Genomic DNA, 57,671 nt, shown 5'->3' with positions numbered 1-57,671 from the left:
GGCGGCTACTCGGCCCTGAACCTGCCGCTCGACGCCATCCCCGACGCGACCAACAACCAGGTGCAGGTCATCACCCAAAGCCCGGCCCTGGCGGCGCAGGAAGTCGAGCAGCTGCTCACCATTCCGCTGGAATTGCAGCTGCGCACGGTGCCGGGCGTGACCGAAATCCGCTCCATCTCGCGCTTCGGGCTCTCGGTGATTACGGTCGTTTTTCCTGATGACGTGGACACGTACCGCGCCCGGCAGCTCGTGGGCGAAAAGCTCACCCAGGCCCAGGGCAGCCTGGGCGCGGGCCTCGGCACGCCGGGCATGGCGCCCATCACGACGGGGCTGGGCGAGATTTTCCAGTACAGCATCCGCATCGAAAAAGGCTACGAAAAGCAGTTTCCGCTCAGCAAGCTGCGCGACGTGCAGGACTGGCTCGTGAAGCGGCAGCTGGCCGGCGTGGCCGGCGTGGTGGACGTGAGCAGCCTCGGCGGCTACCTGCGCCAGTACGAGGTGAGCGTCGACCCCAACCGCCTGGCCGCCAGCGGCGTGAGCATGGCCGAGCTGTTCGCCGCCGTGCAGGACAACAACGCCAACACCGGCGGCGCCTACCTGGAGCGCGGCCCCAACGCCTACTTCATCCGCGGCGAGGGCCGGGCTACTTCGCTCGATGACGTGGGCAAAATCGTCGTCAAGCAGGCGGCGGCCAACACCCCCCTGCTGGTGCGCGACGTGGCCACGGTGCGCTTCGGCCACGCCGTGCGCTATGGCGCCATGACCCGCAACGGCCGGGGCGAAACCGTGGGCGGCATCGTGCTCATGCTCAAGGGCGCCAGCTCCGAGGCCACCATCAAGGGCGTGAAAACCCGCATTGCGGAGATTCAGCAGAGCCTGCCCAAGGGCCTGGTCATCGAGCCGTTTCTGGACCGCACCAAGCTCATCGACAAGGCCATCAGCACGGTGGAGCACAACCTGGTCGAGGGCGGCGTCATCGTGCTGGTGGTCTTGCTGCTGCTGCTCGGCAACTGGCGGGCGGGGCTGGTGGTGGCCAGCATGATTCCGCTCTGTATGCTGTTTGCGCTGGGCATGATGAAGACGTTTGGCGTGTCGGCCAACCTGATGAGCCTGGGCGCGCTGGATTTCGGGCTCATTGTGGACGGGGCCGTGATTATCGTGGAGGCCATGATTTTTCACCTCGTGCACCAGCGCCAGCAGGCCGCCCGCGAGACCATGGACGCCATCACCGAGGCTCAGGCCACCCGGCTCATGCGCTCGGCGCTGTTCGGGCAGCTCATCATCCTGATTGTGTACTTCCCCATTCTCGCGCTCACCGGCGTGGCGGGCAAGATGTTCCGGCCGATGGCGCTCACCGTGAGCTTCGCCATCCTGGGGGCCATGCTGCTGTGTTTGACCTACGTGCCGGCCGTCTCGGCCTGGGCCTTGCGCAAGGACGTGCAAGAAGAAGGCAGCATCGCCGACCGTATTATGAAGTTTCTGCACCGCGGCTACGACCCTGTGATTCGGGCCGCGCTGGGCGTGCGCGGGCTGGTGGCGGGCGCGGCCGTGGCCTTGCTGGTGCTCGGCGGCTGGCTGTTCACGCGGCTCGGCGGCGAATTTATTCCCCAGCTCGACGAGGGCGACTTCGCCCTGAACGTGACGCTCGCGCCGGGCTCGTCGCTGGCCCAGACTATCGCCACGACCTCGCGGGTGCAGCAGATTCTGATGCAGAAATTCCCCGAAGTGGTGCAGATAGTGGGCAAAATCGGCACGTCGGAAATCCCGACCGACCCGATGTCGATGGAAGACTCGGACCAGATGGTGATTCTCAAGGACCGCAGCGAGTGGACCTCGGCCACGTCGCGGGTCGAGCTGGCCGACCAGATGCAAAAGGCGCTGGCCGACGTGCCGGGCGTGAGCATGGAGTTTCAGCAGCCCATCCAGATGCGCTTCAATGAGCTGATTTCGGGCGTGAAGTCCGATATCAGCATCAAGATTTACGGTGACGATTTGGACGTGCTTTTCGAGCAGGCCAACCGGGCCGCCGACCTCATCCGGCCGCTGGCGGGGGTAGGGGATTTGAAAGTCGAGCAAATCGCGGCCCTGCCCCAGCTGCGCGTGACCTACAACCGCGACCGAATCGCACAGTACGGTCTTAAAATCAGCGACTTGAATACGCTGCTGCGCTCCTCGTTCGCCGGCGACGTGGCCGGCGACATGTACGAGGGCGAGCGGCGCTACGACCTGGTGGTGCGCCTCGACTCGGCCCGCCGCACCGGCCTCCAGGACCTGCGCGGCCTGTTCGTGGACGCGCCCGGCGGTCAGAAGGTGCCCCTGGACGAGGTGGCGACGGTGGACTTCCGCAATGCGCCGGTGCAGGTCTCGCGCGACGACGCGCACCGCCGCATCAACATCGGCGTCAACGTGCGGGGCCGCGACGTGCAGAGCCTGGTGCAGGAAATTCAGGCCAAGCTGAGCAAGGGCCTGGTCCTACCCCCCGGCTACAGCATCAAGTACGGCGGCTCGTTCGAGAACCTGCGCGAGGCCACTGACCGCCTGAAGGTGGTGGTGCCCATCTCGCTGCTCCTGATTTTCGTCCTGCTCTACCTCTCGTTCCGCTCGGCGAAGCAGGCGGCGCTGATTTTTACCGGCATCCCGCTGGCGACCATTGGCGGGGTGCTGGCGTTGTGGGGGCGCGGGATGCCGTTCAGCATCTCGGCGGGGGTAGGGTTTATCGCCCTCTTCGGCGTGGCCGTGCTCAACGGCATCGTGCTGGTCGCCAGCCTGAATGAGCTGGCCGCCGAGGGCGTAGAAAAGGTGCGCGAGCGGGTGTTGCGGGCCACGGCCGAGCGGTTCCGGCCCGTGGTTCTGACGGCCGCTGTCGCCTCGCTGGGCTTTCTGCCGATGGCGCTAAGCACCTCGGCCGGCGCCGAGGTGCAGAAGCCGCTGGCCACGGTGGTCATCGGCGGGCTGATTTCGGCCACGCTGCTCACGCTGCTCGTGCTGCCGGTGCTCTACACCTTGCTCACCAAGGACGGCGAGCCCAACCCGGTTGACGCGGCCAAGGCCGCCGAGGAGGCGAAGGCAGCGGCGGAAACCAGCCTCACCCCTAGCCCCTCCCCGGTGGGGAGGGGAACTAGTCTTAGCTCTGGTTCTAACGTCAGCAATCAAGCTGATTCTAGTTCTAGCTTAGAGCTAGAGACTAGTCCCCCTCCCCATCGGGGAGGGGCTAGGGGTGGGGCTGCGGGCCTGCTCCTATTGCTACTCCTAACCTTCCCCGCCCGCGCCCAGACCACGCTTGGCTCGACGGCCGGGGCGCCTACCCCCTTGAGTTTGAGCCAGGCCCTGCAAACCGGCCTGGGCCAGAACCTGAGCTTGCAAACCAGCGCTTTGCAGGTCGAGCAGCAGCGGGCGTTAGTGCGCACGGGCTCCGAGCTGCCGCGCACGGTGGTGGACTTTCAGTACGGCCAGGTATCGGGCCCGCGGGCCGACCGCACGTTCAACGTGATTCAGCAGGCGGCCCTGCCGGGCGTGTACGCGGCCCAGCGCCGGCTGCTCGAAAGTCAGAGCCTGACGGCGGGGCAGCAGGCGCGCCTGAGCCGGCGCGACCTCAGTCAGGCCATCCGGAGCAGCTACTACGCCCTGCTGGTGAGCTACCGCCGCGCCGCGCTGCTTCGCCGCCAGGACAGCCTCTACCGCCGCGCCGCCCGCGCGGCCCGCATCCGCTACCAGGTGGGCGAAACCAACCGCCTGGAGCAAGTCGCGGCCGAGGCCCGCGCCCGCGAGCTGGAAAACCGCCTGCTGACCGCGGTTTCGGACCTGAGCGTGCAGCGCCAGCAGCTCGGCCAGCTCCTGGGCAGCGCCGGGCCGGCCGCCATCGACACCACGGCCGCGCTCGTGGCTGCGCTCAGCCCCGCCGACACGGCCGCCCTCTCGCCCCAGAGCAACCCCACGCTGGGCCTGCTCCAGCAGCAGGTGGCCGTGAGCCAGCAGCAGACGCGGGTCGAGCAGCTGCGCCGCCTGCCCGACCTGCGGGTCGGCTACTTCAACCAGAGCATCCGCCCCGAGTACCGCTCGCTGAGCGTGGGACAGGTAGGACTGGCCTTGCCGCTGCTGGGCGGCGCCGGCCGGGCGCGGGTGGCCGCCGCCCGGCTGGGCGAGCAGGTCGCCAGCCAGCAGCTCACGTATGCCCAAAGCCAACTCGGCACCCAGCTGCGCACCCTGCGCCAGCAGCTGCGGCGGGCGCGGGCCTCGCTCGACTATTACGAAAAAACTGCCTTGCCTCAGGCCCGGCTCATCCTCGACACGGCTGAGAAAAGCTTCCGGGCCGGCGACATCGAATACGTGGAATATGTGGTCAATACCGACCCGGCCTGGCTTATCCAAACCAATTACCTCGACCAGGTGCAGCGCTACAATGAGCTAGCAGTCAGCTTCCAGGCCCTGGGCGGTGCCGAGGTGCCGTAGGGGCGGGGCTTGCCCCCGCCCGCCGTTCGCGCCACCAAGCGGTCTGGACCGCCAGCTGGCGCGAGCAGTAGCCCGATGAGTCCGGCGCCTCTTCAAAACAGAATCTCGCTTCCTATGAAATACCGCTTTCTTCCCCTGCTACTGCCCCTGCTACTGCCCCTGCTGTCGGCGCTGCTGGCCGCGTGCGGCGGCCAGCCAGCCGCCGAGACGGCCGCCGCGGCCCCGGCCCGGCCGGCGACCGGAAACCCTACCCCCGCCCGCCCCGACGAAGTGACCCTGAGCGCCGCCCAGCAGAAGGCAGCCGGCATTGAAACCGGTCCCTTCCAGCACCAGGACCTGACGACTGACGTGCAGGCCACGGGCTCGATTGAGGTGCCGCCCCAAAACCAGGCGTCCGTCTCGGCCGTCCTGGGCGGCTACGTGGTGCGGGTAAACGTGCTGCCGGGCCAGCCGGTGCGGGCCGGCGCGATACTGGCCACGCTGCGGAGTCCGGAGTTCATCACCTTGCAGCAGAACTACTTGCAGAGCCGGGCCCGCGCCACGTTTCTGGCCCAGGAGCTGGCGCGCCAGCAGGTGCTCGACGCCGAGGACGTGGGGGCCAAGCGCAAGCTTCAGCAGGCCCGCGCCGACTACGCCAGCGAGCGGGCCGCCGTGCGGGCCGGGGCCGCCCAGCTCCGGCTGCTGGGCCTCTCGGTCGGGCGGGTGAACGCCGGCCAGATAGCCGCCAGCGTGCCCCTCACCACGCCCGTGGGCGGCACCGTGAAGGCCGTCAATATTAATCCCGGCCAGTACGTGAGCCCCCAGGACGTGCTGGTGGAAGTGGTGAACAACAGCGACTTGCACCTGGAGCTGAAGGTTTTTGAGCAGGACGTGGCCCGCGTGAAAGTGGGCCAGGCTATCCTGTTCACGGTCCGGAACCGGGGCTCCGACGAGCAGTTTCGGGCGCGGGTATTCCTGGTGGGCAAGGCCTTCGATGACGACGCCCGCACCGTGCGCGTGCACGCCCATTTGGAGCCCGAGCGCGCTGACCTGCTGCCCGGCCAGTTCGTGGCCGCCCGCATCCAGACCGGCGCCGCCCGCCAGCGCACGCTGCCCGAAGCTGGCTTGGTGCAGGCCGGCCCGCTCAGCTACGTTTTCGTGCAAACCGGCCGGGCGGCCGACGGCCGCGCCACCTTCCGCCGCCTGCGGGTGCGCACCGGCGCTTCGCAAAGCGGCAACACCGCCGTCGTCCCCCTCGACCCGGTGCCCGATACCACGCGCCTCGTGCGCCGCGGCGCCTACTTCCTGGCCGCCGAGCTGGGCAAAGGCCAGGACGCGGGCGGCGAGTGAGCCGCACCGGCGAACGCGCTGGCGCCGACTTCTTTTTCGTACTTCTTTAATTCTTTAAGAGGGTGTTCGGCTTGTTTAAAAACTACTTGAACGGGTGTAGAGACGCGACACTTGGCTACGCCGACCTTCGGTTCGCGTATGCTCGCGGGTAGCAAGGGCGCAGTAATCCTGATGATTAAATTACCCTACCCCCGCACCACAAGGAGACGCGAACCGAAGGTCGGCGTAGCCAAGTGTCGCGTCTCTACACCCGTTCTGCTTAATTCAAGCAACTTCCAAGGCATTTTTTCATCTCGCTATGAACCCCGTTCCCACCCCGCCCGCCGTCCACGCGGAGCAGCACCTGACCAGCTCGGCCATGCTGCAAGATATCGTAATCGGCTTCTTCGATGAGCTGACCGTGCCCTTCGCGCTGGCCGCCGGCCTGAGCAGGGCGGTGCACTCGTCGAGCCTGGTGATTACGGCTGGGTTGGCTGAAATTGTGGCTGGTTCGATTGCGATGGGCCTGGGCGGCTACCCGGCCGGCCGCACCAAGGTCGAGCACTACCAGGCCGAGTTGGCCCGCGAACGCCGCGAGGTGCAGGAAATGCCTGCCGCGGAGCGCCGCGCGGTGCAGGAGCTGCTGGCCGAGATGAGCTTCTCGCCTGCCACGCAGGCTCTGGCCGTGCGGGAGCTGACGGCCGACCCCGCGCAGTGGGTCAAGTTCATGATGAAGTACGAGCTGGGCCTGGAAGAGCCCGACCCCCGGCAAGCGCCCAAAAGCGCCCTCACCATCGCCGGGGCCTACGCCGGGGGCGGGGTCATTATCCAAAATGCCCCCAAAATCGGCCGGTAGCTTTGACAGGTATTTAAATCTAACCCGTTTTCACCTATGAAAAACCCTCTCTTTTCCCTTGCTGCCCTGCTGATGCTGGCCGGCGCAGCCAATGCCTAAACGCTGAAGCCGAGCCAGGTGCCCGCCGCCGTGACAAGCACCGCCGTTGTCTACGCCAGCCGCCAGCCGGGCAACATTCTGTCAACAACCTTGTACGGTGGCCATTGGAACAAATCCGGTCGCCACTAGCCGGCATTTCGGGCCTGCACGAGCTGCCGGTATTTCTGGATGGTGGCCTCCTTGTCAGCTGCTAGCTCCTGGAGCAAGGTGACCTGGCCCCCGGCCGGGCTGTACTTGGCTCCCCAGCGGGTGATTTCCAGCAGAAGCGGGAGCAAGTCCAGGCCTTTCTCCGTCAGGCGGTAGGTGAATTTCGACCGCTTATCGGCCGCCACTTCTTTGGTGATAAAACCCTGGGATTCGAGCATGGCCAGCCGGTTGGCCAGGATGTTGGTCGCCATCTTTTCGGCCGATTGCAGAAACTCGCCATAGGTCGATTTGCCCGCGAATACCAGGTCGCGCACAATCAAGAGCGCCCACTTGTCGCCCAGCACATCCAGGGAAAAGCTAATGGGGCAGTCGGAACGAGGCGTTAGCTGCTTCATAAAGTAGACGTCTAAATTAAACTTGCAAAGTGAAAGTAAATTCCTTTACCTTTGCGCTTGCAATGTGCAAGCAAATTTACACCGGGCTAGCTCCTTTTTGCTGCCGGGTGAAAAAGCGTCTTCCACCGTCTTTCAACACTACCAGCACCTGCTTTACACGTCCCCCTCTTCAGCTCACGGCTTGCAAAGCCTCGGTTTTCATAATCTGGCCTTCACTGTATCGGATATCGAAAAAACCATCCACTGGTACGAAACCACGCTGGGCTTTAAAGTGCGAAGTAGAACCGCCATTCCGGCCATCGGGGCGCAAGTCGTCTTTCTGCAGTTGGCGGATATTCAGCTGGAAGTAGTACAGGCCAGAGACGGCTTTCGCCTCGACGAAATGTTTGCCGATGCGCCGAATCACTTATTGCCCATCGGCAACAAATCGCTGGTGTTGCAGGTGAACGACCTGCACCAGGCGACCGTGGAGCTAGAAGAAAGGGGCGTAACCTTTGCCTGGAAAGAAGTGGACCTCTCGGGCCAAGGTCACTTCTCGACGATGATACGGGACAATGACGGCAATTTTATCAATATCTTCCAGAAAGAAGCAACTGCGTAAACCGTAAGCATCGGCATTTTGCGCCTTGCCCGGCAGCACCTGGCCGCGGCCTTGTCAGGGTCAAGCACTACCGCAAGCACTTGCCGGCGCAGCTAGTAGAACGGCTATTGAGAAGAGCTGAAGGTGATTTTACTCCCCCGCTGCTGTAAAAAGGACCCGTTTGGCAGCCACTCACTTAACTGAGATACCAAACTTTTAGCCGAGGCCAAAATCGTGGCCTCGACCGGCGAGGTGAAATACGAGGCCGAGGTGCGCGAGAACGGCAAAAATCGCGACGTGCTCTTCACCGCCGCCGGGCGCGAGCTACTCAAAAAGTAGGTGCTCCGGCCATAATTCCTTGGTCGGGGGCCCGGCCGGGGAGCCTGGGGGCCGTTTCCTGGCGTGGCACGCGCGGGGAATGGCCCCTTTGGCGTAAAGCGCGGGGCCCTACCCCGTCCTGAAAATGCCGCTCGGCAACGAGCCGTCCTTTCTCCGCCCCAACGCCTTCAACCTGCTGCCCTACATTCGAATTCGTCACCGACCGCTCGGTGTCGCTGCGCGTCGAGCAGCACTTCGGGGGCTGATGTTGAATTCCCTACCCCTGGTCCGGGGCCTGAACCGGCCGGCGCGCGCAGCTTCGGGGTCAAGTTCACGGCGCAGTTTCGGCTGTAAGGGGCGGGCTTGTCGTTAACGCCAGTCGGGGGCGCTATCTGGTTCCGCCGCCGCTTTTTTTCGCGTATGCTTCATCCCGTGGTGCGGGCCGTACTGCTGTTTCTGGCCTTCATCGCCGGCGGCGCGCTGCTGTTTCTGATTGACTGGTACGAGCTGGGCAGCAAGGCGCTGGCCACGGGCCTGCTGATGCTGCTCACGCTGGGCAAGCTCACGTACTTCGTGCGCTCGCTGCTCGGCTGGATTCGGCAATCGACCCGCCACGACGAGCACCGCCAGCACCTGCTCTTGTTCGTGCTGCTGAGCGTGCTGCTCATCATCGGCTCCTACAGCATCGACTACTACTGCCTCAACCGCATCCGTCCCAACTCCTTCCATCTGCCCTTCGGTCAGCAGGACCCGGTGGCCCAGCTCGTCACGTTCTTCTACCTGAGCGCTGGCAGCTTTACCACCGCCGGCGGCAGCGGGGTATACGCCACCACGACCCTGGCGCAAGCCTACCTGACGAGCGAGATTCTGCTCGCCTACTTCACCACCGTGCTCCTTATCGCCAACCTGGGAATGCTGCAAGCCTTGTTCGCGCCCAAGCACCGCCCGCCTGACCAGCCGCAGTAGCCTGGCCACCCCTGCCGGCCGCATTCCAACCTCCGAAACGTGCCGGGCCCAATGCCCGGCCGCGGGTGGGGGTTGTCGGCGGTGGCAGCTGGGGTAGGGCCCAGGTCGGCAGTGCAGGTGCACAGGTGGTGGGTTGGGGGCTTGCGCGAGGGTGGGCGCGCCGCGTTGAGCGCGTTGAGCCGGCGCGTTGGCTACCACGGGGTGGCTGGCATGACTATATTAAAAGCTCCTGGTCCAGCCACGAAAAACCCGGCCCAATGCTAGCGCATTGGGCCGGGCTTCAGTCAACGCAGCTAATCAAAACGCCGCGCTGGTCAGGGTGGGGTAGGCAGCTACCTTACACGGGGTTATCGGCATCGCCGATTTTGCCGCCATCGTTGGCGGAGCTGGGGGCGGCGTTGCCGTCGGCGTAGTCGGATTGGTCGGCGGTGGTATTCTTGGTTTGGTTTTTACGCTCGTTGTCGGCGCCGCCGCCGGTATTGTTGGATTCGGCATTGGCTTCGTCGCCGCGGTGGCTGCTGCCGCGGGCATTGTCCTGGGTGGTGGTGCCGCCGGTGTCGGGGGCGTCCTGACGGTCGTTGCCGTGGTTGCCGCCGTGGTGACCCTGGGAGGTGCCGGTGGTGTTGTCGGAGGCAGCGGGAGAGGCGCCGCCCTGCTGCTGGCCGGCGAGGCCGTGGGCGTTTTCGGGGCGGGGCGCGTCGGTGCCGTCGTTGGCGGCGTTGGCCTGGGTGCGGTGGTGCTCGTTCGGGTCCATAAGGTGAGTGAGGGGCGAAGTGGAAAGAATAAAGGCGGCTTTCCAAGCTATACGCGGCGGGCCGGCGGCAGTTGGCTTGCCATTTTCTTTTACTCGGGTGGCCGGTGAGAGCCCGGCGGCCTGGCGAGGGGTTGCGGAGCAGGAGGGGGGTAGGGAGTTTCCCAGCCGCCTACTCGCCGCCGTACCTGCTTTTGCCACCCCCGCCGCCCGCGTCCATGCGCACGATGCGGGGCGTGAATGAGCCGAGCACCTCTACCAACTCCTGCTGGTGAGCCATCACCTGATGGATATCCTTGTACGCCATCGGCGCCTCGTCGATACCGCCGCCAATCAGCTCCACGCCTTGGTCGCGCAGCAGGCGGCGCAGCTCGCCCTCCGAGACCTGCTGTTTGGCCTGGGTGCGCGACATGCGCCGGCCCGCGCCGTGCGCGGCCGACTGGATAGAATCCCGCTCGCCCCGGCCGCGCACGATGAAGCCGGGCGCCGTCATCGAGCCGGGGATGATGCCGAGCACCCCCTGGCCCGCCGGCGTGGCGCCCTTGCGGTGCACGATGGCCTCGCGGCCGTCGGCCAAGGTTTCGCGCCAGGCGAAGTTGTGGTGGTTTTCGACCCTGGCCCGCGGCTTTTCGCCCAGCGCCAGGCTCAGGCGGCGGTGGATGTCGCGGTGGCAGGCCGCGGCGTAGTCGCCGGCCAGGCTCATGGCCCGCCAGTATTCCTGCCCTTCCTGGGTGTCGAGGTCGAGCCAGGCCAGGTAGCGCGTCTCGGGCGGCAGCGGGCACTTGCTCATCGCAATCTTGGTGTAGTGCTGGGCGATGGCCGCGCCCAGGCCGCGCGAGCCGCTGTGCGAGAGCAAGCCCAGGTACTGGCCGGGCGGCAGGTTCAGCGCCGGGTCTTCGGCCGTGATATCAACGATGCCCCATTCCACGAAGTGGTTGCCGGAGCCCGACGAGCCGAGCTGGTTAATAGCCGCCTCGCGCCGGCCGCGCACCACGGCAATTTCTCGGAACTCAGGCTGCGCCAGAATGGGGTCGTCGGTGGGATTTTTGAAAACTTCCTTGCCCCCGAAGCGGGTGTGGGCGTGCAGGATTTTCTTCAGCTCCTGAGTGCGCTGGGCCAGGTAGTGGGGCGGCAAATCGAACACCGACAAGGCCATGCGGCAGCCGATGTCCATGCCCACCCCGTAGGGAATCACGGCATTATCGACGGCCAGCACCCCGCCGATGGGCAGGCCGTAGCCCTGGTGGGCGTCGGGCATGAGCGCGCCATCGAGCGTGACGGGCAGCTGCATGGCCAGGTCCATTTGCCGGCGGGCGCCGTCCTCGATGAAGGCGTCGCCGTAGCGGCGGTAGTCTTTCACCTGCGGATTGAGGCCGACGCTGCGGCTGGGGTCGGGCACGAACTCCCGGGCCAGCTCCCGCCAGAGCGAGTCGCGCAGGTAGGCATAGGGGTCGTCCTTGATTTTCTGAAGCAAGGCCAGCGCGCTGCCCTTGTCGAGCTTGCTGAACTGGCGGTCGGTGAGAATATCCAGGGCCAGCGTGGTGGCGCGGCCTGCGGGGTAGCCGAGCTTGCGCAGGTCGTTGCCGCGCAGTTTGGAGGTTGCCATGAGGGGAGGGGGGTAGGGAATTTGGGTTGTAGCGCGAATGCGCGGCGTGGGGTTATGACCGAGCTAGCCGGGGTCGCGTGACATGTCATAAGCAGGTAGTCATGCTCAGAACAGGCGGTCATGCTGAGCGCAGCGAAGCATCTCGCGTGCAGCACTAATCGACTTGACCGGACGATTGACTTAGAAGCTGTTTGAGTTAAGTAAAAACGGTCCTGCTGAGCTTGTCGAAGCATCTCTACCGCGCCATCTGAATCGTTCAACGAAGCGGTAGAGATGCTTCGACAAGCTCAGCAGGACCGCCTATCTATGTTTATAACGTGCCACCACCGCGCCCGCTGGCTTTTCTTTTATCGGGACTATTGCGTAGCATTCGGCACACTAATTCCCTACCCCCTCCTCGATATGGCAACCCTCTACCTGGTGGCGGTGCTCCCGCCCGAGCCCGTGTTTTCCCAAACCTGGGCCCTGAAGCAGCAGGTGCAGCAGCTCACGGGCAGCCGCAACGCGGTCCGCCTACCCCCGCACATCACGCTAATGCCCCCGCTGCGCCAAAGCGACGAGTTTGAGGCCCGCTGCACGGCGGCCCTGACGGATTTTGCCGCTACGCAGGCGCCCGTTCGGGTTGGCTTGCAGGATTTCGCCTGGTTCGGCAGCCGGACCTTGTTCGTGCACGTGAGCGAGGCGGCGGCCATCCAGACCCTACACGCGGCGCTCATGGCCTGGTGCGCCCGGCACTTGCCGGAGGTGCGGCCCGAAAACCGCCCTTTTACGCCCCACCTCACCCTGGCCACCCGCGACCTGCCCGCCGCCCAGGTGCCGGAGCTGCGGCGGCTGTTCGCAGCCAAAACTTACGCGGCGGCGTTTGAGGTGCGGCACCTTACCCTCTTCCGCCACGATGGCCGGCAGTGGCAGGTCCGAGCAACAATTGAGCTGGCCGGAAGCAGCCGCGCCGCCTGAGCCTGGCTGCGGGCAGGTGGAGAAGGGGGTTAGTGCTAGTGCTGGCGAGCGGGGGTAGGGAAGGTTGCCAGGTGGCGGCGCACTGCTTGCAATATATTGCAATATACTTTCGGCCCGGCGGGGCGTATAGGGAAACGCCCCATTCTCCCGCCCATGCCCCAGCCCTCGCCGCCGCAATTCCTTACCTCCCTCGCCGCCGACGAACGCCTGCGCTGGGTAGAGCGCGTCGCCCGCCTCATGGACAGCCAGTTCCGGCTGCCCGGCACCCGCTTCCGCTTCGGCCTCGACCCGCTGCTGGGCCTGCTGCCCGTCGTCGGCGACCTCTCGTCCACGGCCGTGTCCGTGGCCCTGCTGCTGACTATGCTGCGCCACGGTGCCAGCGGCGCGGTGGTCGTGCGCATGGCCCTCAACATCCTGGTCGATACCGTGGTGGGCGCCATTCCGCTGGTGGGCAATGTATTCGATTTCGCTTACAAAAGCAACGAGCGCAACGTGGCCCTGCTGCGCCGCCACTACGCCGAAGGCCGCCACACGGGCAGCGGCAAAGGGCTGGTCGCGCTGGTGCTGCTGGCCTTGCTGGTGGTGTTTGGCCTGGTGGGCTGGGGCAGCGTGGCGCTGCTGCGCTGGGGGTGGCAGTATTTCGAGGCGCATCCTGTTTTAAGCCAGTAGCAGTGAGGCGGCCGGTGAGGCAGCCGGCCAGCCAGTAAGCCGCGGGCCCGCCGTAGCTTCGCTCAACGGCCTCGCCAACGGATGGCAGCGCCGGTTTTCTGCGTGGCGTGATGAGAAAAAACCTGATTTTGCTGGCCGCCGGCCTGCTGCCGCTGGCGCTGAGTGCTCAAACCAGCCCAACCGCCCCCGCCGCCCCGCGCGGCCTGACCCTGAGCGACCTGGCCCGGTTGCGCGACGTGGCCGACCCCCAGCTTTCGCCCGACGGTGCCTGGGTGGCTTACACCGTGACCCGCCCCGACACCGCCGCCGACAAGCGCGACGCCGACGTGTGGATGGCCCGCACCGACGGCTCGCAGAACCTGCGCATCACCACCGCCCCGGCCAGCGAAACCAAGCCCCGCTTCAGCCCCGACGGCAAGTACCTGAGCTTCATCTCGAGCCGGGGCGAGGCCGACGGGGCCGACGCCCAGCTCTGGCTGCTCAACCGCGCCGGCGGCGAAGCCGAGAAAGTGACCAAGCTCAAGGGCAGCATCGCGGACTACGTGTGGGCGCCCGACGGCCAGCGCCTGGCCCTGATTATTCGCGATGCCGACCCCGACTCGCTCACGGCCGCTCAAAAAGTGAAGAAGAAAACCGCGCCGCCCATCGTCATCGACCGATTTCAGTTCAAGCAGGACGTGGACGGTTACCTCAACCAGCAGCGCCAGCACCTCTACGTGTTTGAGGTGGCTACGCGCCGGCTCACTAACCTCACGCCCGGCCCCTACGATGAGCACCTGCCCGCCTGGAGCCCCGACGGCAAGCAGCTGGTATTTAGCAGCAAGCGCGGCCCCGACCCTGACCGCCACGACAACTACGACCTCTTCCTGATTGACGCGCAGGCCGGCGCCACCGCCCGCCCGCTGCTCAGCACCGACCTGCCCGAAAGCGCCCCTGGCTACGGCAGCCGCCCCGCCTGGAGCCCCGACGGGCGCCGCATCGCCTTCGTGCAGGGCGGCCCCAAGGAGCAGCTCGTCTACGCCCTGCACCAGCTGATGGTAGTAGACGTGGCCGGCGGCCCGGCCCGCGCCCTCACCGCCGGCCTCGACCGCAACACCACCAAGCCGCAGTGGGCGCCCGATGGCAAAAGCCTCTACTTTCTGCTCGAAGACGACCGCGCCGAGTCACTGATGCGGGTGCCGGCCGCGGGCGGCAAGCTGGAAAAAGTGCTGGCCGGCGCCCGCGAGATTAACGACTTCGCCCTGGCCCGCACCGGCCAGCTGGCCGTGCTCAGCAGCCAGCCCCAGATGCCGGCCGAGGTGTTTGCTCTGGGCAAAAAAGGCGCGCTACGCCCGCTTTCCCAGCAGAACGACCTCTGGCTGAAAGGCCTGGTCCTAGGCGCGGTCGAGCCCATTCAAGCCAAAAGCAAGGACGGCACGCTGGTTAGCGGCTTTTTGATTAAGCCCGTGCGCTACCAGGCGGGCCGCAAATACCCGACGCTGCTGCGCATTCACGGCGGGCCAGTATCGCAGTTCGGCTACGGCTTTTCGTTTGAGTGGCAGTACTTTGCCGCCCACGGCTACGCCGTGGTGGCAGCCAACCCGCGCGGCAGCTCGGGCCGCGGCCTGGAGTACAGCCAGGCCATCTACGCCGACTGGGGCAACAAGGACACCGACGACGTGCTGGCCGTGGTGGACTACGCCGTGGCCCAGGGCCTGGCCGACCCGGCGCGCCTGGGCGTGGGCGGCTGGAGCTACGGCGGCATCATGACCGACCAGGTCATTGCCCGCGACCAGCGCTTCAAGGCGGCCGTGAGCGGGGCCAGCATCGCCAACGTGCTGGCCGGCTACGGCACCGACCAGTACATCCGCGACTACGAAACCGAGCTGGGCACGCCCTGGCAGAATATCGACGTGTACCTGCGCGTTTCCTACCCCTTCTTCCACGCCGACCGCATCAAAACGCCCACGCTCTTCGTGTGCGGCGAGAAGGATTTCAACGTGCCCCTGCTCAACACCGAGCAGATGTATCAGGCCCTCAAGAGTCTGAACGTGCCCACCCAGCTCGTCATCTACCCCGGCCAGTTCCACGGCATCAGCACGCCCAGCTACGTCAAGGACCGCTACGCCCGCTACCTGGCCTGGTACAACAAGTACCTGATGCCCAAGGGCACGGCCTCGGCGGGGGGGTAGGCCTAGTTAGGCGGGCGGTCTAGATTTCGGAGTACGCGGCCGGGTGCAGCAGGTAGATGTCCATGCGCAGCATATTGTGGGCGTACTCGGGCATGGCGTTGAGTTTTTTCCACTCCGCATCCTCGCCGAATGTCCGCCAGTGCGCATCGCGGTCCGCCTGATTCTCAAAGGCCGACAGGTACATCAGGTTGGGCATCTTGCTGCCGGCCACTACCTGCCCGCAGAATATAGTGTTGAAATTCAGCCGCTTGAAGAGGCTGATTTCTCCATTGTTGAACTGGGCTACTTTGTTCTGGTGCAATTTTTCTGAAGCGCCCTCGTAGCTGCGCAGCTCGTACACCCGCGCCGGCAGCTCCGCCTTCAGCGTCGGCACTTGCAGGGCGGGCAGGCCCATGAAGGCGCGCAGCAGCACGGTTTCGATGCGCGCATACACGGGCTGGTCGAAGGGCGTGTTCAGATAATCCTGCGCGGCAGTTTGATAAGCCGGGTCTTTTTCCAGCTTGGCGTCGAGGCCCAGATACTGGGCATCGGAACGGCACGGGACCAGGACAAACACCAGCTGCTCGGCCGGCGCCGGGGCGCCGGCTGCCGGCTCTGCCGGCTTGAAAACGCCGACTTTCGCCACGCCGGCCCGGTGCAGCGCGGGCAAATAAGCCTGCCGTAGGTACTGGTCAAGGCGCCCGGCTTGCTCCGGGGTTTGCAAATGATAAATCCGGAGCTGGTAAAAGTCGCGGCCCGGTGCGGCGGCCCTGCTTGGCAGAGAACCCGTCAGGCCCGCCAGCAGCAGGCATAGGGCAAGTAAAAGTGGGTGTAAACGGTTCATGGGCGGGCTAGTAGTTGGAGAAGGTAGCTGCCTGTTTACCGCACTTGCCGGGCGAGGGTTGTGGCGCAAGGCCGGCGCCCGACCCGGCAAAATCCCTACCCCCCTCCGGGGGCGCAAGCTCAGCGGCCGGCGCGGGCCGGCTGCGGCTTAAAAACGGTTCGGAATGCGCCGAGCGCGGCGGGATGATAGATGGTGGCGTGCGTCTCGTCCGGCATCGGCTGATAATACCACGTGATGCGGCGCCTGGGCGCGCCTTGCAGCGCCGCCGCCAGGCGCCGCGACTCAGGTATCTTCTCGTTATCGCGGCTGGAGGCCACGTACAGCGTTTTGGCCGGGCCGGCATACGTGCGCAGCACTTTGTCAACCTGCCCGACCAGGGCGCCCTGGTTCCACCACACGCTGGGGTCGAAGGCCAGGTAGGTGTCAAACAAGGCGGGCTCCAGCACCAGCGTCTCTACCACAAACAAGCCGGCCAGCGACTCGCCGACGATAGCGGTTTCGGCGCTCGTGCGGTAGCGCTGCCGGATGGCGGGCATCAGCTCAGTGCGGATGAAGGTGCGGAAGGCGGCTGACCCGCCCACGCGCGGGGCTATTTTTCGGTCCTCGGGGCTGGTGGTGGGGCCGGTGAGGTCGCGCCGCCGCTGGGTGTTCTCAATGCCGACCAGGATAAAAGGCCGCATCGTGCCATTGCCGACCAATACCTGCACCAGGCCGGCCACGTGCAGAAAATCTTCCGCCAATCCGCCGTCGGGCATGTACAGGACGGGTAGGCGCCCGGCGGTCGAGTCGGCGTAGCCCGGCGGCACATACACATTGATGCGGCGGGTTTCGCCTAGCACGGCCGAGGCGAGCGGGAAGGTCTGCCCGATGCTCAACGGCGCAGGTTGGACTTGCGCGTGCGCCCGCCGGGAGCCGGTTGCGCCGAGCAGCACGAGTACGAGCAGCAGGGTAAGGATTTTCAACATGAGTCAGCTTGGGCAGCCGGGAACGGAATGCGGTGCGCGTCAGCGTAGCAGTGGCCGAAGTTTAAGCACCAAATGATTGCTTGTAGGCAACTGCCGAAAGCCTTACTTGGCGCCACCGCAATTGGCGTGGTGGCTCAAGTCACAGTTTGTCAAAGCAGCAGTAATTCCTCAAATGCCCAACGTATTGACGTGAACACCAGCTTCCGGCGGGCTCACTCGCCCGGATAGCGCAGCCCGATTTGCTGGCGCACCTCGTCGAGTTGCTGCATCAGTTCCAGGCTGAAGCTCAGCGGCAAGAGCGGGCTTTCCGCCAGGCCCTGGGTTAGGCACTGCTGCACGTGGACGGCCTCGTAGTGATAGCCGTAGCCGGGCTTGTCGAACGGAATCACCTCGGCTTCCTCGCCCGGCCGCTGCACCCGCACGCCGCTGGGCGCGTGGAAACGGCCCAGTAGCTGCAACTGCCCCTGGGTGCCGTAGAGAATGCACTGATTGTCGGTGGAAGCGGCGACGGTGGAGAATAAAGTGGCCGTGGCGCCGCTGGCGTAGGCCAGCGCCATCGCGCAGTTCAGGTCCACACCGGTCGGGGCGGGCGTGGCCACGGCGCGCACGGCCGTTGGCTCGCCCAGGAAGAGCTTGCTGATGAAGAGGGGGTAGACGCCAATATCCAGCAGCGAGCCCCCGGCCAGGGCGGGGTTGAACAGCCGGCCCTCCGGGTTATACGTCGCGGCAAAGCCGAAGTCCGCCACCAGGTGCTTCACCTCGCCGATAACGCCGGCTTCGACCAGCTCCAGGGCTTTGGCCACGGCCGGGAAGAAGCGCGTCCAGAAGGCTTCCATCAGGAACACCCGCTGCTCGCCGGCCACCTGAATCATTTCCTGGGCCTCACGGGCATTGCGGGCAAACGCCTTTTCGCAGAGCACCGGCAGGCCGCCGCGCAGGCAGAGCAGGGTGTGGGCGTGGTGCTCGGAGTGGGGCGTGGCAATGTAGACGGCGTCGAGGTCGGGCACCGTCAGCAGGCCTTCGTAGCGGCCCAGGGCGTGGGGCACGCCAAACTCGGCGGCGAAGGTTTGCGCCTTGGTCAGGTCGCGCGAGGCCACGGCGTGCAGGCGCGCGTCGGGCAGCAAAGCCAGGCTTTCGGCAAACTTGTGGGCGATGTGGCCCAGGCCCAGAATAGCCCAGTTGAAGGTGCGCATAAGAGCAGAAGCTAGGACAGCAGGCGGGCCTGATGGGCCGCGTTGATTAGAGCTGGCGCGTTTTGCAGCGTGGCGAGCACCAGCTCCTTGGCGGCTTGTTTCAGCTCATCCTTGCTGATGTCGCGCGTTTCTTCGCGCACCAGCTCGACCAGCACCTGGAAGGTATGAGTGAGCGCCTGGCGCCGCGGGCGGGGCGCGCGCAGCTCTTCGTGCACCAAAACCAGGTGCGCCTGAATCTTTTTGCGCCGGGCACGAAACACGGACTCATTCGCGAGTTGCGGCTGAATCGTGTCCAGCAGCGCCACCAGGGGTAGAAGTTTCGTCGCCGTGACGGCCACGGCCCTGCTGAGGCGCCGGCGCTGGCGGCCCGCGGGGGTGGCGGCCCGGCGCAGCCCGGTGGTCGTGGGCGCTAGGCCGGCGGGCTTGGGAGCCTCGAAAAACTCTTCTTGACCGGATAAAGGCTGATTACCAGAAAGCATGAGCAGCAAAGAGCGATAAGGATAGGGTAAGCTAGATGCGCCAACTAAGGTAGCAGAAAAGGGACGCCGGCCTGGCGGCCGACCTCCTACCCCCCTTCGCCGCCCGCAACCCGGCGCTAAGGCAACAGGCGGCTGATTTGCTCGACGAGCACCGGTACGCTCAGCGCGCCCATTACCAGCACCACGACCCAGCCGGCGGCCAGCATCCAGCGCGGGTGGCGGTAGCCGCCCATCAGGCCGGGCCGGGTGGCGGCCACCAGCACGATGCCCAGCGCAATGGGCAGAATGAGGCCGTTGAGGACGCCGGCGAAAACCAACAGTTGCGTGGGCTTGCCAATCAGGACGAAAATGGCCGTCGAGAGCAGAATAAAGACCGAGATGCAGGCCCGCTCGTGGCGCGCGAAAACGGGGTGGAAGGTCTTGAAAAACGACACCGACGTGTAGGCCGCGCCCACCACCGACGAGATGGCCGCGCTCCACAAAATCACCCCGAAAACCCGGAAGCCCGCCTCGCCCGCCGCCGCTCGGAACACGCCCGCCGCCGGGTTTTCCGCCGCCAGCACCGCGCCCCGACTGAGCACGCCCACGATGGCCAGAAACAGCACGAAGCGCATCAGGGTGGAGATGACGATGCCGCTCAGGGCGCTGCGCGTGACTTCGGCCTGCTGCGCCACGCCCTTGATGCCGGCATCGAGCAGCCGGTGGGCACCGGAAAACGTGATGTAGCCGCCTACCGTGCCGCCCACAATGGTAACAATGGCCGCCGCACTCAGCTTGGCCGGCAGCAGCGTGTGGTGCAATGCCTGCACCAGCGGCGGGTGCGCCCGAAAGGCAATGCCGAGCGTGAGCAGAATCTTGACCGTGCCGAGGATTTTCGTGAAGCCATCGAGCATCCGGCCAATCTCGCGCACCCAGAACAGCAGCAAGGCCACCGCGCAGCTAATCAGGGCGCCCTGCTCGAAGGAGAAACCCAGCAGCACGTTCAGCCCCAGCCCGCAGCCGGCGATGTTGCCGATATTGAAGGCAAAGCCGCCCAATATGACCAGCGCGGCCAGGAAGTAGCCCAGGCCCGGCAGCAGCCGGTTGGCCAAATCCTGGGCCCGCAACTCGCTCACCGTCAGGATGCGCCAGGTGTTGAGTTGGGCGCCCACATCCAGCACCACCGACACGAGAATGACAAACCCGAAGCTGGTGAGCAGCTGCTGGGTGAAGACCGTTGTCTGGGTCAGAAAGCCCGGCCCGATGGACGAGTTAGCCATCAGAAATGCCGCCCCCAGGCTGGCCCCGCCAAACCAGCGGGTTTTCGGCAGCGGCCTCATGCGGCAGCAGGTTTCCTACCCCCCGCTTCCAGCCGAACCCCGGCCTCGGTGAGTGCCTTATTCAGCTGCTGCGCAAATTCGAGGGCGTGGGCGCCGTCGCCGTGCAGGCACACTGTATCGGCCCGGATGGCCACGTCGGCGCCCTGCTGGCTGCGCACCCGGCCCTCCCGCACCAAGCGCAAGACCTGAGCCAGGGCCACGTCGGCATCGGTGATGAGGGCATCGGGCTGGCGGCGGGAGGTGAGCGTGCCATTGGCCTGGTAGGTGCGGTCGGCAAAGACTTCGTGGGCCACGCGCAAGCCCAGCTTTTCGCCGGCCCAAATCAGCTCGCTGCCGGCCAGGCCGTAGAGCGTCAGCTCAGGCTGCACTTTATACACGGCTTCGGCAATGGCCTCGGCCAGCGGGGCGCTGGTGGCGGCCATGTTATAGAGGGCGCCGTGGGGCTTGAGGTGGTGCAGCTGCCCGCCCTCGGCCCGCGCCACGGCGGCCAGCGCGCCGAGCTGATACACCACCATATCAAAGGCCTCTTCGGGCGAAATAGCCATTTCGCGCCGGCCAAAACCCACCAAATCGGGCAGGCCCGGATGGGCGCCGATAGCCACGCCGTGACGCAGAGCCAGGCGCACGGTGCGCTTCATCACGGCCGGGTCGCCGGCGTGAAAGCCGCAGGCGATATTGGCCGAAGTGACGAAGGGCAGGATGGCCGCATCGTCGCCCAGCGTCCAGGCGCCGAAGCTCTCGCCCAGGTCGCAGTTTAAGTCAACGGAGGGGGTAGGAATCATGCGGTAAGGGCCAGCTTGAGGTCAATGGCGCGTTTCAGGGCCCGCAGGCGGCGCTCCTGCGCAAGGTACAGCGTCTGGGCTTCGGCCAGGGAAACCCGCTCGAAGCGCAGGAACTGGCCGGGCGCGGCCTGCGCCAACACCGCAAAGTCTACCGAAATAACCTGGGCGATGCGCGGGTAGCCGCCCGTGGTCTGGCAGTCAGCCAGCAGGACAATAGGCTGTCCACCCGCCGGCACCTGCACCGTGCCAAACGCGACGGCGCTGGAAAGCAGCTCTACGTTCGTATCACGGGCCAAAGCCGGCCCGCGCAGCCGGTAGCCCATGCGGTCGGCCGCGGTCGTGATGGTGAACGGCTCCTGCCAAAAAGCGCGCTGGCTGGCCGCCGAAAACTGCTCGTATTCCGGCCCCGCCACTGCCCGGACAATCGGGTTGGGAAGCGGCGTAGGGCAGAGGCCCGGACCCGGCGTCCAGCGGGCCGCCGTCCAGGCGGGTTGGGTAGCGGGAGGGGGGTAGGGAATCAGCGATGCGCCCAGCCGGCGGCCGATGGCCGTGGGCTCGCCCACCGGCAACCCATCGCCGGCGAGCAGCGCCCGGCCGCGCAGCCCGCCGAAGCCTGCGCGCAAATACGTGGCGCGGCTGCCCAGCACCGGCGGCACGGCCACGCCGCCCGCCACCGCCAGATACGCCCGGCTGCCCGCTACGGGCGTCCCGAAAGCCAACTCGGTGCCGGCCCCTACCCCCACCGGGCGGCTCAGGCCCACCAGCTGGCCGTTGAGGGTGGGGGAGAAGTGGGCGCCGGTCAGGGCGATGAGGGCATCGGCCTCAAAAAGCAGGCGCAGGCCGGGCCCGGAAGTTTCCAGGCCGGCGGCGGTTTCGGCATTGCCTACCAGCAGGTTGGCTACGCGCAGGGCCGTGGCATCCATCGCCCCGCCCACCACGATGCCGGCTTGCTGGTAGCCGGGCCGGCCCAGGTCCTGCACGGTCGTCAGCAGGCCGGGGCGAAGAATATGCAGGCTCATAGCCACCTAAAAAAATTAATGAACTCTGCACTCAGCGTACCTCTGCGTCATCCTCCGCGCACCTCTGCGGTAACTTCCCGAACAACCCATCCGCCCCGCCTTTATCTATTCCAAAGCCGCTCATATTCCACCGCGCCGATGGGCACGAAGCGCAGGCGCTGACCGGCCTGAAGCAGGCTCGGCGCAGCCCACTCCGGATTGAACAGCTGGAGCGGCGTGCGGCCGATAAGCTGCCAGCCGCCCGGCGTGGGCAGGGAATAAATGCCCGTCTGGGCGCCAGCAATGCCCACCGAGCCGGCCGGCACGAGGGCGCGGGGCGCGGCTTTGCGCGGCGTGTGCAGGCGCTCATCCAGCCCGCCCAAATACGGGAAGCCGGGCGCAAAACCTATCATGTGCACCAGGTAGTCGGGCCGGCAGTGCCGGGCAATTACCTCCTCCGCGCTCAGCTTGGCGTGGCTGGCCACGAACGCTAAATCCGGCCCGAACTCCTCGCCGTAGCACACCGGAATCTCCACCACGGCCGCGCCGGGCGCCGGGGCCAGCGCCGCGGGCAGCAGTTGGCGCAGCATTTCGGCAACTCGCTCGTAGGGCTGATAGCGGCCATCCTCGCTCAGCAGCCACGGGTCGTAGTACACGGTCAGGGTCGTGAACGCGGGCACGCACTCGCGCAGGCCAATGAAAGGATGCCGCGCCAGATAAGCCGCAAACGCCTGAATGGCGCGGTGCGTGGCCGGGCTGATATGGTCACCGAACTCAAGCACCACGGCTGCGTCGCCGAGCGGGAAAAGGCGCGGGGCGGGGGCTGCTTCGGGCGGCAGGTCAGGGGCGTTGAACACGGGCGGTTACTTTTGGGATGGCCGGCTAAGGGTGGCGGGCCCTGAAAACGACTGATGGTTAGCTTCTGTAAAGATGGCCGGGCCGGCGCGCTGGCGCTAGCACTGCTCGCCGCGGCCTGCCAGCGCCAGCCCGCGGCTCGCACTTCCCTACCCCCCTCCGCCGCCCCCAGGCCGGCCGCCGGGCGCCCCGCGCCGCCGGTGGAGCCAGGCGTTTCGCAGGCCCTGGCCGAAGCGCGCCGACGCACTATTAATGGCGTGGCCTACACGCTCCACCTGACCATCCCGGCCCTACAAACGGAGCCCGTGGCCGTGGAGGAACAGGTGGCGTTCAACCTGCGCGACAGCCGCGACCCGGTGCAGCTTGATTTCAAAGCCCCCGCCGACCGCCTCCGTCGCTTGCGCGTCAACGGCCAGTCCCTACCCCCCGACTTCTGCCACGAGCACCTCGTGCTGCCCGCCGCCGCGCTCAGGCCGGGCCGCAACACGGTCGAAATCAGCCTGCTGGCCGGCGAGCAGTCGCTGAACCGCAACGCCGACTACCTCTATACGCTGCTCGTGCCCGACCGCGCCCGCACCGTCGTGCCGGTTTTCGACCAGCCCGACCTGAAAGCCACCTTCACCCTGACGCTCACCGTGCCCGCCGGCTGGCAGGCGCTGGCTAATGCGCCGCTGACAGACTCGGTGCGCACCGGCGCCACGAAGCAGTACACCTTCGCGCCGTCCGACAGCATCAGCACCTACCTGTTCTCCTTCGCGGCGGGCAACTTCACGCGCCTCACGCAACTTGCTGGCGGCCGGACCATGAGTTTGCTGCACCGCGAAACCGACCCGGCCAAGCTGCGCCTCAGCCTGGGCCCCATCTTCCAGCTGCACGCCGACGCGCTGGGCTTTATGGAACAGTATACCGGCATTGCCTACCCCTTCCAAAAGCTGGATTTCGTGTCGATTCCCGACTTTCAGTACGGCGGCATGGAGCACGTCGGGGCGATTGACTACAAGGCGGCCACGCTGTTTCTGGACCAGGGCGCCACCCAGGACCAGGTGCTGGCCCGCAGCAGCCTCGTGGCCCACGAAACGGCCCACATGTGGTTTGGCGATTTGGTGACCATGCGCTGGTTTAACGACGTGTGGATGAAGGAGGTGTTCGCCAATTTTATGGCCGATAAAATCACGCAGGTGGCCGTGAAAAACGCGAACTACGACCTCAGGTTCGTCCTCGACCACTACCCCGCCGCCTACGGCATCGACCGCACGGCCGGCGCCAACCCCATCCGCCAGCCGCTGGCCAACTTGCAGGAGGCGGGCTCGCTCTACGGCAACATCATCTACCACAAGGCGCCCATCATGATGCGCCAATTGGAGCGCCTGATGGGTCCCGCCGCCTTTCAAGAAGGTCTGCGCGAATACCTGCGAAAATATGCCCACGGCAACGCTACCTGGCCCGAGTTGATTGCCATCCTCGACGCCCGCACCCTCGCCGACCTGCACGCCTGGAACCAGGTGTGGGTCAACCAGCCCGGCCGCCCGGTTTTCACCGCTGACCTGCAAACCAGCGCCGGCAAAATCAATAGTCTGACCTTGACGCAGCGCGCCGAAGACGGTTCCGACCGGCTCTGGCCCCAGCTCTTCGAGGTGCTACTGGTGTACCCCGGCGGCCAAACCAAGGAGCTGACTGTGAATATGAACCAGCGCGTCGTGCCCCTGCCCGAGGCCGCCGGCGCACCCGCGCCCAGCTTCATTCTCTTCAACTCAACTGGGCTCGGCTACGGCGTTTTTCCGGTGGCCGCGCCGTTGCCCGCGCAGGTTTCGGGCTTGAAAAATTCCGTCGCCCGCGCCGCGGCCTACGTGAATCTTTACGAGAACATGCTGAATGGCCAGGTGCTTTCGCCATTGCAGCTGCTGGATGTGTGCCGGCAAGCGCTTGCCGACGAGCCCGAAGAGCTGAACCTGAAGCTGCTCACCGGCCAGGTTAGTGACGTTTTCTGGCATTTCCTGAGTCCGGCCCAGCGGCAGGGGGTAGGGGCCGCGCTGGAGCAGGACCTGTGGGCGGCCATGCGGAAAAACCCCGCCTCGAACGCCAAAAAGCTGCTTTTCAAAGCCTACCAGTCCGTGGCCCTGACCCGGCCGGCGCAGGCCCGCCTCTACCGCATCTGGCAAACCCAGCGGGCGCCGGCCGGCGTGAAGCTGACCAAGGACGACTACACCGCCCTGGCCCTGGCGCTGGCCGTGCGCGACTATCCTACTGGACCGGGTCCGGCGGCGCAGCCCATTCTGCCCCAGCAGCTTGCCCGCATCAAAAACGAAGACCGCCGCCAGCGCCTGCAATTCCTGCTGCCCGCCCTCGCGGCCGACGTAGCGACGCGCGATGCCTTTTTCGCCGGGCTCAAAGACGAGAAAAACCGCGAGAAAGAAGCCTGGGTAACTTCGGCCCTGGCGTATCTGCACCACCCGCTGCGCCAGGCCACGTCCGAGAAATACCTGCCCGCCAGCCTGGACTTACTGGAAGAAATCCAGCGCACCGGCGATATCTTCTTTCCCTATTCCTGGCTGCAAGCCACGCTCGGCGCTTACCAGACCGCCAGCGCTGCGCGCACCGTGCGCGCCTTTACCCAGGCCCACCCCGGCTACAACCCCCGGCTGCAAGCCAAGCTGCTGCAAGCGGCCGACGACTTGTTCCGGGCCGAAAAGCTGGTGCGCTGAGCGGCGTGGGGTTGGGGCCGGGGGAGGGGGTAGGCACGTGAAAAGCCCTGTTTCCAGCTTGGAAACAGGGCTTTTTCTATTTGCAGGCGGGGCTGGATAAGCTGCTCCCGGCTGGCACCTTCCCGCCGCGGGGGGGGTAGGGAATCTGGCCGGGCGCGGCCGGCGCGGGCTTACTTATTCAGTACCAGCTTGTGGGTGAGCACTTGCTGGCCCGTGACGAGGCGTAGCACGTAGATGCCCTGGCTCAGGCCCTGGCCATCGAGGCTGAGGCGCTGCACGGCGCCGGCCGCGCCCGTGCCTTGGAAGAGCTGGCGCACGAGCTGCCCGCGCACATCGTAGACGCTGAGCGTGGCCGGGCCGGCGGCGGCCAGGCGGAACTGCACCGTGGCCTGCCGGCTGAACGGATTGGGAAACGCCGTCAGCTCCGTGGCCGTGGCCGTGGCGGTAGCCGCCTCCCCGGCGGCGCCCCGCAGGCTGGCTGAGGCTTGGACTGAGGCCTGGGCTGCGACTGCCGGGGCGGCAAGGGGGTAGGGCGCCAGGCGGCTGCCGGCGATGGGTCCCTCGAACGAGCCGTCGGGCAGACGCATCGCCACCGAGACGTAGCCCGGCCCCCAGCCCTGCTTGTGCAGCGCCTCGATGTAGTAGCGGCGGCCCGCCACCAGATTGATGGGCGCTGAGCGCTGGCTGGCGTAGCGAGTGTAGTCGCGGGCCGAAGAAGTCCAGCTTGTCGAAGCGGCCAGGCGCACTCTGTTGGCCGGGTCCTCGTCGGTGCTCAGCCACAGCTCGCTCTGGTCGTCGCCGGCAATGAAGAAAGTATAGGCGCCGCTCAGCGGCGGGCAAACGTAGCCGCGCAGCCGGGCGCCGTAGTTCGCGCCCAGGCCGGCCGGCGACTCAAACTGGGTTAGGGCCACGGTGGTGCTGGGCGCGGTGCCCAGCGGGATGCTGGCCACGGTGCTGCCGCTCACGCCGTTCCACTGCTCGTGCAGCAGGGTGCCCGTCGCGGTGCAGGTGTCAGGGGTAGGCGGCGGGGGCGGCGGTGAGGTGGCTACCACCACGAACGGCGAGAGGCGGCTACCGGCCACGGGGGCCTCGGTGCTGCCATCGGGCAGGCGCATCGCTACCGACACGTAGCCCGGTCCCCAACCCTGCTTGTGCAGCGCCTCGATGTAATAGCGCCGGCCGGCCAACAAGTTCACCGGCGCCGAGCGCTGGCTGGGGTAGCGGGTATAGTCGCGCGCCGAGGCTGTCCAGCCCGTGCAGCTGGCCAGGCGCACTCTGTTGGCCGGGTCCTCGTCGGTGCTCAGCCACAACTCGCTCTGGTCGTCGCCGGCAATGAAGAAAGTATAGGCGCCGCTCAGCGGCGGGCAAACGTAGCCGCGCAGCCGGGCGCCGTAGTTGTGGTCCTGGCCCGTGAGGGCCTCAAACTGCGTCAGGGCGCTGCGGCTGCTGGGCTCAAACTTCAGCGGAATGCTGCTGATGGTGCTGCCCGGCACGTCGTTCCACTGCTCGCGCAGCAGGCTGCCCGTAGCGGCGCAGTCGGGGGTGACGATGGTGGTGAAAAAGGCGGGCACGCCGGTCAGGGGCAGGGCCTGGGCGGCCGACTGCCGCGGCGCGGCGCCGGTCAGGGCGTAGTCCCACTCGCGGCGCTGCACGCTGTCCACGCGCCAGGCGGCGGGGAAGCGGTAGCTGGCGCTGGCTTCTTCAGAATTGTCAGTTAATGCCTTGGCCCAGAGCACGTACACGTAGCTGCCATCCTTGCCGAAGGCGGCCCCATTGACCTCAGTGGGCAGGGCCAGCGCGGTGGTGCGGGCGGCGTCATACTGGTAGCCGTAGAGCAGCTGCGAGGTCGTCTGAAAGGCCTGGCCCAACTGGGTTTGCTTGGTGGTGGTGGGCGTGGCGCGGTTCAGATTTTCGTAGAGGCCCATCAGCCCCAGCTCGTCGCCGCCCGACACCGATACGCCCGGCGCCGGCGCATCGACGCTCTCGCCGATGCTATAGTAGTAGAACTGCCGGATGGCGTTCTTCTGGGTCAGCACCAAGGACTTGATGCCGAAGTTGCGCTGGGCCTCGTCGGAGCCGGTGCGGGTGCCGGAGGTGCGGCGGCTCACGTTGGACTCGGTCAGGGTGAAGAGCTTGGCCGGGTGCAGCGTGCCGTCGTAACCGTACTTGGCCAGCACGGCCGCCATCTGGTTTTTATTTTCAATAACCCGCTCGGCCGCGTAGTCGGAGCTGCGCCGGTAGCGCATGGCGTTGACGGCGCCGTCCCAGTAGTGCAGCGAATAGTTGGGGTAGGTGTGGTAGCTCAGCACGTCGAAGTAGGCGCCGGCCGTGCGGGGGTAGGCGTCGGTGGGCAGGCCCTGGTCGGGGTTGTCGGTGTAGCGCAGCAGCGCATCTACGTACTCGGGGTAGCCCACGCTGGTGGTCACGTAAGCGTCGGGGCGGTACTTCTTCACGATTTCGTAGGTGATGCGCAGCATCCGCACGTAGTGGTAGAACGGGGCCCGCGTGTTGAGCTGCTCGGCGGGGGTAGGGGCGCGGGTCAGCCAGGCGCTCACGTCGGCGCCGTTGGCAAAGTCGGGCTCGTTGACCACCTCCCAGAAGCGCACCTGGCTGCCGTAGGTCTGTAGCAGTCGGTACACGTAGCGGGCGTAGTAGTTGTCAAAGTTGACCGTGCCGTCGGGGTTCCAGATGGGCTCGTAGAGCCGGGCAAACAGCTTGGCCTGCTTCGTGCTGCCCGGATACGTAATGGTGTCACGGTGGGCCTCCGAGGGCTTTTCGATGAAGCAGGTGATTTCCTTCATGCCCAGCTCGTTCACGTACTTAGTGAACGTGGCGCGGCGAATATTGTAGCCGTAGTATTCCACAAACGACTCGGGCAGCGTGGGGCGCAGCGAGTGCACGCCAGTTTTCTGGCCTGCGGCGGCCAGCGTTTCGTCGTTCCAGCCATATCCGTAGAAGCCGATGTTGCAGCCGTACTGGAAGTTCTCGGTGTAGGGCCGGATGTAGTCGTCAGCCGTTGAGGGCACCGTGGTTTGCGCCAGCGCCGGCAGACTGCTGAGCGCCAGCCAGAGCCAGGTCAGGCGCAGCAGTTTTTGGGAGAAGTGTTTCATTCGTAAAAAGGGGGTAGGAAAGTGGAAAAGAAGATAAGGCACGTTAGCGGGCGGGCGGCAAATGCGTCCGCGCCGCCCCGGCGGGAAGCCGGAATTCTGAACTTAAATTTAAAATGTAAAAAACAGTTGCCCTTAAAAATCACAGAATTTCCTGGTAAAATACTGTGATATTAGGAAAATTTATATTTCAACTGATGGAATAGAAGGAATCCCGGATGGCTCCGCGCTGGTGGCGGCTCGCACCCGGCGGGCGCGCGCCGCTGCGCCGGTCCCTACCCCCCCGCAGCCCCGGCCAGCGAGCGGGCCGCAAGCTGCAAATCCTAAAAAAGGCTGCCCTCGAACCGAGAGCAGCCTTTTTTAGGATTTGCAGCTTGCAGGAAGAATATAATGGCGCCGCCGACGCCAGTCGTCGGGCGGGTAGCCGGCCTACTTTTTCGTGGCCTTCATCAGCCAGTTGGCCACGGCCGCCACCGTGACGGTACTGGCCGCCGCCACGGCCGCCACCACCTTGTGGCCGTCGGGGGTGGCGGGCGAGTTCACCAGGTTCTGGTAGCGCTTGAGCGGGTTGGTTTCGGGGTCGACGGCTTGCTCAGCCTGGTTGTCGGCGGTAGCAGCGGCCGCGTCGGCGGCTGGCTGCGAGAGGTCGGGAGTGGTTGGGGCGTCAGTCATGGTAGTAGAGGGTTGAAGGGAGGATGTACAAGCCGCCCGGCGCCGGTGCCGGAGCAGGCCGACGGCCAGCAGCCCGGCGCCCAACAAGGCAATGACAATCGTTGGACGCGGCACAGCAGCACAACAAGAAGATACAACTGAACAAACGCTAGTTTAGCGCCCAGGGTTATCGGCGAAATCGTCCGCCGGCTATGGGGCGGGGCGGGGTCGCCCGCCGAAACGTGTTTTCTTTGCGTCCGCGCTCCGGCTTACTCTCACCGCGCCCCGCTCCCATTTTCCCTATGACCCCTACCCCCCCCTCCGCCGCCACCAGCCTGCGGGCCGGCGTACTGCACTCCGACGAGGTGCAGGCCCTGTTTCAACTCGCCAAAGCCCAGGCCTTCGCCCTGCCCGCCGTCAACGTGACCGGCACCAACACCGTCAACGCCGTGCTCGAAACGGCCAAGGCGGTGAACTCGCCGGTCATCATCCAGTTCTCGAACGGCGGGGCCCAGTTTTTCGCCGGCAAGACGGCGCCGAATGCCGACCAGCGCGCCAGCATCGCGGGCGGCATTTCGGGGGCTCAGCACGTACACCTGATGGCGGAGCTGTATGACGTGCCGGTGGTGCTGCACACCGACCACGCCGCCAAAAAGCTGCTGCCCTGGATTGACGGGCTGCTCGCGGCCGGCGAAAAGCACTTCCAGCAGTTCGGGCAGCCCCTGTTCAGCTCCCACATGCTGGATTTGTCGGAGGAGCCGATTGCGGAAAATATTGAAGTCTGCAAGCGCTATTTGGAGCGCATGAGCAAAATCGGGATGACGCTGGAAATCGAGCTAGGCGTGACCGGCGGCGAGGAAGACGGCGTGGACAACTCCGACGTGGACAGCTCCAAGCTCTACACCCAGCCCTCGGAGGTGGCTTACGCCTACAAGGAGCTGATGGAGGTAAGCCCGCGCTTCACCATTGCGGCGGCGTTTGGCAACGTGCACGGCGTCTATAAGCCCGGCAACGTGAAGCTCCAGCCCAAGATTCTGCACAACTCGCAGCTTTACGTGCAGGAGCACTTCGGCACCGGCCCGCAGCCCGTCGATTTCGTGTTTCACGGCGGCTCGGGCTCCAGCCAGGAGGAAATCCGGGAGGCCATCAGCTACGGCGCCATCAAGATGAACATCGACACGGATTTGCAGTGGGCGCTCTGGGAAGGCATCAAGAACTACTACGTGCAGAACGAGGCCTTTTTGCAGGGCCAGATTGGCAATCCCGGCGGGGCCGACTCGCCCAACAAGAAGTACTACGACCCGCGCGTGTGGCTGCGCAAGGGCGAGGAAACCTTCGGCGCCCGCCTCCGGCAGGCCTTCGAGGACCTCAACGCCCTGAACCGCCGTCCGGCCTAGGGAAGGGGGTAGGAAAACCAGCAGCGCCCCGGCGGGTCTTACGCTCGCTTGTGGTTGAGCAGGTAGCGCAGGGTAGGAAAACCAGCCGGCCCCGGCGGGGCGACCCAGCTTGTCCGAATTGTTGCATTCGGGCCGGTGGGTCGCGCTGCCGGGGCTTGGCTCGCGCGAGGGGGGGTAGGGAGTTGGCGGCCGGAGCCGCGCCGGGCGAAAGCCGGGCTAGCCTGCGCGCCAGCCTGATTGTAGCGCGAAGGATTTATTTGGACCTAAAGCTGCTTGGGCGGCCACAGCTGTTTTCGTAATCATCACTTTTATACGCATCGCATTTAATGAAGCACGGCTTACTTACTTTTCTGCTGCTGGCGGCGGCCACGCTCGGCGCCCAGGCCGCCCAGCTCACGTTGCGGGTGAATATGCAGGGCCAGACCGTCGGCGTGGGCGGCGTGCACGTGGCGGGCTCATTTCAATCGGAGGCCGGCTTTCCGGCCGATTGGAACCCGGCCACGACGGCCCTGACTGACCTCGATGGCGACGGCGTCTACGAGGTGACGGTGAGCGTGCCGGCCGGCGTGTACTACTACAAGTTCATCAACGGCAACGCCTGGCCTGCCGCCGAGCCGCTCAGCGCCGGCTGCGCCGTCGATGACGGCGGCGGCAACCTCAACCGCGAGGTGACGGTAGGCGCCGGCGCGCTGCGCCTGCCCGTCCCGGCCTTCGGCGGCTGCCTGACCCAGGTAAAGCTCAGCGTGAATATGCAGGGGCAGGCCGTGGCGGCCGGCGGCGTGCACGTGGCCGGCAACTTCCAGGCGATGGCCGGCTACGGCCCCGACTGGGACCCGGCCAGCCTGCCGCTGAGCGACCCCGACGGCGACGGCACCTACGAGGTGCGGCTGGCCCTGCCCGCGCCGGGCCGCTTCCAGTACAAGTTTATTAATGGCGCGGCCTGGGCCGGGGCCGAAACTGTGCCCGCCACCTGCGGCACGGACGACGGCAGCGGCAACCTCAACCGCGTGCTCGACGCCACGGCCGCCGTGAGCGCGCCGCCGGCTGTGTGCTTCGGGCAGTGCGCGCCCTGCGGCGAGGTGGCGCCCCGCACCGACTACGCCACCCACTGGTGGAACGACGCCGTGTTCTACGAAGTCTTTGTGCGCAGCTTCCAGGACTCCAACGGTGACGGCATCGGCGACTTTCGGGGCCTGATTTCCCGCCTCGACTACCTCAACGACGGCAACCCGGCCACCACCACCGATTTGGGCGTGACCGGCATCTGGCTGATGCCCATGATGGAGTCGCCGAGCTACCACGGCTACGACGTGACCAACTACCAGGCCACCGAGCCCGACTACGGCACGATGGCCGACTTCGAGGCCTTGCTGGCCGCCGCCCACGCCCGTGGCATCAAGGTGATTATTGACCTGGTGCTCAACCACGCCAGCTCCCAGCATCCCTGGTTTCAGCAGGCCGCCAACTCGCCCGCTAATACCTACCGCGACTGGTTCCGGTGGTCGGCCACCCGGCCCGCCTACGCCGGGCCCTGGGGCCAGAACGTGTGGCACGCCCGCAACGGCAGCTACTACTACGGCCTCTTCTACGACGGGATGCCCGACCTGAACTGGAACAACGCGGCCTTGAAAGCCACGATGTGGGACGCCACCCGCTTCTGGCTGAACAAGGGCGTGGACGGCTACCGCCTCGATGCTGTGAAGTACCTGAACGAGGACGGCGCCGCCCTCGAAAACACGCCCGCTACTCTGGCCACGCTCCAGGAGTTCGGGCAGGTGGTGCGCACGGCCCGGCCCGCGGCGTTCACCGTGGGCGAAGCCTGGTCGCCTACCCCCCGGGTGGTGCCCTACGTGAGCCAGGGCCGCCTCGATGCCTGCTTTGAGTTTGACTTGGCCGTTGCCACCATCGACGCGCTCAACTTCGGCAACCCCGCCGGGCTGACGACCAAGCTGAGCCAGGTGGCCAATGCCTACCCCCAGCTGCAATACGCGACCTTCCTGGCCAACCACGACCAGGACCGCATCCTGGAGGCGCTGGGCGGCAATGCGGCCCGGATGCGCCAGGCCGCCGCGCTCTACCTGACCATGCCGGGCGTGCCGTTTCTGTATTACGGGGAAGAAATCGGGCTGCTCGGCAAGGGCCCGGACGAGGAAAAGCGCAAGCCCATGCAGTGGACCGCCGCGGCCGGCGCGGGCTTCACCACCGGCACCCCCTGGCGGGCCGTGGGCGCTAACCTGGCCCAGGCCAACGTCGCGACGCAGCAAGCCGACTCCAGCTCGCTGCTGCGCCATTACCAGCGGCTCATCGGCCTGCGCACCGCCCACGAAGACCTGCGCAAGGGCTACCTGCTGCCCGTGACCACGCCCACGGCCGGCGTCGTGAGCTACGGCCGCGTGTATGGCAGCGAGGCCACCATCGTGGTGGCCAACGTCAGCGCTGCGGCCGCCCGGCCAGCCGTTTCGGTGGCCGTCTCGACCTTGCCGGCCGGCACCTACCAGGCCACGGACCTGTATTCGGGCCAGGCGGCGGGGCCCGTCACGGTCGATGCGCGGGGCGCCCTCAGCGGCTGGGCGGCGGCGCTGCCGGCGCTGGCCGCCAACCAGACCTGGCTGCTGCATCTCAGCCGGGCGCAGGTTGCCACGGCCACGACCGGCCCGCAAGCCCCGCTCGCGCTGGCGCTCTACCCCAACCCGGCCGCCACGCAGGTGCGCCTGGAGCTGCGCAATGCCCCGGCCGCCGCCACCCGCCAGCTCAGCGTGTATGACCTGACCGGGCGCCGCCAGCACGCGGCCACTTTCAGCGGCGCCCGCCACACCCTCGACACCAGCGCCTGGGCCGCCGGCACCTACTTCGTGCGGATTCAGACGGGCCGCGTCGTGACGATGCAGCGTCTGGTGGTGGCGCGTTAGGGCGCCGGCGGGGGGGTAGGAAAACGGGTGCGCCGCGCCGGGTCGGCTTCGCTCACCCACTAGTTTCAAAAAGGCCCTGGCAGTTGCCAGGGCCTTTTTTTATGCCGGACCGGGCTACTACCAGCTGCGTAGAAACCCGGATTTCGGCCGCGCAAATACGGAAATCTCCTGTTCAGCTGAATCCGCTGGAAGTAGCCCAGCCGTAAAGCAGGCCGTTTCCTATCTCCCGTTCAACTTTTTCTTTCTTCTATGCAAAATATTCACTTTCGCCCGTTTGGGCGGCGCGCCCGGCACCTGAGCTATTTGCTGCTGCTGGCCCTGGTTCCCGCCCTGTCGCTTTCTTCCTGCGATAACGATGACGACGGCGACGCCACGGCCGGCCTGATTCAGCCCACCGGCGAAAAGCCGGCGTATGCGCCCACCATCGACCCGCAAATGCAGGCCGTGGTTGAGCAGTTCGTGGCCTTTGGCACGCCGCCGCTGCCCACGCTTTCGCCCCGGCAGGCCCGCATGGCCCCGAGCATCACCGACGCCGTGCAGGAGCTGCTGACCAAGAACAACCGCCAGGCGCGGGCCTTCAACGGCACCGTCACCCAGCGCGTCATTCCCGGCTCCTACACCCCGCAGTCGGCCCCGGATGGTATTCTGGTGCGCATCTACACGCCCAGCGGGGTGAGCGGCGCGCTGCCAGCCATCGTGTACTACCACGGCGGCGGCTGGGTCATCGGCTCGCTGGATGTGTATGAGCCGTCGGCCAAGGCATTGGCCGCCAAGGCGGGGGCCATCGTCATCTCGGTGGATTACCGTCTGGCGCCCGAAAACAAGTTTCCGGCCGCCCACGAAGATTCCTACGCCGCCTACAAGTGGACCCGCGACCAGGCCACGACTCTCAACGTCAACCCCGCCAAAATCGCGGTGGCCGGCGAGAGTGCCGGCGGCAACCTGGCCGTAGCCGTGAGCCTGCTGGCCAAGGAGCGGAGCCTGGCGCTGCCGGTTCACATCCTGTCCGTCTATCCCATCGCCAACAACGACACCAACACGGCCTCTTACCAGCAGTATGCCACGGCCAAGCCGCTGGACAAGCCCGGCATGGAGTACTTCTTCGCCAACTACCTGCGCACGCCCGCCGATGGTGATAGCCCCCTTATTTCGCTAGTCGATGTAGCCAACCTGAGCGGCCTGCCCCCGACCACCATCATCGCGGCTGAAATCGACCCGCTCCAAACCGAGGGCGGACAGCTGCGCGACCGGCTGCAGGCCGCCGGCGTCACGGTGAACTACCAGCTCTACGCCGGCACCACCCACGAGTTTTTCGGCACCCACGACGTGGTGCCCAAGGCCAATGAGGCCCAGGACTATGCCGCCACGCAGCTGCGCACGGCTTTCCAGTAGCAGAGGGGGTAGGGCCGGCCTGAGCGAAGGCTGACCGCGTCCGCCGCTTCCAGACTGCGGCCTCCCCGCTGGCGCTGGCCGCTCTGGGCGCCGGGGCGGCAGTCGGCGCCTACCCCCCTCCGCCCAGGCAAAGGCAGGGGTAGAAGATTTAATAAAAAGACCCCGCTGCACGTCGCAGCGGGGTCTTTTGGCAGGAGGGGCCGGCGCCGCGCCGGCCCGGCGCCCGGATTCAGCTTGGGTTTAGATATTAGATTTGCTCCTTAATTAGAAAAGTTGAACGTCATGCAGAGCGCAGCGAAGCATCTCGCGCGGAGTAGTAATCAAATCGTTGTTTACCGCTGGTTACTGCTGCGAGCGAGATGCTTCGCTGCGCTCTGCATGACCGCCTTTTCCCTGTTCTTAATTTAGGAGCAAGTCCATTCCTTACCTCCCTTTCTTGCGGGGAAGGGGGGTAGGGAGGTGCCGCCCGCTAGTCCCGGTAGTTGAGCGCCGGCTGGCGGTCGCCCAGCAGGGGCTTGTAGACGTAGGAGCCCACGTCCTGCCGGAATTCTTCCTGGGCCTTGGTGAGCAGCGCGGCGTCGGTGTAGAGGTCGATGGCGGTGAGGGCCAGGGTTTTGGCGGCCACCATCATGCCCTTGGTGCCCGACTCCTGGGCGCCGCAGGCCACGGCCTGCCAGCTGTGGCCGGGCGTGCCGGGCACGAAGGTGGCCGCCATCAGGCCCACGGTGGGCACCACGTAGCTTACGTCGCCCACGTCGGTGCTGCCGCCGCCATCCGAAGGGCCGAAGGGCTGCACCGTGGCCGCCGACGCCAGGGGCGGGGCCGGCGCGCCCAGCGAAGCCTGAATCTGGCGGCCAAATGCCTCGTCCTGGGCTGAGTAGCTCACGCCGCCGACCTGCTCCAGGTTGCGCTGCACGGCCCGGCCCAGGGTTTCGTTGAGCAGCAAGTCGTGGGTGCCGCCGATGATTTCGTGGTCCACGGTGGTGCCCGTGCCCAGGGCGGCACCCTCGGCTGCCTTCACGACGCGGGCAAACACCGCGCTGACCTGCTCGCGGCTGGGGTGGCGCACGTAGTAGTACACCTCGGCAAAATCCGGCACCACGTTGGGCGCCTTGCCGCCGCTGGTGATGACGTAGTGAATGCGCGTTTCCTGGGGCACGTGCTCGCGCATCATATTGACCATGTGGTTCATGGCCTCCACGCCGTCGAGGGCGCTGCGCCCGCGCTGCGGAGCCGCCGCCGCGTGGGCCGAGACGCCGTGGAAGCGAAACTTGGCCGACGAGTTGGCCAGAAACGTGGCCATCATCGCCTGGTTGACGCTGCTCGGGTGCCAGTGCAGCACCGCGTCCACGTCCTTGAACAGCCCGGCCCGCACCATATAGACCTTGCCGCTGCCGCCCTCTTCGGCCGGCGTGCCGAACACCTTGACGGTGCCCCGGAGCTTGCCTTCCCGAAGCAGTTTCTTCAGCGCGATGCCCGCCGCCACGCTGGCCGTGCCGAACAGGTGATGCCCGCAGCCGTGGCCCGCGTCCTGGCCGGCCACGGGGCGCTTTTCAGCCCCGCCCTGCTGCGAGAGGCCCGGCAGCGCGTCGAATTCGGCCAAGATGCCAATCACCGGCTGCCCGCTGCCGTAGCTCGCCACGAACGCCGTCGGGATGCCCGCCACGCCCGCTTCTACCTTAAATCCCTGGTCGCGCAGCGTTTTTTGCAGCAGGGCCGAGCTTCGGGTTTCCTTGTAGCCCACCTCGGCGAAGCCCCAGATTTGCAGGGCCACCTGGCGGTAGTCGGCGTAGCGGGCTTGCAGCTCTTGCAGGGCCTGGGCTTTGAGGGGCGCCACCGGCTCGGTGGGGGGGGCAGCCGCCGGCAGGCCGAGACTCAGCCAGCCGGCCACGAGGGACATCAGCTTCATGGGAAGGGGTAGGGAAGGAGAAAGGAAAGTTTCGCCGATTGGGAGCAGGGTGCCCAAAAGTAGCGCCGGGGCGCCCGGCGAAGCCACAGCCAGGGCGGCCCGGAGCCGAAAGATATTTTAGAGAATCGTATCAATAATATAGTAAAAAATACTCTTTCCTTCCTATCTTGGGACCCAATGGCGCTCCGTTGGCGCGGGCGCTGCATTTTCCACCTCATCCCCCATTCCCGTTATGCAGCACATTCTCGTACCCACCGATTTTTCGCCCGAAGCCCACAACGCCTTTGAGGTGGCCCTGCAGCTGGCGCAGCGCACCGGCGGCCGGGTCCTGCTGCTGCACGTGCTGCTCGACGCGCCCAGCGGCGGGGGCGCGATGGTCACGACCGGGGGCCGCACGAGCGGCGGCGACCTCGACGACCTGTTCATGGTGCGGCGCCTGCAGATGACCAAGCACCGCATGGCCCGGCTGCTGGCCGAAGCCGCCGAAACCGCCCCGGCCGTGCGCGTGCTCGACATGGTGGAAACCGGCACCCTGGAGGAAGCCGTGCTGGAGCTGATTGGCCGCCACCAAATCAACCTCGTCGTCATCGGCGCCCACGAGCACGCCTCCGCGCGCCCGCTGTTCGGCCCCGACTCCTACGCCGAGCGCCTCGTGCGCCGCGCCACCTGCCCGGTGCTCACCGTCAAGCACCCGGCCCCCGCCTTCGCGGCGCACACCATCGTGTTCGCCTCCGACTTCGCCCCCGAAGCCGACCGCGCCGTGCCCGCCCTGCGCCAGCTGCAGGCCGCCTTCCCCGGCGCCATGCTGCGGCTGCTCGACGTGGCAACCGGCGCCGCCCGCCGCGCGGCGGCCCTGGCGCGCATCCACGACTTTGCCCGGCGCCACGCCCTGCCCAACTGCCAGCCCACCGTGCACGACGAAGCGCGGGTGCCGGCCGGCATTCAGCCCTACGCCGCCGACGCCCACACCGACCTGGTGGTGATGCTCAGCCACGGCCACACCGGCCTCTGGCACCTGCTGCAAGGCAGCATCGCCGAGCGCGTGGCCGTGCAGACGGCCGCCCCGGTCCTCACCTTCCACCCCTGGGAGCAGATTGAGGTGGGGGCCGGCGCGCGAACTTCTGCCCAGCCGGCCTGATACGGAGACGGGGGGTAGGGACAGCCGGCTGATTGCCCTACCCCCCCTCCAGCCCGCCTAGCCCGCCAGAGAACGCCCCAGAAAACGCGCCAGGTAGGGCGCCGTGCGGCTGGCTTTCATCTTCGCCACGTCGGCTGGCCGGCCCTGGGCGACTAGCTGCCCGCCCTCGTCGCCCGCGCCGGGGCCCAGGTCCACCACCCAGTCGGAGGCCGCCACCACGCGCATGTCGTGCTCCACCACGATGACCGTGTGGCCGGCCTCCACGAGCTGGTCGAGCTGCGCGAGCAGGCGCTCCACGTCGGCCGGGTGCAGGCCGGTGGTGGGCTCGTCGAGCACGTAGAGCGAGTGGCCGCGCCCTTGCCGCTGCAATTCCGTGGCGAGCTTGATGCGCTGAGCCTCGCCGCCGGATAGCTCGGTGGCGGGCTGGCCCAGGCGCAGGTAGCCCAGGCCCACGTCGCGCAGCACCGCCAGGGCCCGCTGCACGGCGGGCTCTTCGGCGAAGAACTCGTGGGCCGCGTCCACAGTCAGGTGCAGCACCTCGGCGATATTCTTGTCGCGGTACCTGATTTCCAGCGTCCGGGCGTTGTAGCGGGCGCCCTGGCACACCGGGCAGGGCGCGTACACGCTGGGCAGAAACAGCAGCTCGACCATCACGAAGCCCTCGCCGAGGCAGTTTTGGCAGCGCCCCTTCGCCACGTTGAAGGAAAAGCGGCCCGCGTCGTAGCGCCGCTGCCGGGCCGCCGGCGTGGCGGCGAACAGCCGGCGCACGTGGTCGAAGAGGCCCGTGTACGTGGCCATGTTGGAGCGCGGCGTGCGGCCGATGGGCTTCTGGTCGACTACCACGAGGCGCCTGAGCTGCTCCAGCCCAGAGACAATACGGCCAGATTTTGAATGAGGAATCAGGAATGAAGAATGAGGAATTTCCTCCTCTGCTTCTCCCTCTTTCAATTCCTCATTCTTCATTCCTAATTCCTCATTCAAAAGTTCCACCAGCACCTGGCTGATGAGCGTGGATTTGCCGGAGCCCGACACGCCCGTGACCGTGGTGAGCACCCCCAGCGGCAGCCTGATGGTGAGATTATCAAGGTTGTGGCGCGTGATGCCTTCCAGCGCCAGCCAGCCCTGGGGCGGGCGCGGCGGGCGGGCCATCTGGGCGTTGGCTTCTTCAAGCAAAAAGCGCCGCGTCTGCGAATTCCCTACCCCCCTCAAGCCGGCCGGAGGGCCGCTATACAGTACCTCGCCGCCCTGCTCGCCCGCCGCCGGCCCCACGTCCACGAGCCAGTCGGCGCGGCGGATTACGTCCAGGTTGTGCTCGACGACGAAGAGGGAGTTGCCCGCTTTTTTCAGGCCCGCCAGGGCTTTCAGCAGCGCCTCCGTGTCGGATGGGTGCAGCCCCGCCGAGGGCTCATCGAGCACGTACACCACCCCGAACAGGTTGGAATACAGCTGCGTAGCCAGCCGCAGCCGCTGCAGCTCGCCGGGCGAGAGCGTGGGCGTGCTGCGCTCCAGCGACAGGTAGCCCAACCCCAAATCCAGCAGCACGGCCAGGCGGGCGCCCAGGTCGGCGGCAATGCGGCGCGCGACTTCGGCCTGCTCGGGGTGCGCGGCGTCGTGGGCCTGCGCGGCGGCTGTGCCGGCGGCGTAAGGCTGAAGCAGGGCGGCCGCTTTTTGCAGGGGTAGGGCGGCGAAATCGGCGATGTCGAGGCCGGCGAATTTTACGCTCAGACTCTCCGGCCGCAGGCGCTTGCCGTGGCAGAGCGGGCACTCGGTGCTGAGCATATACTGCATCACCCGCTTCTTCATGAGCGCGCTCTGGGTATTGGCGAACGTGTGCAGCACGTGGCGCCGCGCGCTGCTGAACGTGCCCATGTAGTTCGGCTCGGCCTTGCGCTTCAGGGCGCGCTGCGTTGCCTCGGGCGAGTAGCCCGGATAGACCGGCACGACCGGCTGCTCGTCGGTGAACAGAATCCAGTCGCGTTCCTGCTGGGGCAGCTCCTGCCAGGGCCGGTCCACGTCGTAGCCCAGCGTCACGAGAATGTCGCGCTGGTTCTGCCCGCCCCAGGCCTGCGGCCACGCCGCAATGGCCCGCTCCCGGATGGTGAGCGACGGGTCGGGCACCATCGACTGCTCCGTGACCTCGTAGATGCGGCCCAGGCCGTGGCAGGTGGGGCAGGCGCCTTCGGGCGTGTTGCTGGAAAACGCCTCGGCGTAGATAATGCCCTGCCCGGCCGGGTAGTCACCGGCCCGCGAGTAGAGCATCCGCACCAGGTTCGAGAGCGTCGTGACCGAGCCCACCGACGAGCGCGTGGTGGGCGTGCCGCGCTGCTGCTGCAAGGCCACGGCCGGCGGCAGGCCCTCAATGCTATCCACTTCCGGCACCGTGAGCTGATGAAACAGCCGCCGCGCATACGGCGACACCGATTCCAGGTAGCGCCGCTGCGCCTCGGCGTAGAGCGTGCCGAATGCCAGGCTGGATTTGCCCGACCCCGACACGCCGGTGAACACCACCAGCGCGTCGCGCGGCAGGTCCACATCCACGTTCTTGAGGTTGTGCTCGCGGGCGCCGCGCACGCGCACGAAGCCAGTAATGGGGGGTAGGGCAGGTTGAGGAGCGGGTTCGGGCATGGCGGCGGCGTTCAAATTTTTGCTGCCTATACGCAGGCGGAGCGCAAGGTTGGGCCCGCACTGCCGGTTGGCTCAGCGCTGCCCGTAGCTCAGCGCCCTTTTTCCCGGCTTCAGCAGATTTTTGCCTTGGTTCAGGGCGGGCCGCTTTCGGCAGCGAGGGTAGGGGGCGTGGTTTGGGGCACAATTCACTCCTTCTAATTACTCGCCATGCACTCGCTGTTTACGTTCCTGCTGCTGCTGCTTGCGGCCGCCACCACTTTTCGCAGCCAGGCCCAGGCTCCCGGCCAGCTAGCCGGCCAGCTGCTCGACGAGCGGCACCAGCCGCTGCCCTTCGCCACGGTGCTGCTGCGGCAGGTCCGCGACACCACCTGGGTGCGCGGCGCCGTGGCGCAAGCCGATGGCCGCTATGCCTTCACGAGCCTGGCGCCCAATCAATACCGCCTGACGGTTATCATGCTGGGCTACCAACCATTCCGCTCCGCGCCGTTTGAGCTGACGACGGCCGCGGCCATCCTGCAATTGCCACCCATTCAATTAGCCCCGGCTGCCCGGCAGCTCAACGGCGTGGAGGTGCGCGGCCAGCGGCCGCTGCTGGAAATGCAAGCCGGCAAAATGGTGCTCAACGTGGCTGATAGCCCCGCCGCGGCCGGCGCCACCGCCCTGGAAGTGCTTCAGAAAGTGCCGGGCCTGGTCGTGCTCAACGACCGCCTCAGCCTGGCTGGCCGCGAGGGGGTAGTAATTCTGCTCGATGGCCGCCCGACCCGCTACACCGACGTAGTGAGCGTGCTCAAGGACTTTCCGAGCAGCAGCATCGACCGGATTGAGGTTGTCACGCAGCCGGGAGCCGCCTACGACGCGGCCGGCAGCGCGGGCATCATCAACCTTATTCTCAAGAAAAACGCCAACCTCGGCACCAACGCCAGCGCCACGCTCACGGCCGGCTACGGCCGCTCCGCCAAAGCCGGCGCCGCCCTCGACCTCAACCACCGGACGGCCAAGGGGTTGAACGTGTTCGGCAGCTACGCCTATAATCACCGCCCGACCTACGAGCAGCTCAATACTGACCGCGTGGTGCGCGACAGCGCCGGCCGCCTGACGTCCTACGCCCAGCGCAGCTACCAGCCGCGCACCTCGGCCGTGAACACCGTCCGCGCCGGAGCTGATTTGCCGCTCGCGCGCCGCCAAACGCTGGGCGTGCTGCTAAGCGGCTACTCCGCCCGCACCGAAGTCGATTACGAAAACCATATCGCCGTGCACCGCGCCGCCGAGCTGCGCCAAACCACCACCCGCAACCACAACCAGCGCCGCACCGACTCCTACGCCGGCAACCTCAACTATAAGCTGGCCCTGGACTCGGCTGGCCGCGAGCTGCTGCTTGATGCCGACTACTCCCGCTACCGGGCCACCACCGACAACCGCCTCACCAATACTCCGGAAGGCGCCGCCGCGCAGCTGCTGCGCTACGACCAGCAAACCGCCATCGGGCTGCGCTCGGCCAAAGCCGACTACCGGCAGCCGCTCGGCACGGCCAAGCTCGCGGCGGGCGCCAAAGTCAGCGCCGCCGACATCGACAGCCAGTTGGATTTTGCCCGCCTCGCGCCCGGCGGCTGGCTCCCGGAACCGGGCCGCGCCGACCATTTTCGCTACCAGGAGCAGATTTCAGCCGCCTACCTGAGCTTTGATAAGCAGTGGTCGGGCCTGCAACTTCAGGCGGGACTGCGCGGCGAGCAAACCCACTCCGTGGCAACGTCCGTGGCCCTGGGCCGCCGCGTGGGCCGCGACTACTTCCAGCTCTTCCCCAGTTTGTCACTTGATAAGTCCTTGACCAAGAAGCTGGGCGCGAACCTAGCCTACGGGCGGCGCATCGACCGGCCCAGCTACCAGGACTTAAACCCCAGCATCCTCTACCTCGACCCCTACAGCCAGCAGCAGGGCAACCCGTTTCTCAGGCCCCAGCTCACCCACGCCTACAGCGCCGCTATCACGTACCAGAAACAGCCCGTGCTCCAGCTCGCCTACAAGCGCACGACCGACGCCATCAGCCTCGTGACGGCCCAGCCCGACAGCGCCGTGTTCTCGACCACCACCAACCTGGGCCGCCTCGACAACTACAGCGCCACCCTGAATTTTCCCCTGCGCCTGGGCCAGCGGCTCAGCGGCTACGGCGGCACCAACGTGTTCTACAACCAGTACCACGGCCAGTACCTCGGCGGTCCGTACCGCAGCGGCAAGCTCTCGGCCATCCTTTACCTGCAAAGCACCGTGGCCCTACCCCGCGGCCTGCGCCTGGAAGTGTCCGGCTTCTACCACTCGGCCGGCCTCAACGGGCTGATTGCCTTCCGCCCCTTCGGCTCGGCCACGCTGGGCCTGCAAAAAGCCATTTGGAAAGAGCAGCTGCAACTGCGCCTGGCCCTCTCCGACGTGCTGTTCACTAATAAGCAGCGCGGCACGGTGCGCTACCAGCAGCAGGACATCCGCTTCTTCACCCAGAGCGAGTCGCGGCAGCTGCGGCTGAGCGTGAGCTATAAGTTCGGCAACCAAAAGCTGCTGGCTGCCCGCAAGCGCGCCACGGGCCTGGAGGAAGAGCGCGGGCGCGTGAAGTCAGATAAGGAATAGCCGTCCGCGCCACCTTTCCTACCCCCCTTCCTTTCCGCTGGCAAGGGGGAGCTAGAGCTTAAGGAGCTGTTTCGGCCGACTTCCTAAACAGCTTCTAATTAAAAAAATTATTAATGAAAAATGGCTGCTGAGTAAGGGCTCATTTCTCATTTTTAATTAAACCAACCGCACTTCCTACCCCCCCTCCCCGCCGGAGAGGGGGGTAGGAGGCACCGTTCTGCCGGCTGCCGCTCTTGCCCTTACTTTTCCTCCATGAATTTCTTTCTCGCCGCTCACCGTCCCTCGCGCTCCGACCTGCTGCTGGTGGCCGCCTACTGGCTGGTGGCCTCACTGGTCATTTTTCCGACGTATGTGCTGAAAGTGAGCGTGGCCCGCGCCCTGGCCGCCATGACGTACAATGTGGCGCTCGACACGGCGGCGGTTGGCTTTATCGTGTTCTACTTTCTGCCCAGGGTGCTGGAGCCCCGCACCCGCTGGGCCGGCCTGCTGCTGATTCCGCTGTTTGTGCTGCTGAGCGGTGGGCTCTACAACGTTGGCTACGGCCTCATTCTGCAACAACCCAGCGCCTGGACGCCGCTAAATCTGATTAGCGGCGTTATTCGACACGGGCAGAGCTACGGGGTGCTGGGTATTATGCTGGTGGGCAAGAACTACTTCGAGGCCCAGCGCCGCATTCTGCTGTTGCAAAAAGCCCAGGCCGAGAGTGAGTTGCGCAATCTCAAGGCGCAGGTCGACCCGCATTTTCTCTTCAATAACCTGCACGTGCTGCACGTGCTCATCGGCCAGGATGCGGAAGTGGCCGCCCACTACCTCAACTGCTTCGCCGGCCTCTACCGCTACCTCATCCGCCACCGCGACGCCGACTTCGTGCCCCTGGCCGATGAGCTGCGCTTCCTCGATGAATACATGTATCTGCTGCGCCACCGCTTCGGGGCCGCCTACGCCTTCCAGACGAATCTGGCTTCCGGCCTCGACCCCACGCAACTCTACGCCGTGCCCGGCACGCTCCAGATTCTGCTCGAAAACGCTATCAAGCACAACCGTGGCGACGAGGACGCCCCGCTGCTCATCACCCTCGATGTGCAACCCACCGGCCTGGAAGTGCGCAACCCGCGCCGCCCCAAGCGCCACGCCACGGGCGAGCCCGGCGGCACCGGCCTGCTGAACCTGCGGGAGCGCTACCGCCTGCTGGCCGGCCAGCCGGTGCGGGTGCAAGCCACGGAAGCGGAGTTCACGGTGACCGTGCCGCTGCTGCGCCAAACGCCGCGCCGGTAAGCAGTTAAAAGGGAAGAAGACGCTCATGCTGAGCAAAGCGAAGCATCTCTACCGCAGTACTAACTTAATCGTAAGGTCCCACTGATTACTACGCAGTGGAGATGCTTCGCTTTGCTCAGCATGAGCGTCTTCTTCCCTTTTAACTTTTAACTGAAAAATGCGCCTGCTTATCCTCGAAGACGAAGCGCCCACGGCCGCTCAAATCCGGCAGTTTGCGGCCCGCTACGGGCTGCCGGCCGACGACGTGCACGAGGTGCGCAGCGTGGCCAAGGCCCTGACCTGGTTTCAGGAGCACGAGATGCCGGCGCTCATCTTCTCCGATATCGAGCTGCTCGACGGCAACGTGTTCAGCCTCTACGAGCAGGTGCCGGTGAGCTGCCCCGTCATCTTCATCACCGCCTACGACCAGTTTTTGCTGCCCGCTTTTCAAACCCACGGCATCGCCTACCTGCTCAAGCCCTTCGACTACAGTCAGTTTGCCGCTGCGCTGGCCAAGTACGAAAGCCTGAAAGCCAGCTTCGCGCCGCCTACCCCCCTTGCCGCGCCGCCCGTGTTCGCGGCCAGCCTGCTCCCCGCTGACGCCGTCCCGGCCCTGTCGGCCGCCGTGCTGGCGCAGCTCAGCGCGGCCCTGCGCCGGCCGGCCACCGCCTACAAGCAGCGCCTGCCCGTGCGCCAGCCCAACAATGGCTTCTACCTGCTGCCCACCGACGAGGTAGCCCTGCTGCAAGCCGAGGAGGGGCTGGTATTTGCCATCGACCGGCAGGGCGCGCGCCACCCGCTCACCGGCACGCTCGGCGAGTGGGAGCAGCAGCTCGACCCAGCCCAGTTCTTCCGCCTCAACCGCGGCGAGCTGCTCCACATCGGCGCCGTGCTCAAAGCAGAGCCCTACTTCAATGGCCGCCTCGCCGTAAGGCTGCGCCACGGCGCCACGCTCATCAGCAGCGCCGCCCAAACGCCCGCCTTCCGCCGCTGGCTCGAAGGCTGAGCGCCGGGCCGGCTGGCGGCCGGAAGCGCCCCAATAAGCTCCCTGATAAATCGCGCGGACCGGCTTTGGACGTGGTCAGTCATTCTCTTTTGGATTAGGCAATTACGTCCGCTGCAAGGCCGGGCTTGGAAGGCTGAGCCTTATGATTTGTTAAAGATTAAGTTGGATTTCATTGAACAAAAGCCAGCGCTGGCTCGTAAGATTAGTTAAGCAATCCTAATCTATTTGTCATTAGCGGGCGGCGGTTTTACTAGTTCACATGGTTGATTTACAACAAGATACTGAAGTCAGGGAGTATTTAGATTTCATAAATAAGAAAGAGTTTCCCTGCGTGGCCGCCAAAACGGCTCTGAACTGGAAGCAGCTTAGCTGCCTGGTCGTCGACCACTTGGCTTGTCCCAAGGACGATGCTGCCATTCTGGAGTTTCTCTACGATTTCGTGGATACCTACCGGCAGTCCGGCAAGCTCTACCACAGCGCGGCCATCATCTTTCGCGGCCCCGCGGCGCCCGACGAAGCGCAGTTTGAGGAGCTGTTCTGGCAACGGATGCAGTCCCTCTCCAATCTCGACGCCCGCCGCTACGGCTACGACCCACGCGTAGTGGCCGACCCTACGTCGCCGGAGTTCAGCTTCAGCCTCAAGGAGGAAGCGTTTTTCGTCATCGGCTTGCACCCTGGCAGCAGCCGGCCGGCCCGGCAATTTAAGTATCCGACGCTGGTGTTCAACGCCCACCAGCAGTTCGAGCAGATTCGTAATAACAACTCCTACAACAAGCTGCGCGACACCATCCGGGCCCGCGACGAAGCCTACTCCGGCTCGATAAACCCCATGCTGCGCAATTTTGGCGACTCCTCGGAAGCCTACCAGTATACTGGCAAGCTGCTCGACGATGCCTGGCAGTGCCCCTTCCTCAGCCAACATGCTTCCGCCCAACTCCCTACCCCCCGCCTCGCCGCCCAGCCCGCCCCCGGGCCGCCCAGGTTCATCCCAGCTAATTCCGCCGCGTAGCGGCACGGCCTTTTTGCTGCGCGCCGGCCAGCGCCTGAAAGTGACCGACCCGCAGGGCGAGCAGGTGTCGGATTTTGTGTGCTTCAATCAGCACGACACGGCCGAATATCTCTCCTCGGGCCGCACCATCGACTACGCCGAAACCATCTTCCTGACCGCCGGGCACCCGTTTTACTCTAACCGCAGCAACGTGATGTTTGAGCTGGTCGAGGACACTGTAGGCCGCCACGATTTCCTGCTCACGCCCTGCTCGGCCGATACGTTTCGCATCATCTACGGCCACGAGCACCCGCACCGCGGCTGCTTCGGCAACCTGAGCGAGGCGCTCGCGCCTTATGGCATCGGGCCCGACCAAATCCCGATTTGCTTCAACATCTTCATGCACGTAACCGTGGATGGCGAAACTGGTCGCGTGGGCGTGCTGCCACCCAAAAGCCGCGCCGGCGACTACGTGATTATCGAAGCCAAAATGGATTTGATAGTCGGCCTAACAGCCTGCTCAGCGGAGATGTCGAATAATTACTCGTTTAAGCCCATTCAGTTTGAAGTGCTGGATAAGATTTAACGCAAAATTTAAAAGAAGTTAAGCGCCAAGTTTCGCGAAGCCTAAGTAGCCTTTGCGAAACTTGGCGCTTAACTTCTTTTAAACTTTGCGTTAAACTAAATCAGGAGCTGCACGAGAACGTCGCGCAGCCCGGCTTCTCGCGGGCCCATTCCGGGCGCTTGGCGGCCAATTCCTCGTGCTCCGGCTGCTCCTCATAGGGCTTTTTCAGCACTTCCATCAGCCGGTTGAGCATGGTCAGGTCGCCGGTTTCGGCGGCCTCAATGGCTTGCTGAGCCAGGTAGTTGCGCAGCACATACTTGGGGTTGGCCGCTAGCATCCCGGCCTGAATGTCGGCGGCTGAACGGGTTTCCTGGCGCAGGCGCTGGGTGTAGCGGCCCAGCCAGGGCATGAGCTGCGCGGCGCCGGTGCCGGGCGCGGCGTAGCTGGCGGCATCGAGCAATTCCCAGAACCGCGCTTCCTCGTCAGTGGGCTCCGCCAGCAGGGCGGGCGCTAGGTGAGACAGGTGGCGGAAAAAGAGCGTCATATCCGCTTCGGCGGCAGTCAGCGCGTCGGGCAGTTCCTCGAGCAGGGCGCGGTCATCGTCATCGAGCTGCGGCAGGGCGCTCAGACCCAGCTTGCGCAGCAGCAGCTCGTGCTGGGTTTCGGCCAAAGTAGTGCGGTAGGTTTCCAGGGCGGCGTTCAGTTCCTCGACATCGGTTATTAGCGGCGAGAGGGCGCGCGCCAGCATGGCCAGGTTCCAGAGCGCGACGCCCGGCTGCTGCCCGTAAGCGTAGCGGCGACTCCCGAAGTCGGTGGTATTGGGCGTCCAGTCGCGGTCGTAGGGCTCCAACCAGCCGTAGGGGCCGTAGTCGATGGTGAGGCCCAGGATGGACATGTTGTCGGTGTTCATCACCCCGTGCACGAAGCCCACGGCCTGCCAGTGCGCCACCATCAGGGCCGTGCGCCGGCAGACTTCCCGAAACCAGGCGGCATAAGCGGCCGGGCCGGGTTCGCTCAGCTCGGCGTAGTGATGGCGGATTACGTAGTCGGCCAGCGCGCGCAGGTTGGTGATTTCGCCGGCGGCAGCCATCATCTGAAAGTTGCCGAAGCGCACGAACGTGGGCGCCACCCGCGCCACAATGGCGCCGGGCTCCAGCTGCGGGTTGCCGGAATAAAACATGTCGCGCACCACCTTATCGCCGGTGGCCACCAGGCTCAGCGCCCGCGTGGTGGGCACGCCCAGGTAGTGCATGGCCTCCGAGCACAGGAATTCGCGCAGCGAGGAGCGCAACACGGCCCGGCCATCGGCGCGGCGCGAGTAGGGGGTAGGGCCGGCGCCCTTGAGCTGAATTTCCCAGCTCGTACCGTCCACGGCCGTCAGCTCGCCCAGGGCAATGGCGCGCCCGTCGCCGAGCTGCCCAGCCCAGGAGCCAAACTGGTGCCCGCCGTAGCGCGCCGCGAAGGGCTTCATGCTGTCGGTAACCAGATTGCCCGCCAGCGCTTCCACGGCCGGGCCGCGCTCTGGCGGCCGGCGCAGGCCCAGGTAGGTGCCCAGCTCATCGGCCCAGGCCAGCAGGTGCGGGTCGGCTACGGGCGTGGGTTTCACGCGAGAATGAAGCACGCCCGGCACCTGCCGCGGCTGCTTGTTAAACGTTTTTTCGCCGGGCAGCTCGTCGACAAACGAGTTATGAAAAACGGCTTGCTCGAAAGCTATTTCTGATTGCAGGGTCTCGTTGGCCATAAGGAGGGTAGGGATATGGGCAAGCCGCTTTCGAATAGAAAGTGCGAAGCCCGCGATATGAGCGACAAAAAGTAGAAGTGAAGCTGCTATAACGCAGCTGCGGCGCGCATGATTCGCCGCCCTTAGCTAGTCCCGATAAGCTAACAGTAACCAGCCAGTAACGCGAAAATCCATTTCTGCGCCGCGCGCCGCGAGTTCTACCCCTGCTCAAACGAGCCAAGCCTGGCGCCCGGCGCGAAATCACAAAACGAAGTTTCGCGCTACGGTTCGGCCATTTTGCTGCTTTCTGCTTGTTGCAGGCGGGCCAGGGTTTGCGCAATCTCGGCAAACAGCGGGCGCTCCGGCAGCCGGCGGCTCCCGCACTGCTGCTGCAAGCTCGTCAGGGCGTCGAGGGTGGCCGCGTCCGTCTTGGCTGCGTCGCTGGGCGCCAGGCGGGCGAGCAGCTCTTCCAGCAGCAGGCCAAACGCCCGAACCTCCAGGCGCTGCAAGGCGGTGGCAGAGGCCGCATCATGGCTATCAAAAAAGCAGGCCGCTCCAAAATCACCCAGCAGGCTTTCGCCCGTGCTGGTGGTCAGGATGTTATGAGCGTATAAGTCGCCGTGCAGGATGCCGCGCTCGTGCAGGTGCGCGGCGGCGGCGGCGATGCCGTGGGCGATGCAGAGCGCCGCCGCCAGCGTGAACATGGTGCCGGGCGCGTACACGTCGCGGGTGCACGAGGCCAGGCTGGGCGGTCCGGCCAGGTTGCCAAACTCCGGGCTAATCAGCTCCAGCACCAGCCCCTCGGCGCCGGCCGGGTGCCCGCTGATTTGACCCTCGACCGCAATCAGCTGGGGGTGCTGGCCGGCGCTCAGGCAGGCGGCCATCTCGCTGCGGGGCAGCCCGTCGCTGGTCACGGCGCCCTTGAAGAGCTTGACGGCTACGGCTTTGAGGGATGCTGTGCTGCCAGCCGGCTGCCACTCGGCCCGGTAGATAACGCCGGAGGCACCGGCGCCCAGCTGCTGGTGCAGCGTCAGCGCCGACCAGGGAATTTGGGGCCGCTCGTTGCGGCGCAGCGCGGCGTCTTCGGCGGCGGCCGAAAACGGATTGCCGCCGTAGGCCAGCCAGGCCAGGCGCGGCATGGTCAGCAGCCAGGGGGGTAGGGAATCAAGGCGATTGGCGGCGATGCGCAGCAGCTCCAGATGTCGGCAATTGGCCAGCGTTTCGGGCAGGCTCGTGAGCTGGTTGCCGGCCAGCATGAGTTTCTGCAAGCTGGCGCACTCGCCCAGCTCGGCCGGCAAGGTTGCGAGTTGATTATCCGTTAGAATCAGCCAGCGCAGGCGCGGGGGCAGCGCGGCGGCCGGCAGCGTGCGGATTTGGTTGGCCTTGAAGCCTATCATCTCCAGCTCCGCGCACTGCCCCAGCACGGCCGGTAGCTCCGTGAACTGATTATCCGAGCAAAACAGCACCCGCAACTTGCCGAGCCGGGGCAAATGGGGGGGTAGGGACGTGAGAGCGTTGCCCGACAGGTTCAGGATTTCGAGCGAGTCGGCCAGGCTAAAGATTGCGGGCGGAAACTCGGTCAGGCTCTCCGCCAGGTCGAGGCGCGTGAGGCCGGCCAGCTCGCCGGCGCGGAGTTGGGCAAGGGTGTGCAAGGAGGAAGAAGGAGGTATTAGCCAGCTAGCAAGGCGCTGACTTCTTGTTTGAGAAGCGGCAGATGGCGAATGATGATGCTCCATATCATCTCGTCCGACACCGTATCGTAGCCGTGAATAATACGGTTGCGGGTGGTGACTATCTGCCGGGCGTTGGCGAGCGAAAAAGTAGGGTCAATTCTCAGAATGCGCCCTACGGCCTCGCCGATGATTTCAAGATTGCGCTCGGTGGCGCGGCGCGTGCGCACATCCCGCCGATACAGCTCAAAAAGCATCGGCTGCCCGGCAAAGAAGCTTTCGATTTCCAGGATGGCCTGTTGCACATCGTGCAAACAGACCCGAATATCATGCTGCGGCATAAAGCAGTTGTTGAGTGCGCTCAATCTCGGCTCGCAAATATGGGTTGCGCAGCGCCTGGATTTCAAGCAAATCAACGGTTCGGTGGACTAATCCTTCGAGGGCTTCTTTGAGGGATAGATAATTGCCGGCGTAGTGCTCAATGGGCATCGGATCAAATTCGGCCACTAGGTCCACGTCGCTTTCCGCCCCGAAAGCCGGGGTTAGCACAGAGCCGAACGCTATCAGCCGCCGAACCCGGTGTTGCCGGCACAGGCTGGCAAGGGCCGTTGAGGAGAGAGAAAGACGGTTTAAAAGCGCGGACATGAGGCCGGATAATGGGCAGTGGCTTGCCAAAGGTACTACCGGCCTGAAAGGCAGCTTACTGGGTACTATTTACCCAACCGCTGCACTACCCGGCAACTGGCAGGAGCCAGCAAATTTCCTACCCCACCAACTGCCCAAAAAGCCGCGCCAGCGTGGCCGCCGCATCCTGGCACAGGCCCGGATGCACGGCCGAGGTTTGCAGCACCGTGCTGCGCGTGGCCGTGAGCCAGCGAAACCGCTCGGCCGCGCCGAGCTGCCCAATCGGGCCGCCCTCGCGGCGGCCCTGACAGATTTTCTCGAACGCCCGCAGCCGCGCGGCCAGCTCAGCCAGGTTTAAATCGGCCCCGCCGAAAGCCTGCAAGCGGGCTTCGGGCACGGCAAACCGGCACTGCAAAAAGCCCTGGGCGCGGCACAGCACCACCACGCCCACGTTGAGAAATTCCTCGCGCTCGACCCGCGGCACGACCCGCAGCACAGCGTACTCAAACAAGTCCTGGGCGGGCGGCATCGGCTTCCTGAACAAAGAGGTGAGAATCAGCGAGACGCGACGTCAGAAAGCGCCCGTAATCGGCGCGCTGCGCGGCCGGCGGCCGGCCGGGCTCGGTCAGCCAGGCATCGGGTACCAGGGCCACGATGCCCTCGATAAGGTCGGGGGTGAGGCGGGCGTGGCCTTCCGCGTCGGCAGCGGCCAGGGCCGTGGCCTGGGGCAGCAGCACGTGGTCTTTCACCTGCAAAAAGCGGCGCTGGCCGCCGGGTCGCTCGGCCCAGTCGGGGGCGGTGTGGTGCACGTAGAGGGCAGCGCCGTGGTCAATCAGCCACAGCTCCTGGTGCCAGAAGAGCAGGTTGGTGTTGCGGGCGGTGCGGTCCACGTTGAGCGTGAGCGCATCGAGCCAGACGATGCGTGAGGCCTCCTCGGGGCTGATAGTGGTCACGAGCGGGTCGAACGTACTAGCGCCGCTCAGGTAGTGCAGGGCCAGGTTCAGGCCGGTGCTGGCTTGCAAAAGGTCCTGAATTTCCTCGTCGGGCTCGGTGCGGCCGAAGGCTTCGCTCAGCTCCATAAACACCAGCTCCGGCACCCGCAAACCCAGCGCCCGCGCCAGCTCGCCCACAATCAGCTCGGCAATCAGCGCCTTGGGGCCCTGGCCCGCGCCGCGGAACTTGAGCACGTAGAGAAACCCATCGTCGGCCTCGACCAGTGCCGGCAGCGAGCCGCCCTCGCGCAGGGGCGCGACGTAGCGCGTGACGTGAACGGTGCGCAGGGCTGGGGGCATTGGGTGAGGGGAGGGGGGTAGAGAATGGGGAAGGGCAAAGAACGTCATGCTGAGCAAAGCGCAGCCGAAGCATCTTGCGTGCGGCAATAATCAGGCTATCAGGCCGTCGTGTCGAGCTTGCGAGACATCTCGCGTGGGGAAGTAATCAGCGGTTAACAACGATTGGGTTAGTTACCTGAGCAAGATGCTTCGCAGGCTCAGCATGACGGGCGGGAGAGACGGCGCAGCCTGCCGTTCTTTGCCGCCGCATTCCCTACCCTCTCTTTCCCGCCAACTCTCCCCAAAATGCCCCGCACCGAACACGACTTCCTCGGCGAGCGCACCCTGCCCGACGACGCCTACTACGGCATCCAGACCCTGCGGGCGCTGGAAAACTTTAACATCACGGGCATCCCGATCAAGTCGGAGCCGCTGTTCGTGCAGGCGCTGGCCTACGTGAAAAAAGCCGCCGCCCAGGCCAACCGCGACCTCGGCGTGCTCGACGCTGGCATCGCCGATGCCATCATCCAGGCCTGTGACAAAGTCATTGCCGGCGAGCTGGACGAGCAGTTTCAGACCGACATGATTCAGGGCGGGGCGGGCACGTCGGTGAACATGAACGCCAACGAGGTCATTGCCAACGTGGCCCTGGAGCTGCTGGGCCGGCCCAAGGGCGACTACGACTTCTGCCACCCCAACAACCATGTCAACTGCTCGCAGTCAACCAACGACGCCTACCCCACGGCCTTTCGCATCGCCCTGAATAACAAGCTCGTCGGCTACAGCCAGGCGCTGGGCGCGCTGGCCGAAGCCTTCGCCGCCAAGGGCGCCGAGTTCAAGGACGTGCTCAAGATGGGCCGCACCCAGCTCCAGGACGCCGTGCCGATGAGCATGGGCGACGAGTTTCGGGCCTTCGCCACGAACCTGCGCGAGGAGCTGCTGCGCATCGAAGACAGCCGCAGTTTGATTTCGGAAATCAACATGGGTGCCACGGCCATCGGCACGGGCGTGAACACGCCGCCCGGCTACGCCGCGCTGGTCACCAACTACCTGGCCAAGCTCACCGGCCTGCCGCTGGTCCTGGCCGGCGACCTGATTGAGGCCACCTACGATACCGGCGCCTACGTGCAGCTCTCGGGCGTGCTCAAGCGCACGGCCGTCAAGCTGAGCAAGATTTGCAACGACTTGCGGCTGCTCTCCTCGGGCCCGCGTTGCGGCATTAATGAGATTAATCTGCCCGCCTTGCAGCCCGGCTCCAGCATCATGCCCGGCAAAGTCAACCCCGTGGTGCCGGAAGTCGTCAACCAGACCGCATTCTACGTCATCGGCCCCGACCTCACCGTGACGATGGCCGCCGAGGCCGGCCAGCTGCAATTGAATGTGATGGAGCCCGTGATTTCCTTTGCCCTGTTCACCTCCATTTCCTATCTCACCCGCGCCTGCGACACGCTGCGCGAGAAGTGCGTGGTCGGCATCACGGCCAACAAGGAGCACGCCGAGCGGCTCGTGCGCAATAGCATCGGCATCGTCACGCAGCTTAATCCGGTGCTGGGCTACGAGGTGGCGGCCAGCGTGGCCAAGGAGGCGCTGGCCACCGGCCTTTCCGTGCACGACATCGCCGTCACGAACCGCCGTTTGCTGACGCAGGCCAAGTGGGACGAGATTTTCACGTTCGAGAACCTGATTCGGCCGGGCTTCATCCAGTAGGAGGGGGGTAGGGAGGAGGGGGTAGGGATTTTCACCCCAAACCGCGGGCAGATGAGGTGAGCAGTGCCGAAAACGCGCCCCGGCCAGAAGTTTTGGAACCTTGCTGGCAGATGACCGCCGGCCCTACCCCCCCCTCCTTTTTTCGGAAGCTCCGGGCCGGTATCTAAAACAACTAACCAGCTATTCTCTTTCTATCACTTCTTATCACCTTCACTTTCACTGCTAGCCGGCCTCGCGGCCCAAAACCAATTCCCATGAACATTCTGCACGTAGTTTCCAGTCCGCGCAAAGAGTCATACAGCCACCGGCTGGGCAACGGCATCATCGAAAAGCTGCAAGCCGCCAACCCCGGCAGCACGGTGCAGGTGCGCAACCTGGCCGAGCATCCCTTTCCGCACCTGGAAGAAGCTAACATCCAGTCGTTTCAGTCGCCGGCCGAAGGCCGCACGCCCGAGCAGCAGCAGGCCGCGCGCAACTCCGACGAAGTGATTGCCGAGGTGCAGGCGGCCGACACCATCATCATCGACGCGCCGTTTTACAACTTCAGCATTCCCTCGACCCTGAAGGCCTGGATTGACCACCTGGCGCGGGCCGGCGTCACGTTTCGCTACACCGCCGCCGGCCCCGAAGGCTTGGTGACGGGCAAGAAAGTGTACGTGGCCCTGGCCAGCGGCGGCGTCTATTCGTCGGGCCCGGCGGCGGGCTACGACTTCGCGGCCCCGTACCTGAAAGCCGTGCTCGGCTTCCTGGGCATGACCGACGTGACCGTGGCGCGCGCCGAGGGCCTGGCTGTGCCCGAGCTGCAGCCGACGGCCCTGCAAAAGGGTCTCGATAGCGTCAGCGTCTAAGCGTTTTTCGGCCACCGCGCCCGCTGTCGGGCCGGTCAATTTCCCTTCCAAGCCATCACAGGCGGCCCCCGCGGGAGCCGTTTGTGGTGGCTTCCGCGTTGGCCCTACCCCCCCTCCCCACGCCCGAACGCTACCCCGCATGGCGCGCAAAATCATTCACCTCGACATGGACGCCTTTTACGCGTCGGTGGAGCAGCGCGACGACCCAGCCCTGCGCGGACGGCCCGTGGCGGTGGGCAGCGCCGGCCCGCGCGGCGTGGTGGCGGCGGCGAGCTATGAGGCGCGGGAGTTCGGGGTGCGCTCGGCGATGGCCTCGGCCACGGCGCGGCGCCGCTGCCCGGAGCTGGTGTTCGTGCCGCCGCGCTTCGCGGTGTACAAGGAAGTTTCCGGGCAGATTCGGGCGATTTTCCGGCAGTACACGCCGCTGGTGGAGCCGCTCTCGCTGGATGAGGCGTATTTGGATGTAACGGAGAATCTTAAGCAGATTGATTCGGCCACGCGCATCGCGCGCGAAATCCGGGCGCAGATTTTAGAGCAAACCCAGCTCACGGCCTCGGCGGGCGTCTCTTATAATAAGTTTCTGGCCAAGCTGGCCTCGGACCTGCGCAAGCCCAACGGGCAGTTCGTGATTCGACCCGAAGAAGGCCTGGCCTTTGTGGAAAAGCTGACCGTAGGCCAGTTTCACGGCATCGGCCCGGCCACGGCCCGGCGAATGAATGCGCTGGGCATCTTCACCGGCCTGGATTTGCGCGAGCAAAGTGAGGCATTTTTGCTCCAACACTTCGGCAAAGTGGGCCGCCACTACTTCGCCATTGCCCGCGCCGACGACCAGCGCCCCGTGCGGCCCGACCGGGTGCGCAAGTCCATCGGCTCGGAAACCACCTTCCCCGAAAACCTGACCGCGCTGCCCGACCTGCTGGCCGCCCTCGCGCCCTGCCTCGACGACGTGTGGCAATATTGCGAGCGCACCGGCGCCCGCGGCCGGACATTGACCCTGAAAGTGAAATACGCCGACTTCCAGCAAATCACCCGCAGCCGCAGCGTCGGTGCTCCGCTGGCTGGTTTGGCCGCCTTGGCGCAGCTCAGCCGGGAGCTGTTGGAAGCCTTGCTGCCGGTGCCGCAGGGCGTGCGGCTGCTGGGCGTGTCGCTGTCGGCGTTGAGCACGGGGGAGGGGGTAGGGAATATGGGGATAGGGCAGCAGTTGCGGCTGGGATTGTAAGTAGCGTGGACGATGTAGCGTGGACGATGTAGCGTGGACTCTGCGAGTCCGCGCGGGAATGATACCCGCACGATACCCGAACGACACCCGAACAACCGTTGGACTACCCACGCGCGGACTCACAGAGTCCACGCTACTTCTGCGCTACTGCGCTACGGGAAGCGTGAAGAGGAAGCAACTACCATTTGGCGGCTGGCTCTCGACCCAGAGCTGGCCGCCGTGGGCGGTGATGAAGTCGTGCGAGATGCTCAGGCCCAGGCCGGAGCCGCCGCCGTAGCCCGCCTGCTTGGGCACATCGGCGAAGCGCTGAAAGACGCGCTTGTGGTACTGCGGCGCGATGCCGGGGCCCTGGTCCTGCACGGCCAGGCGAACCATCTCGCCCCAGGGCAGGGCGCGCAGGCACAATTTGCCGCCGGGCGGCGAGTAGCGGATGGCGTTGGAGAGCAGGTTGATGAGCACCCAGGTGGTTTTTTCCAGGTCGGCCTGCACGGCGGGCAGCTCCGGCGGCAGGTTTAGCTCTACCTGAAGCTGCTTGTCGGTAAGCTGGGGCTGCACCGTATCGAGGGCGTAGCCGACAACTTCGGCCAGCTTGACGGGTTGCAGGCGCAATTCGGGCCGGCCGCCGGCGTCGAGGCGGGCGACTTCGATGAGCTGGCCGACCATGCGCAGCAGGCGCTGGGTTTCCTCGCCAATGCCGGCGGCCAGGCGCTGGCGCTCGTCGGCGGGCGTGCGCTCGTCGCGCAGCAGCATCAAACTCAGGTTGATGCTGGCCAGGGGCGTTTTCAGCTCGTGCGAAATAGTGGCCAGGAACGTGGACTTGAGCTGGTCGAGGCGCTTGAAGTCGGACACGTTGCGCAAACACAGAATATGGCCGGCCGACTCCTGCCGGGCGGTGTCCTCGTTCAGGCTCAGAATGTGGCTCACGGTGAGCTGAAAATGCCGCTCGCCGCCGTGGCTGGGCACCGCGAACAACGGCCCTTGCAGCGTGGCCGTGCTGGGGTGCGGCGTATTCACAGGAACTAGAAATTGGCGCAGCAGCTCGTTGCGCGCGGCTACGTTGGCGGCGGGCTGGCCCAGGAGCTTGTCAGCGTCTTCACCTAATAATTGGCAGGCCACGGGATTAGCGAGCAGAATAAAGCCCTGCTGGTCAATCAAGAGCAAGCCTTCATCGAGGCTCTGGACCAGCGTTTCCATGCGGTCGCGCTGCACGATGAGTTCGGCCAGCGTGACGCGGCGGGCATCCTGCGCTTGCGCCAGCACCTGGTTCACGGCAGCGGCCACCGAGCCGACCTCATCATCGCGCGTCACGGCCACGCGCGTGGCCGGCCCGGGACCCGCGACCCGCGCCACATCGGCCGAGAGCCGCCGCAAGGGCCGCACCACGATGCGCGGCAGCCGCACGGCCAGTATCAGGCCCAGCACCGTGCCCAGGCTCACAAAAGCCAGCACCGTTTGCCGCGCCGCCTGGAAATCGGCCGCCTCGATGCCGTGGGCACCGGCTTGCAGGTACTCGATGGCGAAAAAGGCATAGGTGCCCAGGCCGAGCAAGAGCAGCAGCAGGGCCAGGATGCTGAGGCGGATTTTGAGTTTCAGGGACATGGTGCAAGTTGTCGCCCGGCCCCGGCAACCCCACCCCTAGCCCCTCCCCGATGGGGAGGGGGACTAGT

At 65.7% G+C, this 57,671-nt stretch carries 43 protein-coding genes (1 of these 43 running past the window's edge); 21 read left to right on the top strand and 22 right to left on the bottom strand.

Translation table 11 applies throughout. The features are described from left to right. From ACFE70_RS12525 to ACFE70_RS12515, 3 genes are all read left to right on the top strand, one after another. Positions 1-4,449 carry the 3' portion of a CusA/CzcA family heavy metal efflux RND transporter gene (locus tag ACFE70_RS12525; protein WP_375418092.1) on the top strand. It extends 78 nt beyond the left edge of the window, so the window shows 4,449 of its 4,527 coding nt (coding positions 79-4,527); the start codon falls outside the window, past its left edge; it ends in the stop codon at positions 4,447-4,449. A 114-nt stretch (positions 4,450-4,563) separates the two neighbouring features. Then, positions 4,564-5,778 (top strand): efflux RND transporter periplasmic adaptor subunit, encoded by a 1,215-nt coding sequence (locus ACFE70_RS12520; protein WP_375418091.1) that lies wholly within the window; start codon positions 4,564-4,566, stop codon positions 5,776-5,778. A gap of 298 nt (positions 5,779-6,076) precedes the next feature. Then, a complete protein-coding gene (locus tag ACFE70_RS12515; protein WP_375418090.1) occupies positions 6,077-6,613 on the top strand; it encodes a VIT1/CCC1 transporter family protein in 537 nt (178 codons plus the stop codon). 224 nt (positions 6,614-6,837) lie between these two features. On the opposite strand, the gene ACFE70_RS12510 is transcribed toward ACFE70_RS12515, so the two are convergent. Next, a complete protein-coding gene (locus tag ACFE70_RS12510; protein ID WP_375418089.1) occupies positions 6,838-7,254 on the bottom strand; it encodes a winged helix-turn-helix transcriptional regulator in 417 nt (138 codons plus the stop codon). A 64-nt stretch (positions 7,255-7,318) separates the two neighbouring features. On the opposite strand from ACFE70_RS12510, the gene ACFE70_RS12505 reads away from it, so the two are divergent. Together ACFE70_RS12505 and ACFE70_RS12500 are read left to right on the top strand one after the other, a co-directional pair. Continuing rightward, positions 7,319-7,855 (top strand): VOC family protein, encoded by a 537-nt coding sequence (locus tag ACFE70_RS12505; RefSeq protein ID WP_375418088.1) that lies wholly within the window; start codon positions 7,319-7,321, stop codon positions 7,853-7,855. Positions 7,856-8,572: 717 nt separating this feature from the next. Then, entirely contained in the window at positions 8,573-9,118 is a 546-nt protein-coding gene (locus tag ACFE70_RS12500) for a hypothetical protein (RefSeq protein ID WP_375418087.1), read from the top strand. Between the two features lie 337 nt (positions 9,119-9,455). Here ACFE70_RS12500 and ACFE70_RS12495 read toward each other — a convergent pair whose 3' ends face one another. After that, complete coding sequence (locus tag ACFE70_RS12495) at positions 9,456-9,872, bottom strand: hypothetical protein (RefSeq protein WP_375418086.1); 417 nt, start codon at positions 9,870-9,872, stop codon at positions 9,456-9,458. A 169-nt stretch (positions 9,873-10,041) separates the two neighbouring features. Then, positions 10,042-11,475, bottom strand: coding sequence for an RtcB family protein (locus tag ACFE70_RS12490; RefSeq protein ID WP_375418085.1), 1,434 nt, complete (start codon positions 11,473-11,475; stop codon positions 10,042-10,044). Positions 11,476-11,877: 402 nt separating this feature from the next. Here ACFE70_RS12490 and ACFE70_RS12485 point away from each other — a divergent pair, with 402 nt between their 5' ends. From ACFE70_RS12485 to ACFE70_RS12475, 3 genes are all read left to right on the top strand, one after another. Beyond that, the gene (locus tag ACFE70_RS12485) at positions 11,878-12,432 is read left to right on the top strand and encodes a 2'-5' RNA ligase family protein (protein ID WP_375418084.1); all 555 of its coding nucleotides are present in this window, start codon (positions 11,878-11,880) and stop codon (positions 12,430-12,432) included. 153 nt (positions 12,433-12,585) lie between these two features. Further along, complete coding sequence (locus ACFE70_RS12480) at positions 12,586-13,101, top strand: DUF4112 domain-containing protein (RefSeq protein WP_375418083.1); 516 nt, start codon at positions 12,586-12,588, stop codon at positions 13,099-13,101. A 110-nt stretch (positions 13,102-13,211) separates the two neighbouring features. Next, positions 13,212-15,272 carry a S9 family peptidase gene (locus ACFE70_RS12475; protein WP_375418082.1) on the top strand — a complete coding sequence of 687 codons (2,061 nt, stop codon included), beginning with the start codon at positions 13,212-13,214 and terminating at the stop codon, positions 15,270-15,272. 19 nt (positions 15,273-15,291) lie between these two features. On the opposite strand, the gene ACFE70_RS12470 is transcribed toward ACFE70_RS12475, so the two are convergent. From ACFE70_RS12470 to pxpB, 8 genes are all read right to left on the bottom strand, one after another. Continuing rightward, complete coding sequence (locus ACFE70_RS12470; RefSeq protein ID WP_375418081.1) at positions 15,292-16,095, bottom strand: NIPSNAP family protein; 804 nt, start codon at positions 16,093-16,095, stop codon at positions 15,292-15,294. Between the two features lie 119 nt (positions 16,096-16,214). Continuing rightward, on the bottom strand, positions 16,215-17,060 hold the full coding sequence (locus ACFE70_RS12465) for an alpha/beta hydrolase (protein WP_375418080.1): 846 nt from the start codon (positions 17,058-17,060) through the stop codon (positions 16,215-16,217). 212 nt (positions 17,061-17,272) lie between these two features. Beyond that, positions 17,273-18,253, bottom strand: a complete 981-nt coding sequence (locus ACFE70_RS12460; RefSeq protein ID WP_375418079.1) for a Gfo/Idh/MocA family protein — start codon at positions 18,251-18,253, stop codon at positions 17,273-17,275. Between the two features lie 11 nt (positions 18,254-18,264). Beyond that, positions 18,265-18,741, bottom strand: a complete 477-nt coding sequence (locus tag ACFE70_RS12455; RefSeq protein WP_375418078.1) for a hypothetical protein — start codon at positions 18,739-18,741, stop codon at positions 18,265-18,267. A gap of 107 nt (positions 18,742-18,848) precedes the next feature. Next, on the bottom strand, positions 18,849-20,051 hold the full coding sequence (locus ACFE70_RS12450) for an NRAMP family divalent metal transporter (RefSeq protein ID WP_375418077.1): 1,203 nt from the start codon (positions 20,049-20,051) through the stop codon (positions 18,849-18,851). Continuing rightward, entirely contained in the window at positions 20,048-20,833 is a 786-nt protein-coding gene (locus ACFE70_RS12445; protein WP_375418076.1) for a LamB/YcsF family protein, read from the bottom strand. The genes ACFE70_RS12450 and ACFE70_RS12445 overlap by 4 nt, the downstream gene beginning before the upstream one ends. Then, positions 20,830-21,852, bottom strand: a complete 1,023-nt coding sequence (locus ACFE70_RS12440; RefSeq protein WP_375418075.1) for a biotin-dependent carboxyltransferase family protein — start codon at positions 21,850-21,852, stop codon at positions 20,830-20,832. Before ACFE70_RS12440 ends, ACFE70_RS12445 begins: the two co-directional genes overlap by 4 nt. A 101-nt stretch (positions 21,853-21,953) precedes the next feature. Continuing rightward, positions 21,954-22,688 carry a 5-oxoprolinase subunit PxpB gene (pxpB, locus tag ACFE70_RS12435; RefSeq protein ID WP_375418074.1) on the bottom strand — a complete coding sequence of 245 codons (735 nt, stop codon included), beginning with the start codon at positions 22,686-22,688 and terminating at the stop codon, positions 21,954-21,956. A 54-nt stretch (positions 22,689-22,742) separates the two neighbouring features. Between pxpB and ACFE70_RS12430 the strand changes: the two genes are divergently transcribed. Next, a complete protein-coding gene (locus tag ACFE70_RS12430) occupies positions 22,743-25,388 on the top strand; it encodes a M1 family aminopeptidase (protein WP_375418073.1) in 2,646 nt (881 codons plus the stop codon). A gap of 170 nt (positions 25,389-25,558) precedes the next feature. Here ACFE70_RS12430 and ACFE70_RS12425 read toward each other — a convergent pair whose 3' ends face one another. Both ACFE70_RS12425 and ACFE70_RS12420 read right to left on the bottom strand, forming a co-directional pair. Next, complete coding sequence (locus ACFE70_RS12425) at positions 25,559-28,498, bottom strand: PA14 domain-containing protein (RefSeq protein WP_375418072.1); 2,940 nt, start codon at positions 28,496-28,498, stop codon at positions 25,559-25,561. A 426-nt stretch (positions 28,499-28,924) separates the two neighbouring features. Next, positions 28,925-29,167 carry a hypothetical protein gene (locus ACFE70_RS12420; RefSeq protein ID WP_375418071.1) on the bottom strand — a complete coding sequence of 81 codons (243 nt, stop codon included), beginning with the start codon at positions 29,165-29,167 and terminating at the stop codon, positions 28,925-28,927. Positions 29,168-29,448: 281 nt separating this feature from the next. Between ACFE70_RS12420 and fbaA the strand changes: the two genes are divergently transcribed. From fbaA to ACFE70_RS12405, 3 genes are all read left to right on the top strand, one after another. Beyond that, the gene (gene fbaA, locus ACFE70_RS12415) at positions 29,449-30,543 is read left to right on the top strand and encodes a class II fructose-bisphosphate aldolase (RefSeq protein WP_375418070.1); all 1,095 of its coding nucleotides are present in this window, start codon (positions 29,449-29,451) and stop codon (positions 30,541-30,543) included. Positions 30,544-30,869: 326 nt separating this feature from the next. Beyond that, on the top strand, positions 30,870-33,452 hold the full coding sequence (locus ACFE70_RS12410; protein WP_375418069.1) for an alpha-amylase family glycosyl hydrolase: 2,583 nt from the start codon (positions 30,870-30,872) through the stop codon (positions 33,450-33,452). 249 nt (positions 33,453-33,701) lie between these two features. Then, positions 33,702-34,844, top strand: coding sequence for an alpha/beta hydrolase (locus ACFE70_RS12405; protein WP_375418068.1), 1,143 nt, complete (start codon positions 33,702-33,704; stop codon positions 34,842-34,844). A 469-nt stretch (positions 34,845-35,313) separates the two neighbouring features. Here the strand turns inward: ACFE70_RS12405 and ACFE70_RS12400 are convergent, their stop codons facing one another. Next, positions 35,314-36,753 (bottom strand): amidohydrolase, encoded by a 1,440-nt coding sequence (locus ACFE70_RS12400; RefSeq protein ID WP_375418067.1) that lies wholly within the window; start codon positions 36,751-36,753, stop codon positions 35,314-35,316. Between the two features lie 232 nt (positions 36,754-36,985). Between ACFE70_RS12400 and ACFE70_RS12395 the strand changes: the two genes are divergently transcribed. After that, the gene (locus tag ACFE70_RS12395) at positions 36,986-37,891 is read left to right on the top strand and encodes a universal stress protein (RefSeq protein WP_375418066.1); all 906 of its coding nucleotides are present in this window, start codon (positions 36,986-36,988) and stop codon (positions 37,889-37,891) included. Between the two features lie 57 nt (positions 37,892-37,948). Here ACFE70_RS12395 and uvrA read toward each other — a convergent pair whose 3' ends face one another. Then, on the bottom strand, positions 37,949-40,516 hold the full coding sequence (gene uvrA, locus ACFE70_RS12390) for an excinuclease ABC subunit UvrA (RefSeq protein WP_375418065.1): 2,568 nt from the start codon (positions 40,514-40,516) through the stop codon (positions 37,949-37,951). A 207-nt stretch (positions 40,517-40,723) separates the two neighbouring features. Here uvrA and ACFE70_RS12385 point away from each other — a divergent pair, with 207 nt between their 5' ends. From ACFE70_RS12385 to ACFE70_RS12365, 5 genes are all read left to right on the top strand, one after another. Beyond that, positions 40,724-43,132 carry an outer membrane beta-barrel protein gene (locus ACFE70_RS12385; protein ID WP_375418064.1) on the top strand — a complete coding sequence of 803 codons (2,409 nt, stop codon included), beginning with the start codon at positions 40,724-40,726 and terminating at the stop codon, positions 43,130-43,132. 252 nt (positions 43,133-43,384) lie between these two features. Continuing rightward, positions 43,385-44,407: a sensor histidine kinase gene (locus ACFE70_RS12380; RefSeq protein WP_375418063.1), complete on the top strand. Its 1,023-nt coding sequence runs from the start codon at positions 43,385-43,387 to the stop codon at positions 44,405-44,407. A gap of 157 nt (positions 44,408-44,564) precedes the next feature. Next, complete coding sequence (locus ACFE70_RS12375; protein ID WP_375418062.1) at positions 44,565-45,392, top strand: LytR/AlgR family response regulator transcription factor; 828 nt, start codon at positions 44,565-44,567, stop codon at positions 45,390-45,392. A gap of 259 nt (positions 45,393-45,651) precedes the next feature. Further along, positions 45,652-46,401: a guanitoxin biosynthesis heme-dependent pre-guanitoxin N-hydroxylase GntA gene (gene gntA, locus ACFE70_RS12370; protein WP_375418061.1), complete on the top strand. Its 750-nt coding sequence runs from the start codon at positions 45,652-45,654 to the stop codon at positions 46,399-46,401. Beyond that, complete coding sequence (locus tag ACFE70_RS12365) at positions 46,313-46,966, top strand: DUF1989 domain-containing protein (protein ID WP_375418060.1); 654 nt, start codon at positions 46,313-46,315, stop codon at positions 46,964-46,966. Before gntA ends, ACFE70_RS12365 begins: the two co-directional genes overlap by 89 nt. Positions 46,967-47,066: 100 nt before the next feature. Here the strand turns inward: ACFE70_RS12365 and ACFE70_RS12360 are convergent, their stop codons facing one another. From ACFE70_RS12360 to ACFE70_RS12335, 6 genes are all read right to left on the bottom strand, one after another. After that, positions 47,067-48,686 (bottom strand): YdiU family protein, encoded by a 1,620-nt coding sequence (locus tag ACFE70_RS12360; RefSeq protein WP_375418059.1) that lies wholly within the window; start codon positions 48,684-48,686, stop codon positions 47,067-47,069. Between the two features lie 260 nt (positions 48,687-48,946). Continuing rightward, positions 48,947-50,317: a leucine-rich repeat-containing protein kinase family protein gene (locus ACFE70_RS12355; protein WP_375418058.1), complete on the bottom strand. Its 1,371-nt coding sequence runs from the start codon at positions 50,315-50,317 to the stop codon at positions 48,947-48,949. 17 nt (positions 50,318-50,334) lie between these two features. After that, positions 50,335-50,676, bottom strand: coding sequence for a DUF86 domain-containing protein (locus tag ACFE70_RS12350; RefSeq protein WP_375418057.1), 342 nt, complete (start codon positions 50,674-50,676; stop codon positions 50,335-50,337). Beyond that, entirely contained in the window at positions 50,663-50,980 is a 318-nt protein-coding gene (locus tag ACFE70_RS12345; protein WP_375418056.1) for a nucleotidyltransferase family protein, read from the bottom strand. Before ACFE70_RS12345 ends, ACFE70_RS12350 begins: the two co-directional genes overlap by 14 nt. Positions 50,981-51,098: 118 nt before the next feature. Continuing rightward, on the bottom strand, positions 51,099-51,488 hold the full coding sequence (locus tag ACFE70_RS12340; RefSeq protein WP_375418055.1) for a DUF3037 domain-containing protein: 390 nt from the start codon (positions 51,486-51,488) through the stop codon (positions 51,099-51,101). Next, entirely contained in the window at positions 51,463-52,251 is a 789-nt protein-coding gene (locus ACFE70_RS12335) for a HipA family kinase (protein WP_375418054.1), read from the bottom strand. Before ACFE70_RS12335 ends, ACFE70_RS12340 begins: the two co-directional genes overlap by 26 nt. 285 nt (positions 52,252-52,536) lie before the next feature. Between ACFE70_RS12335 and aspA the strand changes: the two genes are divergently transcribed. From aspA to dinB, 3 genes are all read left to right on the top strand, one after another. Next, positions 52,537-53,937 carry an aspartate ammonia-lyase gene (gene aspA / locus ACFE70_RS12330; protein WP_375418053.1) on the top strand — a complete coding sequence of 467 codons (1,401 nt, stop codon included), beginning with the start codon at positions 52,537-52,539 and terminating at the stop codon, positions 53,935-53,937. 254 nt (positions 53,938-54,191) lie between these two features. After that, the gene (locus ACFE70_RS12325) at positions 54,192-54,785 is read left to right on the top strand and encodes an FMN-dependent NADH-azoreductase (RefSeq protein ID WP_375418052.1); all 594 of its coding nucleotides are present in this window, start codon (positions 54,192-54,194) and stop codon (positions 54,783-54,785) included. 139 nt (positions 54,786-54,924) lie between these two features. Then, positions 54,925-56,004 carry a DNA polymerase IV gene (gene dinB, locus ACFE70_RS12320; RefSeq protein WP_375418051.1) on the top strand — a complete coding sequence of 360 codons (1,080 nt, stop codon included), beginning with the start codon at positions 54,925-54,927 and terminating at the stop codon, positions 56,002-56,004. Between the two features lie 144 nt (positions 56,005-56,148). Here dinB and ACFE70_RS12315 read toward each other — a convergent pair whose 3' ends face one another. Further along, on the bottom strand, positions 56,149-57,603 hold the full coding sequence (locus ACFE70_RS12315; protein ID WP_375418050.1) for an ATP-binding protein: 1,455 nt from the start codon (positions 57,601-57,603) through the stop codon (positions 56,149-56,151). Between the last annotated feature and the right edge of the window lie 68 nt (positions 57,604-57,671).

It is taken from the genome of uncultured Hymenobacter sp., assembly GCF_964243305.1.
Lineage (GTDB): Bacteria > Bacteroidota > Bacteroidia > Cytophagales > Hymenobacteraceae > Hymenobacter.
The sequence above is the reverse complement of the archived record's forward strand: the minus strand, read 5'-3'. Positions and strand labels throughout refer to the sequence as shown.

What these genes read in the sequence shown, in the direction of transcription:
- ACFE70_RS12520 (WP_375418091.1), top strand. Translation starts at nt 4,564, where the DNA reads ATGAAATACCGCTTTCTTCCCCTGCTACTGCCCCTGCTACTGCCCCTG.
- ACFE70_RS12515 (WP_375418090.1), top strand. Translation starts at nt 6,077, where the DNA reads ATGAACCCCGTTCCCACCCCGCCCGCCGTCCACGCGGAGCAGCACCTG.
- ACFE70_RS12510 (WP_375418089.1), bottom strand. Translation starts at nt 7,254, where the DNA reads ATGAAGCAGCTAACGCCTCGTTCCGACTGCCCCATTAGCTTTTCCCTG.
- ACFE70_RS12500 (WP_375418087.1), top strand. Translation starts at nt 8,573, where the DNA reads ATGCTTCATCCCGTGGTGCGGGCCGTACTGCTGTTTCTGGCCTTCATC.
- ACFE70_RS12495 (WP_375418086.1), bottom strand. Translation starts at nt 9,872, where the DNA reads ATGGACCCGAACGAGCACCACCGCACCCAGGCCAACGCCGCCAACGAC.
- ACFE70_RS12490 (WP_375418085.1), bottom strand. Translation starts at nt 11,475, where the DNA reads ATGGCAACCTCCAAACTGCGCGGCAACGACCTGCGCAAGCTCGGCTAC.
- ACFE70_RS12485 (WP_375418084.1), top strand. Translation starts at nt 11,878, where the DNA reads ATGGCAACCCTCTACCTGGTGGCGGTGCTCCCGCCCGAGCCCGTGTTT.
- ACFE70_RS12480 (WP_375418083.1), top strand. Translation starts at nt 12,586, where the DNA reads ATGCCCCAGCCCTCGCCGCCGCAATTCCTTACCTCCCTCGCCGCCGAC.
- ACFE70_RS12475 (WP_375418082.1), top strand. Translation starts at nt 13,212, where the DNA reads ATGAGAAAAAACCTGATTTTGCTGGCCGCCGGCCTGCTGCCGCTGGCG.
- ACFE70_RS12470 (WP_375418081.1), bottom strand. Translation starts at nt 16,095, where the DNA reads ATGAACCGTTTACACCCACTTTTACTTGCCCTATGCCTGCTGCTGGCG.
- ACFE70_RS12465 (WP_375418080.1), bottom strand. Translation starts at nt 17,060, where the DNA reads ATGTTGAAAATCCTTACCCTGCTGCTCGTACTCGTGCTGCTCGGCGCA.
- ACFE70_RS12460 (WP_375418079.1), bottom strand. Translation starts at nt 18,253, where the DNA reads ATGCGCACCTTCAACTGGGCTATTCTGGGCCTGGGCCACATCGCCCAC.
- ACFE70_RS12450 (WP_375418077.1), bottom strand. Translation starts at nt 20,051, where the DNA reads ATGAGGCCGCTGCCGAAAACCCGCTGGTTTGGCGGGGCCAGCCTGGGG.
- ACFE70_RS12445 (WP_375418076.1), bottom strand. Translation starts at nt 20,833, where the DNA reads ATGATTCCTACCCCCTCCGTTGACTTAAACTGCGACCTGGGCGAGAGC.
- ACFE70_RS12440 (WP_375418075.1), bottom strand. Translation starts at nt 21,852, where the DNA reads ATGAGCCTGCATATTCTTCGCCCCGGCCTGCTGACGACCGTGCAGGAC.
- ACFE70_RS12430 (WP_375418073.1), top strand. Translation starts at nt 22,743, where the DNA reads ATGGTTAGCTTCTGTAAAGATGGCCGGGCCGGCGCGCTGGCGCTAGCA.
- ACFE70_RS12425 (WP_375418072.1), bottom strand. Translation starts at nt 28,498, where the DNA reads ATGAAACACTTCTCCCAAAAACTGCTGCGCCTGACCTGGCTCTGGCTG.
- ACFE70_RS12420 (WP_375418071.1), bottom strand. Translation starts at nt 29,167, where the DNA reads ATGACTGACGCCCCAACCACTCCCGACCTCTCGCAGCCAGCCGCCGAC.
- fbaA (WP_375418070.1), top strand. Translation starts at nt 29,449, where the DNA reads ATGACCCCTACCCCCCCCTCCGCCGCCACCAGCCTGCGGGCCGGCGTA.
- ACFE70_RS12410 (WP_375418069.1), top strand. Translation starts at nt 30,870, where the DNA reads ATGAAGCACGGCTTACTTACTTTTCTGCTGCTGGCGGCGGCCACGCTC.
- ACFE70_RS12405 (WP_375418068.1), top strand. Translation starts at nt 33,702, where the DNA reads ATGCAAAATATTCACTTTCGCCCGTTTGGGCGGCGCGCCCGGCACCTG.
- ACFE70_RS12400 (WP_375418067.1), bottom strand. Translation starts at nt 36,753, where the DNA reads ATGAAGCTGATGTCCCTCGTGGCCGGCTGGCTGAGTCTCGGCCTGCCG.
- ACFE70_RS12395 (WP_375418066.1), top strand. Translation starts at nt 36,986, where the DNA reads ATGCAGCACATTCTCGTACCCACCGATTTTTCGCCCGAAGCCCACAAC.
- uvrA (WP_375418065.1), bottom strand. Translation starts at nt 40,516, where the DNA reads ATGCCCGAACCCGCTCCTCAACCTGCCCTACCCCCCATTACTGGCTTC.
- ACFE70_RS12385 (WP_375418064.1), top strand. Translation starts at nt 40,724, where the DNA reads ATGCACTCGCTGTTTACGTTCCTGCTGCTGCTGCTTGCGGCCGCCACC.
- ACFE70_RS12380 (WP_375418063.1), top strand. Translation starts at nt 43,385, where the DNA reads ATGAATTTCTTTCTCGCCGCTCACCGTCCCTCGCGCTCCGACCTGCTG.
- ACFE70_RS12375 (WP_375418062.1), top strand. Translation starts at nt 44,565, where the DNA reads ATGCGCCTGCTTATCCTCGAAGACGAAGCGCCCACGGCCGCTCAAATC.
- gntA (WP_375418061.1), top strand. Translation starts at nt 45,652, where the DNA reads ATGGTTGATTTACAACAAGATACTGAAGTCAGGGAGTATTTAGATTTC.
- ACFE70_RS12365 (WP_375418060.1), top strand. Translation starts at nt 46,313, where the DNA reads ATGCTTCCGCCCAACTCCCTACCCCCCGCCTCGCCGCCCAGCCCGCCC.
- ACFE70_RS12360 (WP_375418059.1), bottom strand. Translation starts at nt 48,686, where the DNA reads ATGGCCAACGAGACCCTGCAATCAGAAATAGCTTTCGAGCAAGCCGTT.
- ACFE70_RS12350 (WP_375418057.1), bottom strand. Translation starts at nt 50,676, where the DNA reads ATGCCGCAGCATGATATTCGGGTCTGTTTGCACGATGTGCAACAGGCC.
- ACFE70_RS12345 (WP_375418056.1), bottom strand. Translation starts at nt 50,980, where the DNA reads ATGTCCGCGCTTTTAAACCGTCTTTCTCTCTCCTCAACGGCCCTTGCC.
- ACFE70_RS12340 (WP_375418055.1), bottom strand. Translation starts at nt 51,488, where the DNA reads ATGCCGCCCGCCCAGGACTTGTTTGAGTACGCTGTGCTGCGGGTCGTG.
- ACFE70_RS12335 (WP_375418054.1), bottom strand. Translation starts at nt 52,251, where the DNA reads ATGCCCCCAGCCCTGCGCACCGTTCACGTCACGCGCTACGTCGCGCCC.
- aspA (WP_375418053.1), top strand. Translation starts at nt 52,537, where the DNA reads ATGCCCCGCACCGAACACGACTTCCTCGGCGAGCGCACCCTGCCCGAC.
- ACFE70_RS12325 (WP_375418052.1), top strand. Translation starts at nt 54,192, where the DNA reads ATGAACATTCTGCACGTAGTTTCCAGTCCGCGCAAAGAGTCATACAGC.
- dinB (WP_375418051.1), top strand. Translation starts at nt 54,925, where the DNA reads ATGGCGCGCAAAATCATTCACCTCGACATGGACGCCTTTTACGCGTCG.
- ACFE70_RS12315 (WP_375418050.1), bottom strand. Translation starts at nt 57,603, where the DNA reads ATGTCCCTGAAACTCAAAATCCGCCTCAGCATCCTGGCCCTGCTGCTG.